The 57,671-nt window shown below is 61.9% G+C and carries 51 protein-coding genes and 1 pseudogene (1 of these 52 running past the window's edge); 27 read left to right on the top strand and 25 right to left on the bottom strand.

What is annotated here, in order from left to right; all coding sequences use genetic code 11:
• Nucleotides 1-247: 247 nt before the first annotated feature.
• Nucleotides 248-1,483, bottom strand: coding sequence for an IS110 family transposase (locus tag VMH22_03410; GenBank protein HTW90733.1), 1,236 nt, complete (start codon nt 1,481-1,483; stop codon nt 248-250).
• 334 nt (nt 1,484-1,817) lie between these two features.
• Here VMH22_03410 and VMH22_03415 point away from each other — a divergent pair, with 334 nt between their 5' ends.
• Together VMH22_03415 and pyk are read left to right on the top strand one after the other, a co-directional pair.
• On the top strand, nt 1,818-2,663 hold the full coding sequence (locus tag VMH22_03415; GenBank protein ID HTW90734.1) for a metal ABC transporter substrate-binding protein: 846 nt from the start codon (nt 1,818-1,820) through the stop codon (nt 2,661-2,663).
• A 210-nt stretch (nt 2,664-2,873) separates the two neighbouring features.
• Entirely contained in the window at nt 2,874-4,517 is a 1,644-nt protein-coding gene (gene pyk, locus VMH22_03420; GenBank protein ID HTW90735.1) for a pyruvate kinase, read from the top strand.
• A gap of 138 nt (nt 4,518-4,655) precedes the next feature.
• Here pyk and VMH22_03425 read toward each other — a convergent pair whose 3' ends face one another.
• From VMH22_03425 to VMH22_03445, 5 genes are all read right to left on the bottom strand, one after another.
• On the bottom strand, nt 4,656-5,867 hold the full coding sequence (locus VMH22_03425; protein HTW90736.1) for an ammonium transporter: 1,212 nt from the start codon (nt 5,865-5,867) through the stop codon (nt 4,656-4,658).
• A gap of 224 nt (nt 5,868-6,091) precedes the next feature.
• Nucleotides 6,092-6,361, bottom strand: a complete 270-nt coding sequence (locus tag VMH22_03430; GenBank protein HTW90737.1) for a hypothetical protein — start codon at nt 6,359-6,361, stop codon at nt 6,092-6,094.
• Between the two features lie 231 nt (nt 6,362-6,592).
• On the bottom strand, nt 6,593-6,823 hold the full coding sequence (locus tag VMH22_03435) for an SHOCT domain-containing protein (protein ID HTW90738.1): 231 nt from the start codon (nt 6,821-6,823) through the stop codon (nt 6,593-6,595).
• 140 nt (nt 6,824-6,963) lie between these two features.
• The gene (locus VMH22_03440) at nt 6,964-8,385 is read right to left on the bottom strand and encodes a hypothetical protein (GenBank protein HTW90739.1); all 1,422 of its coding nucleotides are present in this window, start codon (nt 8,383-8,385) and stop codon (nt 6,964-6,966) included.
• Between the two features lie 18 nt (nt 8,386-8,403).
• Entirely contained in the window at nt 8,404-9,819 is a 1,416-nt protein-coding gene (locus VMH22_03445) for a hypothetical protein (protein HTW90740.1), read from the bottom strand.
• A 391-nt stretch (nt 9,820-10,210) separates the two neighbouring features.
• On the opposite strand from VMH22_03445, the gene VMH22_03450 reads away from it, so the two are divergent.
• The 11 genes from VMH22_03450 (at nt 10,211) to VMH22_03500 (ending at nt 25,147) form a co-directional block, all read left to right on the top strand.
• Nucleotides 10,211-12,487 carry a FlgD immunoglobulin-like domain containing protein gene (locus tag VMH22_03450; GenBank protein ID HTW90741.1) on the top strand — a complete coding sequence of 759 codons (2,277 nt, stop codon included), beginning with the start codon at nt 10,211-10,213 and terminating at the stop codon, nt 12,485-12,487.
• Nucleotides 12,488-12,562: 75 nt separating this feature from the next.
• A complete protein-coding gene (locus VMH22_03455; protein HTW90742.1) occupies nt 12,563-14,299 on the top strand; it encodes an FG-GAP-like repeat-containing protein in 1,737 nt (578 codons plus the stop codon).
• 663 nt (nt 14,300-14,962) lie between these two features.
• Nucleotides 14,963-15,157: a hypothetical protein gene (locus VMH22_03460; protein ID HTW90743.1), complete on the top strand. Its 195-nt coding sequence runs from the start codon at nt 14,963-14,965 to the stop codon at nt 15,155-15,157.
• 315 nt (nt 15,158-15,472) lie between these two features.
• The gene (locus VMH22_03465; GenBank protein ID HTW90744.1) at nt 15,473-16,867 is read left to right on the top strand and encodes a metallophosphoesterase; all 1,395 of its coding nucleotides are present in this window, start codon (nt 15,473-15,475) and stop codon (nt 16,865-16,867) included.
• Nucleotides 16,868-16,907: 40 nt separating this feature from the next.
• Nucleotides 16,908-18,113 (top strand): hypothetical protein, encoded by a 1,206-nt coding sequence (locus tag VMH22_03470; GenBank protein HTW90745.1) that lies wholly within the window; start codon nt 16,908-16,910, stop codon nt 18,111-18,113.
• Between the two features lie 137 nt (nt 18,114-18,250).
• On the top strand, nt 18,251-19,114 hold the full coding sequence (locus VMH22_03475; protein HTW90746.1) for a hypothetical protein: 864 nt from the start codon (nt 18,251-18,253) through the stop codon (nt 19,112-19,114).
• Nucleotides 19,115-19,156: 42 nt separating this feature from the next.
• The gene (locus VMH22_03480; protein ID HTW90747.1) at nt 19,157-20,887 is read left to right on the top strand and encodes a BatD family protein; all 1,731 of its coding nucleotides are present in this window, start codon (nt 19,157-19,159) and stop codon (nt 20,885-20,887) included.
• 126 nt (nt 20,888-21,013) lie between these two features.
• A complete protein-coding gene (locus tag VMH22_03485) occupies nt 21,014-21,841 on the top strand; it encodes an SDR family oxidoreductase (protein HTW90748.1) in 828 nt (275 codons plus the stop codon).
• Between the two features lie 9 nt (nt 21,842-21,850).
• On the top strand, nt 21,851-22,969 hold the full coding sequence (locus VMH22_03490) for a hypothetical protein (GenBank protein ID HTW90749.1): 1,119 nt from the start codon (nt 21,851-21,853) through the stop codon (nt 22,967-22,969).
• Nucleotides 22,970-23,110: 141 nt separating this feature from the next.
• Nucleotides 23,111-24,520 carry an MFS transporter gene (locus VMH22_03495; GenBank protein ID HTW90750.1) on the top strand — a complete coding sequence of 470 codons (1,410 nt, stop codon included), beginning with the start codon at nt 23,111-23,113 and terminating at the stop codon, nt 24,518-24,520.
• A 144-nt stretch (nt 24,521-24,664) separates the two neighbouring features.
• Nucleotides 24,665-25,147 (top strand): hypothetical protein, encoded by a 483-nt coding sequence (locus VMH22_03500; GenBank protein HTW90751.1) that lies wholly within the window; start codon nt 24,665-24,667, stop codon nt 25,145-25,147.
• Between the two features lie 110 nt (nt 25,148-25,257).
• Here the strand turns inward: VMH22_03500 and ugpC are convergent, their stop codons facing one another.
• Nucleotides 25,258-26,394, bottom strand: coding sequence for a sn-glycerol-3-phosphate ABC transporter ATP-binding protein UgpC (gene ugpC / locus VMH22_03505; protein ID HTW90752.1), 1,137 nt, complete (start codon nt 26,392-26,394; stop codon nt 25,258-25,260).
• 136 nt (nt 26,395-26,530) lie between these two features.
• Nucleotides 26,531-27,370 carry an acetyl-CoA carboxylase, carboxyltransferase subunit beta gene (gene accD / locus VMH22_03510; GenBank protein HTW90753.1) on the bottom strand — a complete coding sequence of 280 codons (840 nt, stop codon included), beginning with the start codon at nt 27,368-27,370 and terminating at the stop codon, nt 26,531-26,533.
• 137 nt (nt 27,371-27,507) lie between these two features.
• Here accD and VMH22_03515 point away from each other — a divergent pair, with 137 nt between their 5' ends.
• The 5 genes from VMH22_03515 (at nt 27,508) to panC (ending at nt 30,914) form a co-directional block, all read left to right on the top strand.
• Nucleotides 27,508-27,750, top strand: coding sequence for a cold shock domain-containing protein (locus VMH22_03515; protein ID HTW90754.1), 243 nt, complete (start codon nt 27,508-27,510; stop codon nt 27,748-27,750).
• A 113-nt stretch (nt 27,751-27,863) separates the two neighbouring features.
• Nucleotides 27,864-28,334 (top strand): 2-amino-4-hydroxy-6-hydroxymethyldihydropteridine diphosphokinase, encoded by a 471-nt coding sequence (gene folK / locus VMH22_03520; protein HTW90755.1) that lies wholly within the window; start codon nt 27,864-27,866, stop codon nt 28,332-28,334.
• 98 nt (nt 28,335-28,432) lie between these two features.
• Nucleotides 28,433-29,068, top strand: a complete 636-nt coding sequence (locus tag VMH22_03525) for a deoxynucleoside kinase (protein HTW90756.1) — start codon at nt 28,433-28,435, stop codon at nt 29,066-29,068.
• A gap of 100 nt (nt 29,069-29,168) precedes the next feature.
• Entirely contained in the window at nt 29,169-29,996 is an 828-nt protein-coding gene (gene panB / locus VMH22_03530) for a 3-methyl-2-oxobutanoate hydroxymethyltransferase (protein ID HTW90757.1), read from the top strand.
• A gap of 75 nt (nt 29,997-30,071) precedes the next feature.
• A complete protein-coding gene (gene panC, locus VMH22_03535; protein ID HTW90758.1) occupies nt 30,072-30,914 on the top strand; it encodes a pantoate--beta-alanine ligase in 843 nt (280 codons plus the stop codon).
• Between the two features lie 53 nt (nt 30,915-30,967).
• Here panC and VMH22_03540 read toward each other — a convergent pair whose 3' ends face one another.
• Nucleotides 30,968-32,329, bottom strand: a complete 1,362-nt coding sequence (locus VMH22_03540; protein HTW90759.1) for an MFS transporter — start codon at nt 32,327-32,329, stop codon at nt 30,968-30,970.
• A 301-nt stretch (nt 32,330-32,630) separates the two neighbouring features.
• Between VMH22_03540 and VMH22_03545 the strand changes: the two genes are divergently transcribed.
• Nucleotides 32,631-33,260: a hypothetical protein gene (locus VMH22_03545; GenBank protein ID HTW90760.1), complete on the top strand. Its 630-nt coding sequence runs from the start codon at nt 32,631-32,633 to the stop codon at nt 33,258-33,260.
• Between the two features lie 9 nt (nt 33,261-33,269).
• Nucleotides 33,270-34,241, top strand: a complete 972-nt coding sequence (locus tag VMH22_03550; GenBank protein HTW90761.1) for a hypothetical protein — start codon at nt 33,270-33,272, stop codon at nt 34,239-34,241.
• A gap of 214 nt (nt 34,242-34,455) precedes the next feature.
• Here VMH22_03550 and VMH22_03555 read toward each other — a convergent pair whose 3' ends face one another.
• A complete protein-coding gene (locus VMH22_03555; protein HTW90762.1) occupies nt 34,456-34,683 on the bottom strand; it encodes a DUF2281 domain-containing protein in 228 nt (75 codons plus the stop codon).
• Nucleotides 34,684-35,187: 504 nt separating this feature from the next.
• Here VMH22_03555 and VMH22_03560 point away from each other — a divergent pair.
• Entirely contained in the window at nt 35,188-36,627 is a 1,440-nt protein-coding gene (locus tag VMH22_03560) for a hypothetical protein (GenBank protein ID HTW90763.1), read from the top strand.
• A 183-nt stretch (nt 36,628-36,810) separates the two neighbouring features.
• On the opposite strand, the gene VMH22_03565 is transcribed toward VMH22_03560, so the two are convergent.
• Nucleotides 36,811-37,287, bottom strand: coding sequence for a PIN domain-containing protein (locus tag VMH22_03565; GenBank protein ID HTW90764.1), 477 nt, complete (start codon nt 37,285-37,287; stop codon nt 36,811-36,813).
• Nucleotides 37,260-37,487 (bottom strand): DUF2281 domain-containing protein, encoded by a 228-nt coding sequence (locus VMH22_03570; GenBank protein ID HTW90765.1) that lies wholly within the window; start codon nt 37,485-37,487, stop codon nt 37,260-37,262. The genes VMH22_03565 and VMH22_03570 overlap by 28 nt, the downstream gene beginning before the upstream one ends.
• A gap of 442 nt (nt 37,488-37,929) precedes the next feature.
• Between VMH22_03570 and VMH22_03575 the strand changes: the two genes are divergently transcribed.
• On the top strand, nt 37,930-39,375 hold the full coding sequence (locus VMH22_03575; protein HTW90766.1) for a hypothetical protein: 1,446 nt from the start codon (nt 37,930-37,932) through the stop codon (nt 39,373-39,375).
• Nucleotides 39,376-40,113: 738 nt separating this feature from the next.
• On the opposite strand, the gene VMH22_03580 is transcribed toward VMH22_03575, so the two are convergent.
• Nucleotides 40,114-41,253 (bottom strand): VLRF1 family aeRF1-type release factor, encoded by a 1,140-nt coding sequence (locus VMH22_03580; GenBank protein ID HTW90767.1) that lies wholly within the window; start codon nt 41,251-41,253, stop codon nt 40,114-40,116.
• A gap of 124 nt (nt 41,254-41,377) precedes the next feature.
• On the opposite strand from VMH22_03580, the gene VMH22_03585 reads away from it, so the two are divergent.
• The 3 genes from VMH22_03585 to VMH22_03595 all read left to right on the top strand — a co-directional run bounded on the left by VMH22_03585 (nt 41,378) and on the right by VMH22_03595 (nt 44,494).
• The gene (locus VMH22_03585) at nt 41,378-42,274 is read left to right on the top strand and encodes a DUF72 domain-containing protein (GenBank protein HTW90768.1); all 897 of its coding nucleotides are present in this window, start codon (nt 41,378-41,380) and stop codon (nt 42,272-42,274) included.
• A 177-nt stretch (nt 42,275-42,451) separates the two neighbouring features.
• Nucleotides 42,452-44,140, top strand: a complete 1,689-nt coding sequence (locus VMH22_03590) for an FAD-dependent thymidylate synthase (protein ID HTW90769.1) — start codon at nt 42,452-42,454, stop codon at nt 44,138-44,140.
• 3 nt (nt 44,141-44,143) lie between these two features.
• Nucleotides 44,144-44,494, top strand: coding sequence for a hypothetical protein (locus tag VMH22_03595; protein HTW90770.1), 351 nt, complete (start codon nt 44,144-44,146; stop codon nt 44,492-44,494).
• A 200-nt stretch (nt 44,495-44,694) separates the two neighbouring features.
• Here the strand turns inward: VMH22_03595 and VMH22_03600 are convergent, their stop codons facing one another.
• The 4 genes from VMH22_03600 to fusA all read right to left on the bottom strand — a co-directional run bounded on the left by VMH22_03600 (nt 44,695) and on the right by fusA (nt 47,608).
• Complete coding sequence (locus VMH22_03600; GenBank protein ID HTW90771.1) at nt 44,695-44,862, bottom strand: hypothetical protein; 168 nt, start codon at nt 44,860-44,862, stop codon at nt 44,695-44,697.
• Nucleotides 44,849-45,073, bottom strand: a complete 225-nt coding sequence (locus VMH22_03605; GenBank protein HTW90772.1) for a type II toxin-antitoxin system MqsA family antitoxin — start codon at nt 45,071-45,073, stop codon at nt 44,849-44,851. Before VMH22_03605 ends, VMH22_03600 begins: the two co-directional genes overlap by 14 nt.
• The gene (locus tag VMH22_03610; protein ID HTW90773.1) at nt 45,070-45,402 is read right to left on the bottom strand and encodes a DUF4258 domain-containing protein; all 333 of its coding nucleotides are present in this window, start codon (nt 45,400-45,402) and stop codon (nt 45,070-45,072) included. The genes VMH22_03605 and VMH22_03610 overlap by 4 nt, the downstream gene beginning before the upstream one ends.
• A 124-nt stretch (nt 45,403-45,526) precedes the next feature.
• Nucleotides 45,527-47,608 carry an elongation factor G gene (fusA, locus tag VMH22_03615; protein HTW90774.1) on the bottom strand — a complete coding sequence of 694 codons (2,082 nt, stop codon included), beginning with the start codon at nt 47,606-47,608 and terminating at the stop codon, nt 45,527-45,529.
• 168 nt (nt 47,609-47,776) lie between these two features.
• On the opposite strand from fusA, the gene VMH22_03620 reads away from it, so the two are divergent.
• On the top strand, nt 47,777-48,775 hold the full coding sequence (locus tag VMH22_03620; protein HTW90775.1) for a class I SAM-dependent methyltransferase: 999 nt from the start codon (nt 47,777-47,779) through the stop codon (nt 48,773-48,775).
• Nucleotides 48,776-48,842: 67 nt separating this feature from the next.
• Nucleotides 48,843-49,886 (top strand): S-methyl-5-thioribose-1-phosphate isomerase, encoded by a 1,044-nt coding sequence (mtnA, locus tag VMH22_03625; GenBank protein HTW90776.1) that lies wholly within the window; start codon nt 48,843-48,845, stop codon nt 49,884-49,886.
• 359 nt (nt 49,887-50,245) lie between these two features.
• On the opposite strand, the gene VMH22_03630 is transcribed toward mtnA, so the two are convergent.
• The 8 genes and pseudogenes from VMH22_03630 to VMH22_03665 all read right to left on the bottom strand — a co-directional run.
• Nucleotides 50,246-50,416, bottom strand: coding sequence for a hypothetical protein (locus VMH22_03630; protein HTW90777.1), 171 nt, complete (start codon nt 50,414-50,416; stop codon nt 50,246-50,248).
• A 228-nt stretch (nt 50,417-50,644) separates the two neighbouring features.
• Entirely contained in the window at nt 50,645-53,098 is a 2,454-nt protein-coding gene (locus VMH22_03635) for a YncE family protein (protein ID HTW90778.1), read from the bottom strand.
• Between the two features lie 120 nt (nt 53,099-53,218).
• On the bottom strand, nt 53,219-53,371 hold the full coding sequence (locus VMH22_03640) for a hypothetical protein (protein ID HTW90779.1): 153 nt from the start codon (nt 53,369-53,371) through the stop codon (nt 53,219-53,221).
• Nucleotides 53,372-53,416: 45 nt separating this feature from the next.
• Nucleotides 53,417-53,668: pseudogene (locus VMH22_03645) on the bottom strand (type II toxin-antitoxin system RelE/ParE family toxin).
• A 44-nt stretch (nt 53,669-53,712) separates the two neighbouring features.
• The gene (locus VMH22_03650; protein ID HTW90780.1) at nt 53,713-53,934 is read right to left on the bottom strand and encodes an addiction module protein; all 222 of its coding nucleotides are present in this window, start codon (nt 53,932-53,934) and stop codon (nt 53,713-53,715) included.
• A 190-nt stretch (nt 53,935-54,124) separates the two neighbouring features.
• Nucleotides 54,125-54,820 (bottom strand): peptidylprolyl isomerase, encoded by a 696-nt coding sequence (locus VMH22_03655; GenBank protein ID HTW90781.1) that lies wholly within the window; start codon nt 54,818-54,820, stop codon nt 54,125-54,127.
• A gap of 102 nt (nt 54,821-54,922) precedes the next feature.
• Entirely contained in the window at nt 54,923-56,986 is a 2,064-nt protein-coding gene (locus VMH22_03660) for a M14 family zinc carboxypeptidase (protein HTW90782.1), read from the bottom strand.
• Between the two features lie 100 nt (nt 56,987-57,086).
• Nucleotides 57,087-57,671 carry the 3' portion of a hypothetical protein gene (locus tag VMH22_03665; protein HTW90783.1) on the bottom strand. The gene runs 540 nt beyond the window's last position, so only the last 585 of its 1,125 coding nucleotides appear in the window; its start codon lies off the right edge, out of view — the gene reads right to left on this strand; the stop codon is at nt 57,087-57,089.

Raw genomic sequence — 57,671 nt, forward strand, 5'->3', positions numbered from 1 at the left:
TGAGTCGGCGGCTCCTTTTCGCTCGGTCGGCAGTTCAATCAGTCTCACCAGTGGGTTACCCCCACTTGCGGGCACTCGCTTCGCGCACAGGTACTTCCAGAGCTCCCCAGAACAGGACTCAGTGCAGTGCTTCATTCAGAACGCGAGCCAGTGGGGCATCAATACTCACCAAGTCGCGGCCCCGCATCGAATTCGAGACGGCCCGTAGGTCCTTAGTCCATGACTGTCCCACTGGCGAAAACCTATCTCATGCCGCCTGAGTCTGCTGGTTGTTGCCCAGTGGCCGCGGACTGTAGCAGCGGCCATCTCGGACCAACGCGTAGAGCAACCTTACCAGTCGGCAGCACAAGGCTACGAGCGCCACCGGCTTGGGCTTGCCGCGCCGCAACAACTCGGCATAGTACGGGTACAGCGGCATGCCCGGGTGGGTGTGCTGCAGCACGGCCAGGTACAGCGCCTGGCGCAGTAACGGCCGGCCCATCTGCGAGATGTGTCGGTCACCGCAATACCGCCCCGAGCTGATCTGGTACAGATTCAGCCCGGCCAGTTTCAGCACCGCCGCCGCGCAACTGTACTGCTTGAGTCCGCCGGTCTCACCCAGGATGATAGCCGTCGTCATCGGTCCGACCAGGCTGGTAAGGATCGGCGTCTCGTCTACCTGCGCCAACAGTCGGTTAATCTCCGCTTCCACCTGCTTCACCCGTGTATCGAGCGAATCCAGCTCCAACAGAGTGTCATTAAGGGCGTATTGCAGGCCGGTTGTCCATTCACGCGCACCAATGGACTGCCGGGCTAATGCCTGCAACTCGGCGAGCTTGGTAACGCTCACCCGGACCCGGCCATCCTCCGCAAGCTGCCGGCGCATCTCATCCGGTGGGTGTACCAGAGCCGCGGCTGGCGCAGGGAAGCGCCGCAGTACGCGTCGTGCGCCAGGACCGGTCACGTCCTTGAAGACAGTGGGAAATTCCGGGAAGAGCAGGTCCACCGACTGGTGCAGCAGGTTACACCTGGCAGCACGCTCCTGCACCAGCCGCTGACGTAACCCCACCAACTGGCGCAGGTCGGCCAGCACGCCGGCGGGTCGGACAAAACCCAGGTACTTACCTTGGGCAACAAGGTCGGCAATCAGCAGGGCATCTTTACCATCACTCGTGCCACGGCTGTTGTCGGCCAGCTCCTTGGCACGGTGGACGTACAGGCCGCTGACCTGGACCACCTGGTAGCCCTGCTCGGCAAGCCAGCGGGCCAGGTTGATCCAGTAGACGCCGGTCGACTCCAGCCCGACGATGACGGCCGAGGCGGGTGTCGGCTTCCGAGCTTCGATCTCGGCCGACAGAGCGGCGAATCCTTCCCGGCTGTTGGCGAACTCAAGCGGCCGGCCAATCGCGCCGCCCGGCACCAGGGTGCGGGCGACATGGTTGAACTTAGCGACATCGATCCCGACGATGAGGGTATCGGGCTTGATTGCAGAGCGCCTCTGCATTAGGCTGTTTGCGGTCATGGCTGTCTCCTTTCGATGGTAGACCATTTCGGACACTTGCTTACTACCATCTGAAGGCGAGACAGCCTTCTTGTCCAATAGATCGCTCAGCACAGGCTTAATCCTATAGCGCTCACAAAGGGGGTGAGGACGAAAGCCGATACGTTCTGCTGGGTGCTCTTGGTGTCTTTGTGGTTCAACATCGGGGTCTACCCGCCGGTTTGACAGGTCCGCCCGCGCCACCTAGAATCACAGCGCTATTCTGCCAGCTAGAAACCGACACGAGTCGTCAGCGGCTTTCAGGAATTCCGCAATTGTCCTGGCCGGCATCCTGCTGCTGGCCGGCTGCTCGAACGCACCGCACAAGCAAACCGGCAAGCTTCGGGTTCTCACTACACTCCAGGTGCTCGCCGACTGGGTCAGGCAGGTCGGGGGAGACCGGGTCCAGGTCGCAAGCCTTCTGACCGGCAATGAGGAGCCGCACACCTATGAACTCAAGCCCGAAGACGTGAAGGCCGTTGCCGATGCCCGGATTCTGTTCCGAGTCGGTCTCGGGCTGGAGGACTGGCTTGACCCGGGCATAGAGAATTCAGGCAACAGGAAACTGGTTGTGGTTGATGCCGCCACAGGCATCTCTGACATCATCGGCGGCGGGGAGCATCAACCAAATCGCCAATCGCCGCTGGTGGGCAATCCGCATATCTGGCTCGACCCGGAACTGGCCAAGACGAGCATTGATAACCTCACGCAGGCGCTGGTGAAGGCCGACCCGGCCGGCGAGACCCTCTACCGCCGGCGCGAGGCTGTCTACTTTGTGCGGCTCGATAGCCTCAAGTCCGCCATCGCGGCCGAGCTATCCGGCCTGAGCGACAAAAGACTGATATCCTTCCACGATGCCTGGCCGTACTTCGCCCGCAGGTTCGGCCTCGACATCGTGGCGACGGTCGAGCCGATTCCCGGCCAGGAACCCTCGGCCAGGGAGATGGCACGGCTCGTTGACCTGATACGGCAGCAGCACGTCAAAGTGGTCACGAGCGAGCCGCAGATGCCTTCGTCCCTGCCGGACATGCTCGCGAAGGAAACGGGCGTGAAGGTCGTCGTCCTGAACCCGCTCGAAGCCGGAGGCGGGTACATTGAAACAATGCGTGCCGATGCCGATTCCATTGCCGCCGCTCTCAGATAGCAGGGCCTGCTTCCGTTGGCCTGTGGCGGAGACATCCTGCGGATGCCCCCAAACCCGGTATTGAACCACAAAGACAGGAACACCAAGCAGTCAGACATCCCTGGGCTTCTCATCCTCTTTGTGTTTTGGTGCCCTGGTGGTGAACTCCTGCTTCGGATTCAGGGATTGCGGGTCTCTTTGACTCCACGCGCGATTAGGCCATAATCGACCATGCCAAACGTGAGGACTTCGAACCGGAGAGCGTGCTCCCGCGCGCAGGACAAGTGCGTCGTCAAGCTGAGTGGGCCGGTGCGCGACCACCCGCTCGCTATCATCTGTACCGTCGGGCCGAGCGTTTCGCTCACGGCTCCACGCCGCGACGGAAAGTACTCCGACCCCCGCGCGCACACGGATATTGCCGTGCTTGTCGACAATGGCATGGCTGCAGCCCGCATCAACTTCTCTCACGTGAAGAAGGCCGGGTTCGGCCGCGTGGAACGGCTGATCGCCGCCATCCGCGCGGTCGAGCGGCAGAAGCGCCGGCCGATACCAATCATCATGGATCTGGAGGGCCCCAAGATCCGCATACGCCGGGTGTTCCTCCTCGAAGGCCGCAGACAGACTCAGGTCGACAGCGTCGATGTGGCACGTGGAGACCGGGTCGAGGTTTCGTCGGCTCCGCCCGGCCAGCCGATGACGGCCGGGGTCAAAGTCCGTCTGAATGTTTCTTATCCCAAGAACCTGCTGGCCGAAGTGAACGTCGGCGACCCGGTTGTTGTCGGGGACAGCGACGTTTTCCTGCAGGTGGAGAGCAAGGCCGCAACGGCGGCGTTCAACTGCATAGCGCAGCACAAGGGCAAGCTGGCGGTCGGTAAAGGCGTGGACTTGCCCGATGCTCCCGGCGGCCGGCTTGCGGCCGGGCCGAAGGACGTTGCCGAGGACCGCGAGGCGTTGCGCCACGGGTTTGACGTCGACCTGGTTGCGCAGTCGTTCGTCCAGGGCGGCGGCGATGTCGATGACCTCTGTGACATGATGACGGAGAACCCGCGCGGCCCGCGGCCGATAATCGCCAAGATCGAGTCCCGGCTCGGTTATGAGCGGGTGGACGAGATTCTGTCCCGGGATGCCGTGTTCGGACTGATGGTGGCGCGCGGCGACCTAGGCAACATGGTCGCCTACGACGAGATACCGAAGGTGCAGAAGGGCCTCATCGACAAGGCCAACGTAGCCGGCAAACCGGTCATCGTCGCGACCCAGTTGCTGGAGTCGATGATGCGCCGGCCGCGCCCGCACCGGTCCGAGCCCCAGGATATCGCCACGGCCATCGAAGAGGGGGCGGACGCGCTCATGCTGTCCGGCGAGACCGCGGCCGGCGACTTCCCGCTTGAATCAGTGCAGGTCATGGCCCGAGTTATCGCCGCCAGCGTGCCCATTGACCGGCGGCGGTATCTTGAGAAGTTCGGCGGCACGTACAGCAAGGAGCCGACCGACCGGATCATCAACGTGCTGGGCTACCCTATCTGCGAACTGGCAGAGGTCGCCAACTCGCCCTTCATCATGTCCTATGCCACGACCGGAATCAGCGCCACCATGATATCGCGGTTCCGGCCGAAGATGTCGATTCTGGCGCTGACGCCGAATGTCGAGACCGCGCGGCTGCTGCGCCTGCTCTACAACGTCTGCCCGGTGCTGGTGGATGCGGGCGGCGCCGACCTGCCGCGCCGTCCGGAGGATGCCGTACGGTTCTGCCGCGCGGTGGTCGAGGAACTGGGGCTGGTCGGGGAATTCGACCTGCCCGGCCGCCACATCGCGCTCACGCTACAGCCGCGCATCCCGAACGTCCGTTCCCGTTCAGTCATCGTGTTCCGCTGGTAGCCTGAGCGCCGGCATCCACCGTATTCCGCGACGACCCCAGGTGCCGGTTTTGGCTCGCAGACAAGCCGGCTGACTCATTAACAAGAGTGTGGGGCGGGAGTACCCGCCCCACAAAGCAAACCGTTGTCCCGGACTTACCTAGAGATAGGCCGTCTCGCCGTGCAGGGATTCGTCCAGTCCGATTTCCTCCTCATGCTGGGTGACCTGCACGCGGGTCACCTTGTTGATAAGCCAGAGCATGACGTATGTGAAGAGGAAGGCGTAGATGGCAGCGCCGACCACCGCGATCATCTCTTTGAAGAAGAAGGAAGGGTCGCCGTGGATTAGGCCGTTGGCACCGGCAGCGTTCATCCCTAGATTAGCGAAGATTCCCAGGCAGATGACGCCGAGCACGCCGCCGACACCATGCACCCCCCAGACGTCGAGCGCGTCATCCCAACCGAGTCGGTTCTTCATGTTGACCGCGAAGTAGCAGATGACACTGGCCAGGATGCCGATGAGCACAGCGACCTTGGTGCTGACATAGCCCGCGGCCGGGGTGACCGCGGCCAGCCCGGCAATGGAACCGGTGAGGAGCCCGACGAACTTCGGCTTCTTCTCGATTCTCCAAGCCATTATCAACCAGACGATTGCTGCGAACGAGGCCGCTACGTCGGTGTTCAGGAACGCGAGTGCAGTGACCGCGTCCACGCGCAACTCACTGCCGGCATTGAACCCGTACCAGCCGAACCAGAGCAGGCCGGTGCCCAGCGCCACCAGCGGAATGCTGTGCGGCCCGGGGTCGTGGACTTTGCGCCGGCCGACAAACATGACTGAAGCCAGGGCCGCGAATCCGGCGATGCAGTGCACCACGATGCCCCCGGCGAAGTCGAGCACGCCCCACTTGGCCAGCAGCCCGCCGCCCCAGATCATGTGCACCATCGGGAAGTATACGAAGAGCAGCCAGCCCACGAGGAATATCAGGTAGGCTTGGAAACGCACTCGGTTGGCAAACGCGCCCGTGATGAGCGCCGGGGTTATCTGGGCGAACATCATCTGGTACGCGACGAGCACGAACAGGGGAATCGTCCGTGACCCGACGAAGGCGTCCAGCGGGTGCATGCCGTGCAGGAATGCATTGCTGAGATTGCCGATGATCGCTCCCTGACCGCCGCTGAAACACAGGGAGTAGCCGCAGATGAACCAGAGCACGGTCGTGACGCCCATCGAGACGAAACTCTGGATCATGATAGCGAGGACGTTCTTACGTCCTACCAGTCCGCCATAGAAGAACGCCAGCCCCGGCGTCATCAGCATGACGAGGCTTGTGGCTACCAGCATGAAACCGGTATTACCAGTATCGAACTGCATCAGTGACCTCCTTTTCGTGCCTCAGACCGGACCGCCAAAAGATGAAAGCACCGCTGCCAGCCGATGGATACAGCGATGCTCCCGAGAAGTGTAGATTCTCGCGGGTAAGTTACGCTTGTCAAGAATCTCCGGCACGAGGCGGCCGGGAGTAAGTCAGGTTCAGGCGGGACTCGCGTGCCGATTGTCGTGGCGCTGGCGGAATCTCCGGACTCCCGGTCGCGGCCCTATCCATCTCGGCCGGGTTTGTTCGCACCCCTCGTCCTCTTGCTCCTGAGGAGCCAGATTCCTGCACCGCCGGCCACGAGAATCACGGCCAAGTCTATTGCTGTCCAGTTCCGGTCAGTCCGCGTGAAGTCGTAGTTCTCATAGTGCTGACCATAGTCGTCGAGAACGTAGTGAGAACCCGAATGGTGGACCTTGTGCCCGCCGGTCAACAGGAACGCAGCGGCAAGCAGCAGCGTCACGGCTGCGGCTATCTTCTGTACGAGGTTCATGGTCGGTCGCTCAGGTCAGCACCTGCGGCACAGCGCGGCGAGGCGGGAGCGGTGTTCGAAATCGTCCGGGACGGCAGGTTCTTTCCTCTGCGGGATGTTGCAGAGCACAACGTCGATAGTACGGCAAGGCGATGTCCGCAGTACACGGAAGAAGTCAGGGCTGATAAGCGGCCAGCCGCGAGAGGAGAGCCACTCCGCGTTGTCTTCGGAATGTGCCCAGAAGGACTCGGCCTACTTGCTCAGGTCGCTCCTTAGTTGGTCAAACTGCTCTTTGGTAATCTCGCCGCGGGCGTAGCGCCGTTTGGCGATTTCGAGCGCGTCCGGCTCCGGCCCGCCGTCGTCCCGGTTCGTCCCTCTCGACCCGCGCACGATAATCACGATCACGGCTACGAGAACAGCGATCATGAACGCCCGCAAGAAGATGGCGATACCAAGCCACCAGAATCCGCTACGCAACCACACGCTACGCTCCCTTCGCCTCGGGTCTGCACCCGGCCGACGCCGGAATCATGTTCAGCACGGTGAAATTCTAGAGACGGTGAGCGGGCGTGTCAATTCGCCGCCGCGCGAGCCGTCAGGCCGAGGGCAGGATAAGCGGTCGCCTAGAAACCCGCCTTGATGATAGTCTGCGTGACGTCTCGGCCCGGTCTGGCGCCGACCGGCGACATGAAGTACACACCGGGCCGCAGGCCTGCGCCGACCCGGTCGCCCCGGCAGACTCCCAGTCGTCTTCCGGAAGCGTCGTAGAGGTTGAACCGCTCGGCCTCGTGTCCGGCAATCCGGGCAGAGGCGGTGAAGGGGTTGGGCGTCGCTCTTAGGCTGCCCGCCGCCATCAGCCTGCCGCTTCTTGGTTCTTCCAGGCTCACGCTTCCGTTCGCATCCATCTTGACAAGGTAGGCGTCAGCACCGCCGGCACCGAAGGAACCAGTGAAGCCGGCTATGATGCAGCCTCCATCAGAGGTCTCTTGAACGGATAGGCCGACATCGCGGGCCGTCCCTCCGTAGGTCCGGGTCCAGAGCGTATCTCCCGAGGCACTCGTCTTTATGGCGTAGACATCGGCGTTCCCTGCTCCGAATGAGGAAGTTAGCCCGGCAATGACGTAGCCTCCGTTCGAGGTCTGCCCGACGGAGTAGCCCCAATCCGTGCCCGTCCCGCCGTAGGTTCTGGTCCAGAGGCTGTCCCCCGAAGCATTGGTCTTGACGAGGTAGACGTCATCGGAGTCAGCCCCTGAGGATGATGTATACCCCGCGACGATGTAGCCTCGGTCCGAAGTCTGCCGTACGGAGTAGCCCAGGTCATCGGCAGTTGTTCCGCAGGTCCGGGTCCATGTCGTGTCGCCGGTGGCATTGGTTTTGATGAGGTAGACGTCGTTTCCGCCCGCTCCGAATGAGTTGGTGTAACCGGCGACGATGTACCCGCTGTCCGCTGTCTGCTCGACCGAGTTGCCCAGGTCCGCGCCGGTCCCGCCGTAGGTTCTGGTCCAGAGCGTATCCCCTGACGCGTTGGTCTTGATGAGGTAGACATCGTAGCCTCCCGCCCCGAAAGAGGTAGTGTACCCTGCCACGATGAAGCCCCCATCCAACGTCTGCTGAACGTCGCAACCTTCTTCGTCAACCGCTCCGCCGAAGGTCCGCGTCCAGAGGGTCTCACCAGAGGAATCTGTCTTGATCAGCCACACATCATAGCCTCCTGCTCCGAAGGAGAGGGTGTATCCGGCGATGATGTACCCGTTGTCCGAGGTCTGCCGGACGGCTGCGCCAAAGTCACTGTGCGTTCCACCGTAGGTTCTGGTCCAGAGGGTATCCCCCGAGGCATTGGTTTTGATGAGCCACACGTCTAGATCCGGGAAGCCATGACCGTAGCTGGAGGTGCCCCCGACGATTATGTAACCCCCATCCGATGTCTGACGTGCGGAGTTGCCGACATCATAGCTTGCACCGCCATAAGTCATGGTCCATCTCTGCTGGGCATTGGCGAAAGACACGAGGAGGAGAACGAAGAGAGCCGCAAACATGCTTCTCACTTGAGGACTACCTTGTTGTTATCTCACCTTCACCATGCGCAGGGACACGCCATGTTCACCGCCGGGCCTGATGAAGTACACGGCCGGTGCGAGTCCTTCTCCGACTCGATTTCCCCGGTAGGTCCCGACCATCTTGCCGGAGATGTCGTAGAGGTCAAACCGCTCAGCCTCGTGCCCGGGAATGCGGGTAAAGGAGGTGAACGGGTTGGGTGTTGCACTCAGGCTGCCCGCTGCCAGCGGCCGACCGCTCACCGTTTCTTCGACGCCCGGATTCCCGCTCGCGTTCGTCTTGACGAGATAGACATCGTAGTCACCTGCCCCGAATGAGGAGCTGTACCCGGCGATGATGTAGCCGCCATCCGATGTCTGCTCGACGGAGTTGGCGATGTCGCGGTCGCCCCCGCCGATGGACCTTGTCCACATGCTGTCTCCGGCAGAATTAGTCTTGATGAGGTAGTAGTTGTAGGGGTCCAGATGGGGGCCGGGCGTGATCCCGGCGATGATGTAACCGCCATCCGAGGTCTGCTGAACTGAGTTGCCGTCATCGTAGCCCGTGGTGCCGAATGTCCGCGTCCAGGCGGTATCGCCGGAGGCGTTCAACTTGAGGAGCCAGACATCATCGGCGCCTGACCCGAAGGACTGCGTGTACCCGGTGACGATGTAACCTCCGTCCTGTGTCTGCTGGACCGAGGTGGCCGCATCGTTACCGGTCCCGCCATAGGTCCGGGTCCAGACGGTATCACCGGAGCTGTTGGTCTTGACAAGATAGACGTCGTAGGCGCCCGCCCCGAAGGACTCCGTCTCTCCGGCGATGATGTAGCCGCTGTCCGAGGTCTGCTGAACCGAACGGGCATCGTCGTAGTTGGTCCCGCCAAAGGTCTTGGTCCAAGTGACGCTGCCCGAGGAATTCGTCTTGATTAACCAGACGTCATCGGAGCCCGCCCCGTAGGCGTCGGTGTAGCCGGCGACGATGTAGCCGCCGTCCTTGGTCTGCTGGCAGGAGTACGCCGCGTTCCAGCCGGTCTGTCCTGCTCCGCCGAGGGTCGTGTCCTGCCACGCGAGGTTGCCCACGCTGTCCGTCTTGAGGAGGTAGACAAGGCTGTTCTGCGCTCCGAAGGAGGCGGTGTATCCGGCGATGATGTATCCTCCGTCTGCGGTCTGCCGGACGCAGCGGGCGTCATCCTCGAACCCGCCGCCGTAGGTCCGGGTCCAGGCAGTGTCACCGGAAGCATTCGTCTTGATGAGATAAACGTCGTACCCATTCGAGCCGAACGAACGACTTTCTCCTACGACGATGTAGCCACCGTCCTTTGTCTGCTCGACCGACCATGAGTAGTCGTTGGCCGTCCCTCCGTAGACCTTCGTCCACATCTGCTGGGCAGGGGCGTAGGACATCAGAACGAGACCGAAGAGCGCAGCGCTGATTGTCTTCATCCGAGGACATTCCTTTCTCATCTACTGCTGTTGTCTGTGGAATTACCTGTTCCCAGCTTCCGCCCGACCGACCTCGCCGGGGTGAAAACCTACTGAAAAGCACACTCCGTGTCAATTGTTCATGTCGTTACTGAGTCCGACACGGAAACTCGCCACGAAGACACGAAGAGGGTGAGGGCTGAAATGGGTCTTGTCTGCTTCGGGGCCAGCTATTTCGGATTCAGGGTCGCGGCGTCGGCTTGACATCGGGCGTCGAGAGCTATAGCATGACCCGTTCACGGGTTGCGTGTTGCTGTAACCGTGAGCGCCGGCCGCGGGGCAGCCGCGAAGCGGAGTTCTGTGCCTCGACGGTCGGAGGTTGTGGACTGCCAAGCTGTAAGAGGGAGGTTGTATGAATCAGGCAGCACTTAGGACAGGGACCGTAGTGATCTTGGCTCTGGTATTCTCGGCCGGAATAGCAGCGGCTGCGACACCGAGAGCACTTGTGACCTCGGGGGATATCCAACATGGCGGCCGGCAGACGCAGTCATCCCTTGAAAAGGCGAAGGCGGCGGCCTGCCCGCGACCGCTCGGGAAGGGCGGACCGGAACAGGGCCGGCGTGAATCGTCGGGCGGCCCGGACGACTACGGCTATGTCTTTCTGGATGAGACCGAGGTCGGCGGTCCGACCTACAACTGGATTGACACCGTCGGTGCGACCGGCCTCAGTATCACCGGTGACGACACCTTCGAGATGGTCGCCTTGCCCTTCACGTTTACGTTCTACGGCACGGGTTACGACTATTGTTACCCGTCCACGAACGGGCAGATGGGGCTCAGCTCCGGTATCCGGAACTATTCCAACTACGCGCTGCCGACCACGTATCTTCCGGCCAACCACCTGTGTCCGTACTGGGACGACCTGTACGTAGACACCAGCTCGAGCATCCTCTATAAGACCGTTGGCACGGCCCCGAACCGGAAGTTCGTCGTCATCTGGGACAGCGTCCGCACGCTCAGCTACAGCTATCGACTCGTGTTCGAGGCCATACTGAGCGAGTCCGACAACAGCATCACCTACCAGTACCGATACCTGGATACGGGTGCGATGGGCCAGTCGGCCACGGTGGGCGAACAGCAGGCCCAAACCGGCAACAACTACCTGCAGTACTCATACAACACCAACTCCCTGATTGAGGGCCGGGCCATAAAGTTCTGGAGGCCGCAGTACACGGCCGATGTCGGCACGCGCCGGATTGTCGCGCCCCAGGGCTTCTACCTCGCGGACACGATTCACCCATCGGCCATTGTCAAGAACTACGGCACGGCCTCCCAGTCCAACTTCGGCGTCAAACTCGACATCGGTGCCGGCTATACCAGCACCGTGAACGTAGCCGGCCCGCTTGCGCCCGGGGACACCTTTGTCGTCAACACCTTCGCACCGTGGGTTCCGACCATAGCGGGGCAATACGCCGTGGCCTGCTCCACTCGGCTCGCCGGCGACATGTTCACTCTCAATGATAGGGAGACCACTTCCACGACGATTGTCAGCCTCGTCGAACACTTCGACTCGAGCAACGGCGGCTATGTGCCGTACCCCGACTCGGGCCACTGGGTGTGGCGCGCTCCGGCCTACCCGCGGCCCTCGCCGCCATCCCCGCCCAACGTGTGGACCATCCCTGACTCAAGCACCTATCAAACATACGAATCCAGCTACGTGGCCTCCTGCGTGTACATCGCCACCCAGGACTCGCCGATGGTCATGTTCTACCACTGGCTCTACTGCGAATCGTATTACGACGGCGGTAACTTCTCCTACTCGACCGACAACGGTTCCACCTGGACCATCCTCGACCCGGACGGCACCCGGGCGTACTACGGTACGCTGCGCTCGGGAGAGCGGGGTTACTCCGGCACCATCCCGTGGGAGATGGCCGCGTTCCAGGTCCCGGTCCTGCACGACAGCGCGTTCATGCTGCGCTGGAAGTTCATGAGTGACGTGTCGATCCAGTATGAAGGCGGCTGGATGTTCGACGACTTCGCCGGCGTCGGGATTGCCAGACCGCCGGCCGACGTCGGCGCAGTGCAGATTGTCGCGCCGGGCGACACGGTCCAGTCGGGCAGCGCCGTGGCTCCACGGGCCGCGGTCCGGAACTTCGGCAGCGCGCAGCAGACCTTCGTGGTCAGGTTCTCGGTCAGCGACGGCTATCAGGATACGTTCCGGCTTACGCTCGCCGCCGGCCGGACCGACACGATCCAGTTCAAGAACTGGTCCGCCGATTCGCTCGGGACCTTCAGCATTGCCTGCTCCACCGAGCTGGCCGGCGACGTCGACCATGCCAATGACGCGGTCCATGGTTCGGTCGTGGTTGTGCCGTCCCTTGCGGTGACAGAGAAGCCCGGCCTGCCCGGCGTATTCGCTTTGGACAATGCCCTGCCGAACCCGTTCACGGGCAGGACCGTCGTCCGATTCGGCGTCGCCCACTCGGGGCAGACGAACGTAAGTATCTACTCACCTGCCGGTACGCTGGTCCGGACTCTCTGCAGCTCAGTCCTGACCCCGGCACGCTACTCACTCGCCTGGGACGGCAAGGATGAGAGAGGCCGTGCCGTGCCCGCCGGCGTCTACTTCTGTCGACTGCAGGCTGGTGGCAGGTCTACGAGCAAACGAATCACCCTCGTGAGATAGACAGGAGCCCCTTGTATGACATTCTATCTAACAATCTTGTTGACGACAGTGGCGCCCCTGCAGCCAGCGTTGAACATGAGAAGGGTCGCAGATCTGCCGTTCGGTCCGCTCTATTACCGCGTCGTTTGCTGCGATAGCGACCACGACAGCTTGCCTGAGATCATGTTCAACGGTCTCCTGGAGTCCGGCTATCCATGTCTTGAGTTCTGGGAACATCAGGGCTGGAATCGCTTCAGACTCGTCTACGCTGACACCGGTACGTACCCACCGCCTAATGGCATCTCGACCTGGGCTGCGATTCCCTACGACGCTGGTGACCTCAACGGAGACGGGCTGACCAGTGTTGTGTGTACCAATGTCGCGTACTTCAACCCGGACAGCGTGCGCGACATCGTCATGACATTGGAGAGCCCGGACAGCTTCAGCTATCCTACCAGGCTTTCATGGTACTACCGAAGTCATAGCGCCTACTCGGGGGATTTTCCTGCGTACATCGTACGCGACCTCGACCACGACGGGCACAACGAGATCGTCGGCTGGTTGGAAGACAAGGGCACGTGCATCTGGAAGAACTTCGGTCACGACCAGAATGAGCTGAAGTGGACCGGCGACCTCCAGGGCGTAATGCTCAACTTCCGCGACTTCGACGGTGACGGGAAGATGGATATCGCCGTTGGTCCGTCGGGTGATGTTTGGGAGGATACCGGCAATTGCCAGCCTGAGTTGATCTGGAACAACACGTTCGGGTGGCTCGATGGCAATGACGCTTGGTCAACTACGGATATTGATGGCGACAGCAGACCTGAGTTCTACATATCGTACTTCGACTACGCATTGCACAGAATGTACCTGTGCATGTACCAGAGCGACGGCAACGGCGGTTTCACTCACACGCTGGCGGATTCCCTGACTTACATCGGCACCGACGACTGGGGCCGAGCCAGCGCCGGCGGCGACATTGACGGCGACGGCGTTGACGAGTGCATCTGGACCACGTACGACAGCGTACGGGTGTACAAGGCATTCGGCCACAACGACCTGCGTAAGGTCTGGGAATGGCAGAGCGACCACCATCCACCCGGGTACAACGCGCTCTACGCCACGGTTTACGACGTGAACAACGACGGGTACAACGAATTGCTTCTCGCGGGCAACTCGAAGATATCGATATTCGAGGTCGATGCGATAGACCTGCTGTCGCCAAATGGCGGGTGGTATCACGTCGGCGACACCATGCACATACGCTGGAAGACAAATCTGCCGCCACAGTGCAGTACGGTATCGCTGTTTGCGCGACTCGATACTCTCGGGCACATGAGACCGATAAGGGCTCTGCTCTCACCCACTGACTCGCTCTGCGACTGGATTATCCCGCAGGACATGCCCGAGAGCATACGCATCGTGGCCATGGCGTACGGTCCTGGCGGCAAGCGGCAGTTTGACATGTCGGACAGCGCCGTGTGGATCCTTGGCGGCTACGGCGTGGCGGAGGGAACTCACAAGGTGCCGCTGCAATGGTCGCTTTCAGTCAGTCCGAATCCAGCCCGAGGCGCGTTCTCGGTGCGCTACGAGGTACCGGACTTGGGACACAATCCCAATTCCCTGGCGGAATTGGGTTATGTCCCGCGTCCTGTGTCCCTCGGCGTGTACGACGCTGACGGCAGGCTGGTAAGGTCACTGCGTCAAGGCAACGCTACGCCGGGCCGGTACGAGGCCAAGCTGCCTTCGGGTGCTCTTCCTGCCGGAATCTACTTCCTTCGTCTCGACGCGCCGGGATTCCGAGTGGTGAAGAAGGCGGTTGTGACGAGGTGAGAAGCAAGTAGGCAGCAGACAGTAGGTAGTAGACAGTAGACGGTAGACAGTAGACAGGTCAGGGGCGGGCGAAGGTTCGCCCCTGAGCTTTCTGTGGAGGAGCTAGTGGGCTGGAGCTTCGGTGCGTCAATATCGAGCCCACTCGACCGTGTTAGCCTTCCATCGTACCGCACCTCTCACCGGGTCAGCGATTCTGTTCCTCTACTCGTACTGCCTGTTTCACACCATCGCATTCCTGCATCGGGACTCTGAACAACTCAGCGCTCAAGAGTTGGAGACTAATCTCCGACCAAGAACCGCGGTATTTCAGAGTTCTGAGCCGTTCATCCCGGACCGCACCTGACGTAATGTGAAGTGTGGCAGCGAGATGACGTAAGGTACTCAAATGTAAGACTATAGTCGATGTGACTCATGAATCAGGATAGCACCTACCGGGTCACTCCCCGAGTCACTCCCCCAGTCACTCCCCGAATGACTCCCCGAGTGACTCCCCGAGTGAGTCGGTGAGTGACTTACCCAGTGAACTGGTGGGTGAACCAGTGGGTCAGTCGGGGGATTAGTTACCGACTGAGCTGGGGATTCATCTACCGACTTACTTGCAGGATAACTTAGTGGTTGAGTCGGTAGGTGACCCTTGGGGTGAGTCTGGGGATGAATTGGTAGATGAGCCGCTGGGTGACCTGCCGATTTACTCGGCAGATGAGTTGCCGGGTGAATTGCGGGGTGTACTATCGGGTGAGCTACCGGATGCTGGCGTATGTGCCATGCGGCGCAGCGTTCGGCGGTGCTTCAGTTGCGGTGAGAACAGATAGGTTGGACGATGCCTGCGCGACAGTGACACGAATCGCGAAGAACTGAGCAATGGCCTGAGCGGCGCAATATTGCCTTGCGGAGCCGAAACGGGGATGGGGCCACAACGCGGGCGGGACGCGCAAGTCAGAAGCCAGGAGGCAAAAGTCAAAGGTCAAGATGCCGTGAGGAGGACGGAATCTCTGAATTCTCTCGGGAACTTGAGCCGAAGCGAGGACCGGTCCGCGGAGAACCTGAGAGGAACTGGGGCGGAGCTGTTCCCGGTTTGGCTTGCAGAGTTCCGTCGAGACTTTCCGTGGCTTCACATTCACAGGATTGGTTAGTCAGGGTTGACCCGCAGTGCAGGTATCGGGAGAATTAGACATGAGCTCAAGAGTATCGATGAGATTATGTTTGCTTATTGGTTTGGCCGTGACCGCGGGCTTCGGCGCTTTCGTCAAGTTCCCCTACCTGCAGAACCTGACCGACAGCACCATTGTGGTGCGCTGGCAGATGCCGACGGCCCAGCCGGGAAAGGTGCAGTACGGCCTGACTCCGGGCTACGGGTCGGAAGTCACAGACGCGGGAGCGAGCGTGGACCACGAGTTGACTCTGACCGGGCTCGCGAAGGACACTGTTTACCACTACCGGGCGATTTGCGGGTCGGACACGAGCGCGGACGCGATGTTTCCATCCGTTGTTACTCCCGACCGGCCGTTTCGTTTCTTCGCCTATGGCGACCACCGCACCGACAGCGCCGACCACCAGAGCGTCGTGAACCAAATGCTCCTGCAGTCGCCGCTGCCCGGCTTCGCCATCGATAACGGCGACTTGACCTATGACGGTTCCGATGCCACGTACCAGACGTACTTCAACATTGAGCGCAATCTGTGGAGCCGGATGCCGGTGTTCCCGACGCTTGGCAACCACGACGTCAACAACATCACCAATTGGCAGCGCTACCTTGCTTTACCGAACAACGAGCGCTGGTACACGTTTCACTACGGCAACTCGGTTTTCCACTGCATTGACGTTTATTCCACCTACGCTCCGGGTAGCACGCAGTACAACTGGCTGGTGTCCGAGTTCCAGGCAGACAGCGCGAATCCCGCGATCCGGCACATTTTCGTGCTCTTCCACGAGCCGCCGTACACGACCAATACCGGCCATTCGAGCAACACGACCGTACAGCAGTACCTGTGCCCGTTGTTCGAGTGGTATCATGTCGCGATTGCGTTCCAGGGGCACGTGCACTGCTACGAGCATGCGCTGGTGAATGGGGTCCACTACATCATCACCGGCGGCGGCGGCGCACCGCTTTACACCGGCTGGAATGCGCCCCAGCCTTGGGACATCTATCGCGAGGCGACGCTGGAGTTCGTGCTCGTGGACGTGAATGGTGACACGATAAGAACACGGGGCATCCGGCCGGATGGGACCGAGTTCGACCCACTGGTTCTTGGACCATACGGCATCCAGGAAAGTCCGAACGCCGAGCGGCGAACGCCGAACACCGGAGTCCAAATCACGAACCTGGTCAGCCCGACCGACGGGCGCGTCCAGTTCACCCTTGCTCTGGCCAAACCGGCGCAGGTGAATGCGATGCTCTACGACCCGAGTGGACGCAGGCTGGCGGTGCTGGCGCAGGGCCTCTTCAACGTCGGCGACCACCAAGTCTCCTGGAACGGGAGCGAACTTGCACCCGGCGCGTATTCGCTGGTGGTCGAATCAGGCAACCGTACCCAGGTGGAGCGGATAGTCGTCGTCGGGAGGAAGTAGGGTGGGTTACTGCCGGACGAAGTCAGGCGCTGGAAGCCGGATGCTGGAATTCAGAAGGGCTGGACGAACGGTTTGTGGTCTCGTGCTGATGCTCTGCGCTGCCGGGGCGCAGCCTCTCGGGTCAGCACCCGCACAATCCACCTTCGAGCGCTGTTACGGCGGCAAAGCTGACGACTGCGGTTACTCGGTCGTGCCGACTTCGGACCGCGGGTGCATCGTCGCGGGCAGCACTTCTTCCTTCGGCGCAGGCAAGTCCGACATCTACCTTATGAAGACAGACGCCGCCGGCGACACGCTCTGGACCAGGACGTTCGGCGGAGCCGACTATGACATCGGCTATTGGGTTCAGCAGACCCAAGACGGCGGCTACATCATCGCCGGGACGACTAGGTCCTTTGGCTCAGGCGGGTACGACGCCTGCCTCATCAAGACCGATGCACAGGGTCGCGCGGTCTGGATTAGATCCTATGGCGGTTCCGGCGACGACGGGGCGCGGTCGGTGGAGCAGACCGCTGACGGCGGCTACGTGTTCACCGGGTGCACGGAGTCCCGTGGCTCGGGACAGGGAGACGTCTACCTGGTCAGGACCAACGCCAGGGGCGACACCACTTGGACAAAGACATTCGGCGGCGCCGGACGGGATGAGGCTTTCTCGGTCAGGCAAACCGCGGACAAAGGCTTCATCGTCGTCGGTCTTACCCAGAGCTTTGGCGTGGTCGGGGACGACGTGTATCTCATCAAGACCGATGCCCAGGGCGACACTCAGTGGACGCGCACGTTCGGCGGCGACGACGATGAGTTCGGCTATTCGGTCCTCCAGACCGCTGATGGCGGCTACGTCGTCGCCGGGCTCACTGAGTCATTCAGTCCCAGCGAGGACGTCTACCTTATCCGGACGAATGCCCGCGGCGATACTCTGTGGACCGGGATGTACGGCGGGGCCAATGCGGACGAGGCACATTCGGTCATCCAGACGGCAGACGGTGGATTCGTAGTCGCAGGCTCTACTCATTCTTTTGGCGCGGGCAGCTTCGACGCCTACCTGATTCGGACCAATGCCAGAGGCGACACGCTTTGGACCAGGACCTTCGGCGGTCCCGGCGGCGACGACGCATGGTCGGTCGCACCCGCGGGCGACGGCGGGTTCTTCGTTGCCGGCTGCAAGACTTCTGCTGGCGGCAGCAGGGACGTGCTCATAGTCAAGACCGATTCTGCCGGGAACGTGGTTTCCGGTCGTTCCCGGTAAGAGAGAGGACAACTCCTTACGAGGCCGGGAAACGAGGGACACTCCCTCAGAGCGGCTGCGTCGGACTCGCCGCGGTAGCGTCCCTGTTCTCCGGCACGCAGGCTTGGCGCGACCCGAGGGTCTAAGGAGTCATGCAAATGATGAATCACGCCACAATGAAGTCGCGTCTGTCGGTCGTCATCGTGGCAGTTGCGGCCTTGGCGGCCGGCTGCTCCACCGCGTGGCTGGCAAGCGGCTGGGCGCCGAGCCCGATAGTTGCCAACGGCAGCGCCGACGATTGGGCCGGAAAGCAGGTCTTGAGCACCATGAACAACGGTCTGCAACTCTCCGTGGCCAACGATGCCGAGCGGCTGTACGTGATGGCGAAGTTCCGGGCCAACGACCCGCAGTGGTCGCGGGCCGCGGGCCGCGGCGGCCTGACCTTGCGCGTGGTCGGTCCGGGCAAGAGAACGATGAGCTTCCGTTTGCCCAAGGGACCGGAACGGGCACAAGGCCAGCACCCCGGATGGTCGGCGGATTCGGCGCAGGCAGAGATGCCGCAGCGCATGAACCCGGCGTGGGCCGAGCTCGCGGGAAAGCTGGTCGTGACGGATGTGGACAAGAACATCGTGCCGGTTGAACCGGATGGTTCCGCGGGTCCGGCCGCGGGCTTCTCCGACGACAACGGGATGTGCATGTACGAGTTCAGCGTGCCGCTTAAGGACACGGCCGTCGGCCACTATTCGCTCCGCGCGGGCGCCAAGGACGGGCTGAATCTGACGGTGACCGCGGGTCCTGACGCCGAGACGCGCCAAGCCATGCAGGAAATGCGTTCACAGGACAAGTCCGAAGGCGGCGACTTCGGCGGCGGAGGCTACGGTGGCGGCGGGCGCGGCTTTGGTGGACATGGCGGTTACGGCGGAGGCAGTGGCCACAGCGGTTCGCAGGGCGGCTGGCATGGCGGGGAGCAGGCGTCGAATCCCTCGGTGTCGGTCGCGGTTCGACTTGCCGTCGCGCCCTGAGCCTGCGGCGCTGCTGATACCTTCGTCGCGAGCGGACGTGACGTGACCAGCCCGGTCAGGATGGCCCTGCCGGTTCTTCTTTTTCTCCCTCTCTTTCTGGGTGCTGCCGAGCTCGAACTCTCGGCAGAGGCGGACCGCACGACGGTCGCGCTCGGCGACCGGGTGCTGCTAACCGTGACCGCGACCGGCACGAAGGTCGATGGGTTGCCCAGGCCGTCGCTGCCGTGGATGGCCGATTTCAAGCTGGTCAGTACCATCTGGAGCCGTTTCGGTAACGAGCCGGAGACGGACAGTGGACCCGCGCGACAGACCGTCGGGTTCATCTACACTCTCGAACCGAGCCGAACCGGCGACCTGACGATTCCCGCCGCGACCCTGGTCTACAACAAGGCAACGTACAAGACCGGGCCGATAGCGGTGAAAGTAGTCCCGGCCGGTGAATCGGTGCCGCCGGTTCAGTCGTGGGCGGAGGCGAATGGCGTCGAACTTGTCGGCACAATTGACCGCTCTTCAGTCTTCGTCGGGGAGCAGGTGCAGGTGACTTACCGGCTGTTTTCGCGAACCCGCGTGGGTGGAGCGGTCATGAAGGACGTTCCGCCGTTTGAGGGCTTTTGGGCCGCGGAGGTCAACGATACCAATGACCTGACATGGGAACCGACGATGCACGGCGGCGAACCCTGCAGCGTAGCGGTGGTGAGGCGGGCAACACTTTTCCCGTTGCAGCCCGGCGGGCTCGTCGTCGGCCGGATGACCCTGGCCGGAGTCGTAGCGGTGGCCGGCGGCCTGTTCAGTGGCATGCAGACGCCGTTCACGGTGTCGTCGGCGCCGCTTATCATCACCGTGCGTCCGCTTCCGGATTCGGGAAGGCCCGCGGATTTCGCTGGCGGGGTCGGCAAATTCGACCTGAGCGCCGACCTCAGCGGGAACCAGACCCGGAATGGAGAGCCGCTGAATCTGGAAGTCAGGGTTTCCGGAACCGGGAACATCGGGACCATCGGCGAGCCGCAGGTTCACGTCGCCAGCGGCGTGCAGTTGCTTGCGCCGGAGCCGGACCAACAGGTGAGCACTGTGAGCGGGCGCGTGCAGGGCGTCCGGACATACTCGTACTCCATGATACCGAGGGCCGACGGCCTGAACATCGTGCCCGCCACGAGCATGAGCTTCTTCGACCCGACAGGGGACACTTACTATACGCGCAAGACCGGAAATGAGACTTTCGTCGCTACCGGAGTTCTGGGTGGCGGCGTTTCTCTAGAACATGGTCCGCAGGCCGAGCTTCGGGGCGCAGACATCCTCCGCATTAAGAGCTACTATTCGCGGGTTGCACCCGCAGCCGCAAATCCATACTGGTCGAGGCTGCTCTACTCACTGGGCGTGCTGGTGCTGTTCACCGGTGTATTTGTCGGCCGGCACCGGCGACGCCTCGAATCGGACCGGGGCTATGCCCTGCGCTCGCGGGCCGGACGGCTGCTACGGAAGCGGCTGAGAGAATCGGCCCGGCTGCTGGCCGCAGGCGACGAGGACGGCTGCTACGCAGCCCTGTCATTGGCTGTCGTCGGCTATGCGGGCGACCGGTTCAATGTGGACGTGGCGGGTCTCACCGGCCCTGAGCTGTTCTCGGCCCTGTGCGGGCGAGGCGCAGAACCGGCAGTGGCCGAGCGGGTACGTGACTTCTCATCGCGCTGCGACCTTGCCCGCTTCTCGCCCGAGGCTGCCGGCTTTTCGCCCGAGGCGGCCCTGGACCGGGTTTACGACATCGTCCGCAGTTTGTAGCGTCCTCGCTCGCGAATTCGTGCCGCTGTTGACTTCGCCGGGGAGGTGTCCATAATCAGGTGTTGACAGCGTTTCCTACTAGTCAGCAAGCACCACACTTCCCACGGTGCTGAAGGGACTCTGAGCGTGAAATCATACCTCGGCAAGACCGTGTACATCACTGGCGGTTCAAGCGGCATCGGCCTGGCTGCCGCCAAGCAGTTCGCCGGCGCGGGCGCCAACGTCGCTATCTTCTCCCGCGACCGGAAGAAGCTCGACGCCGCCCTGTCGCTCATCCAGGCGTCAAAGGCCTCAGACGACCAGAAGTTCGTGGCCAAGCAACTCGATGTCGGAAATCACACCGACGTGGAGTCGACGCTCGGGACACTAGCTCGCGACTTCGGGCCTCCCGATATCCTCATCAACTGTGCCGGGTCCGTCTGGTGCAACTACCTTGAACAGACGCCGTTTGAGGCCTGCGAGGAGGAGATGCGGACGAACTTCTTCGGTGTCCGAAACATGGTCTCCGCCGCAGTGCCGTTCATGAAGGAAAAGGGCGGGCACATCGTGAATGTGGCATCGACCCTGGGGTTTATCGGCGTGTTCGGGTACGCAGCCTATGCGCCGTCCAAGTTCGCCATCGTTGGTTTCTCCGAGGTCATCAGGGCCGAGCTGAAGCAGCACAACATCCGGGTGTCGGTGCTCTGCCCGCCGGACACCGATACGCCCCAACTAGCCCACGAGAACAAGACCAAGCCGCCGGAGACCCGGCAGATCAGCGGCAACGCCGGGCTGATGCAGCCCGAACAGGTCGCCGCGGCCATGATCAAGGGCATGGAAAAGAACCAGATGATGATTGTGCCGGGGTTCATGAATAAGGTCACGTGGGTTCTCAACCGGTTCGCGCCGGGGCTGGTTCGTTCCATCATGGACTCGGACGCGCGCAAGGCTCAGAAGCGGGCGGCGGGCAAGTAGCCGCGCCTGATGCCGCTCGAAGTCGCTGAAATCCGCTCGCGCCGGGAGCTGCGTGATTTCATCTATCTCCCGGCCAAAGTCAACCGCACGAACCCGCTCTGGATTCCGCCTATCTACATGGACGACTGGAGATTCTTCGATCCGAAGAAGAACCGGGCGTTCCAGCACGCCGACACCGTGCTGGCGCTGGCACGACGCGACGGCAAGGTCGTGGGCCGCGTCATGGGCATCGTCAACCGTCGGCACAACGAGCTGCGGAAAGAAAGCACGGCGCGGTTCGGATTCATCGAGTGCTATGAAGAACAAGATGTCTTCAATGCCCTGATTACGTACGTCGAGGGCTGGGCGCGCCGGCTCGGCATGAAGAAGATGGTCGGGCCCATGGGTTTCTCCGACCAGGACCCGCAGGGCTTTCTCTTTGAAGGCTTCGACCACGAGCCGACGCTCGCCTCTCTTCACAACTTCCCGTATATGGTTCGGTTCACGGAGGCGGCGGGCTACACCAAAGAGGTTGACTACGTCGACTATGTCATCAGGGTTCCGGACAAGCTGCCGGATTTCTATGAGAAGATCAGCACCCGCGTCATGCGGCAGGACGACCTCCGGCTGGTCGAGTTCGCGAAGAGGAAGGAACTGAAGCCGTACATTGCCAACGTGTTCGGCCTGATGAACGCCACGTACCAGAACATCTACGGTTACGTGCCGCTGAACCAGTCCGAGATAGATGCGCTGGTCAAGCAGTATCTCCCGGTCATCGACCCCCGGTTCGTCAAAGTCGTGACACAGGAGGGGAGAGTCGTCGGCTTCGTCATCGGTATGCCCAACATGAACAAGGGACTCCGCCAATGCAAAGGCCAACTCTTCCCGTTCGGCATCCTGCAGATCATGGCCGCGATGAAGAAGACGAAACAGCTCGACCTTTTCCTCGGCGCTATCCATGAGGAATGCCGTGGCCGCGGGATTGACGTCCTGCTCGGAGCGGCGATGCTGCGTTCGGCAATCGCAGCCGGGTTCGAGACGATGGACAGCCACCACGAACTGGAGAACAACCTCAAGATGCGGGCCGAGATGGAGCGCGTCGGCGGCCAGATAGCCAAGCGCTTCCGCATCTACCAGAAGCCGCTCTAGTCCTCACAATCTGGCCGGGTCTGCATGCGGTGGGACGGACACCCCGCGAGGCCGCGCCGACAAAAGCTCGTCTTACTCCGCGCGGCAAATGGACCGCGGGTTTTGTTGTCCCAGCCCTTTCGTGCCCGTAGGATATGAGCCTTGAACTCGGAAGTCGCCAACCGCAGGTACGCGCTGGTTACGACCACCATGGCTGCGTTCCTGACGCCGTTCATGAGCTCGTCGGTGAACGTGGCCTTGCCGCGTATCGGCGGGGAGTTCAGGATGAACGCGATTGTGTTGGGCTGGGTCGCCACATCGTACCTGGTCGCGGCCGCAATCGGCCTCGTGCCGCTGGGTCGGCTGGCGGACATGCGCGGACGCAAGCGCGTGTTTACATGGGGCGTGGTAGTGTTCACGCTGGGGTCGATTGCATCCGCCTTGTCCGGTTCCGCCCAGAATCTGATCGCCGCGCGGGTTGTGCAGGGCCTCGGCGGCGCAATGATGTTCGGCACCGGGACCGCGATTCTCACCTCGGTGTACCCGCCGCAGATGCGCGGCCACGCGCTCGGCATCAACGCGGCCATGGTCTATCTCGGCCTCTCGCTCGGGCCGACGCTCGGCGGCGTAATGACCCAGGCGCTCGGCTGGCGCTCGATATTCTGGGCTTGCGTGCCTTTGGGCGTCGCGGTGGTCGTGCTGGTCACGTGGAAGCTGGAAGGTGAGTGGTTCGGGGTAAGGGGAGAGCGATTCGACATCATCGGCACGGCGCTGTATGCGGTTGCGTTGTTCTGCCTGATGTACGGGTTCACGCTGCTCCCCGCATTCTCCGGTGGCGTGCTGGTCGTCGTCGGACTGGCGGGTCTGGTTGGATTCGCCCTGCTCGAACGCCGCAGCTCATGCCCGGTGCTCGACATCAGCTTGTTCAGCGCGAATCAGGTGTTCGCGCTGTCCTACGTCGCGGCGCTGGTGAACTACAGCGCAACCTACGCAGTGAGTTTCCTGCTGAGCCTGTATCTGCAGTACGCGCGCGGGCTTGACGCGGGTGCCACCGGGCTTGTGCTGGTCGCCGGCCCCGCAGTGCAGGCCGCAGTGTCACCGCTCGCGGGTCGGCTCTCGGACAAGGTTGAGCCGCGCGTCGTTGCTTCCGTCGGGATGGGCTTTACGGTCGGCGGACTGGTTGCATTCGTGTTTCTGGGCAACTGGACGCCGTTCGTCCTGATAGTGGCGGGTCAGGTCCTGCTCGGTGCGGGGTTCGGGCTCTTCTCGTCGCCGAACACGAGCGCGATCATGGGCAGCGTCGAACGTCGCAGCTACGGTATTGCTGCGGGTACGCTCGCGACCATGCGCATGGTCGGCCAGATGTTCTCCATGGGCATCGCGATGCTCTTGCTTGCATTGTTCGTCGGCCGGGTACAGATTACGCCGGCTAACTATGTCGGACTGCTCCCGGCGATGAGGGTCGCGTTCGTCGTGTTTGCCCTGCTCTGTCTCGGGGGAGTGTTCGCGTCGCTGGCCCGCGGGAAGCTGAACATGAAGCAAGAGGATGAAGGAGGAGGGACGAAGGCGTAAGGGCAGGCGAGGCTAGATGCTAGAAGCTAGATCACAGAAGCTAGAGTGCAGGAACTGGAAGTCAGAACGACCGGACCAGTCCCTTAACTCTTGTCCCATTACGTCTTCGCTTTGTGTCTTGGTGTCTTTGTGGTAAACTCCCGCATGCGTTTCCGATACGACCCGGCCAGGACGTTCGGCCAGAATTGGATTGGGGCGTTCATCGCCTACGCGGTCATGGACTTGCTGTGTGCTGGATTGGGCATGGGAGTGCCGCTTTTCTGTATCCTGCTTGGGTTCTCAGTCGGATGGTTCGGGGCAGTGCGGGCGTGGCACTTCGTCCCGGGGCACGTCGGCGCGATGAAGCGCAGCCTGCGCTATGCTCTGCTCACCTCTCTCGTGACTGTCGTAATAGAAGCCGTCATGTGGGGCCGGCTCGTGCCGCTGATGTTCAACCCGGTCATCGACCCGGGCAACATGGGTCTGCCGATGCTCCTCTATGAGCCGAAGGCGAGCCTCATCGGCTGGTTGGTGTTGATGGTCTTCATATCGCCGTTCCTGCAGTTCCTGATGACCCTGTTCGGTTCTTTCGTCACCTTCCTGTTTGTGTTCAATCGCTGGCCGGAAGGACTGCCCCGAGTCCAGTAGGGACTCGGGGAAGCTCGAAGTCCGAAGGTCGGATCAAGCCCGAATGTCGAATTGATGTCCGGTGCGATTGGTGTCTTGGTGGTGAGATTCCCGCCCGATACCCGACGGAATCAGACTATGGTAAGCTCAGTCTGCGCGTCGAAGAGGTGAAGGTGGTCGGGCGTGAAGCCGACCGTCACAGAATCGCCGGGGCGCGGCGCGTCCTGTGGCGGAACGCGGGCGATGAGCGAGTTCTCGCCGGCCTTAAGGTAGACAATAACCTCGTTACCCATCTGCTCAACCACGTCGACCACGGCATTCAGCACCGGCTTGGGACACGATCCGGAATCCTCAACCGGATTCCGGTCATGTCCCTGCGCAGTCCCCACTTCTCCGAGCACGAGTCCTTCGGGTCTGACACCAAGCACAACCGGCTTGCCTCTCGCCGGGGCCAAGCGATCGGTGAGCGTAGGGCCAAGTTCGAGGCGAAACGAGTTGTGGGAGAAGCTAAGCGGGGTCTGGTCGTCGATCCGGCCGAACAGGAAGTTCATCGGCGGTGAACCAATGAAGCCGGCAACGAACTTGTTCACCGGCCGGTTGTACAGCGTCATTGAGTCGGCGACCTGGAGGAGTCGGCCATCCTTCATTACACCGATGCGCTGGCCCAGTGTCATCGCCTCGACCTGGTCGTGGGTTACGTAGAAGACCGTGGTTTCGAGTTGACGGTGGATGCGGGCGAGTTCGGTGCGCATGCCCACCCGAAGCTTGGCGTCGAGGTTGGATAGCGGCTCGTCGAACAGGAAAACCTTGGGGTGGCGCACGATTGCCCGGCCCAGTGCTACGCGCTGACGCTGGCCGCCGGACAGGGCCGCGGGCTTGCGGGAGAGCAGGTCGGTGATGCCGAGAATCCGCGCCGCCTCGTCGACCCGCGTGCGGATTTCCTCCTTCGGCACCTTGCGAAGCTTGAGCGCAAAAGCCATGTTCTCCTGCACCGACATGTGCGGGTACAGGGCGTAGTTCTGGAAGACCATGGCGATGTCGCGGTCACGCGGCTCGACGTCGTTGACCATCCGGTCGCCGATGTAGATTTCGCCTGAGGTCGGTTCCTCAAGCCCAGCGACGAGGCGAAGGGTAGTGGATTTGCCGCACCCGGACGGGCCAACCAACACGAAGAACTCCTTGTCAGCGACCTCGAACGTGACGTGGTCGACTGCGACAACGCCCTTGTCATACAACTTGGTGAGGTCTTTGAAGCCGACTCTGCTCATCGGCGCGGTCGGCTACAGGCGGTGTTCAGGGCAGTAATGACCAATTCCCAATTGCCAATTCCTAATCAATGAGGAAATGACTAATACCTGAATTGGGCATTGGGCCCTTGGGGTTTGCCTGGTCACTGGTAACTGGTCACTGGACACTACGATTCTCCGGCGCTTGTCGCCAGAGAATCGACAGTATGCGTATCAGGGTCTCACGCAGGTCGCGCCGCGGCACGACCGCATCGAGCGTGCCGTGTTTCAGGCAGAACTCGGCGGTCTGGAAGCCTTCGGGCAGCTTCTCGCCGATGGTGCCCTCGATGGTGCGCCTCCCAGCGAAGCCGATGAGGGCTCCGGGTTCGGACACGATGACATCTCCGAGCATGGCGAACGAGGCCGTGACGCCGCCGGTGCACGGGTCAACCGGGATGGCGATGTACGGCACCCGTTCCCTGCGCAGGAGCCCGAGCTCCGCCGAGGTCTTGGCCATCTGCATCAGGGAGAACGTGCCTTCCTGCATGCGCGCGCCACCGGACGTGGCGATGATGAGCAGGGGCCGGCGTTCGGAGCGTGCCAGCCGTATGGCGCGGGCGATCTTCTCGCCCACGACCGAGCCCATGCTGCCGCCGATGAAGTTGAAGTCCATCACGGCCAGGACGACCCCGATTCCGCCGAGGTTGCCGCGGCCATAGACGAGCCCTTCCTTGCGTCCGGTTCTCTCCTGCGACTTCTTGATTTGTTTCTCGTAGTCGGCAAACTCCAGCGGGTCGGCCGGAGACAGGTCGGCGTCTAGTTCTTCGAGCCGGCCGTCATCGAGCAGGACCTGGACATACTTCTCCGGGTCGATGCGGAAGTGATAGCCGCAACGGGTACAGACGAAGAAGTTGGATTCGAGGGTCTTGCGGTACAGGATTTCACCGCAGCTCTTGCAGCGGAACCACATACCGTCCGGCGTCTGCGACTGGCCGACCGGTCGTGCAGGCGTGGGCATGGGCTAGTATAGAAGCGTACGCCGGTGAGTCAAGAACACGGGCCATGCGGCAGACCTTGAGCACCTTGACATAGGCGCTGGTTGGCATAGATTGGTACATCAAGCTTGAAAGCTGAAAGCTCCAGGAACGCAAGTATATGACCGGAAGAGTCCGGTGGTTCGAGTCGGAGAAAGGCTACGGATTCATCGAGCCCGATGACCGCTCGGGCGATGTCTACGTCCACTTCTGTTGTCTGGCTGCGGACGGGGGGACTGCTCTGCCGGGTGGCACTGCCGTCGTCCGGCCGCTGGAACCGGGCGACAAAGTCCAGTTCGAGGTGGTCGAGGCTCCATACGGCCGGCAGGCCACGCAGGTCAGGCGTGTCGGGGGAATTGGATAGTTCAGAGTCCAGAATCCAGAGTTCAGAGTTTCGGGAGCCAGGAACAGCGAGGCACGAAGAACTGACCGGGATGCAGCGTTTGACAGGCGAAAGGGGTTGTCTAGTCTTAGATAATGTGTGAAGTGTTCCTCGGGCTCGGGTCGAATCTCGGCGACCGGGCCGGGACTCTGGACCGGGCGGTCGCGGCGCTGGCTTCGCTGGGAGAGGTGAGGCGGTCGCGCTGGTATGAGACCGCGGCGGTCGGGCTGCCCGGCGCGCTTGCGTTCCTGAACGGCGTGGTCCGGCTGGATACCGACCTCGAACCCGACGACCTGCTCCGGCAGACCAGAGACATCGAGCGTCAGCTCGGACGTGACCCGCTCCGGCGTGCCGGGTCGAGGACCATCGATATCGACATCCTCATCTATGCCGGGCGAGTCGTCAGCCGGCCGGGACTTGAAATACCGCATCCTCGGCTCCACCAAAGGGCGTTCGTACTCGTTCCGCTGGCCGAACTGGCTCCGAATCTCGTCCACCCGGTGCTGGGCAGGACCGTCGCCGAGATGCTGGCCGAGGTCGGCAGCGCGGGAGTAAAGGCAGCGTGAGGGACCGGAATCAACCACCAAGACACAAAGGCACAAAGTCCGGACCGGATTCCCCTTGGTGTCTTGGTGTCTTTGTGGTGAAGTCCGCTTCCTGACTCATGAGATACATCTGCGTCGAGGGGCCGGTTGGCGTGGGCAAGACCGCACTGGCCGAGCGCCTGGCCCAGCGGCTGGACGCCAAGCTCGTGAAGGAAGCGGTGGAGGAGAACCCGTTCCTCGACAAGTTCTACGGCGACATGCGCAACTACGCGCTACAGACTCAGCTGTTCTTCCTGGTCGCGCGCCACAAGCAACAGCGTGAACTCGCCCAGCCCGACCTCTTTGATGAAAACGTGGTCTGCGATTACCTGTTTGACAAGGACAAGATATTCGCCCACCTGAACCTGAGCGAGCACGAGCTGGCGTTGTACGACAGCATCTACAAGTTCATGGCCGGGGAGATACCAAAGCCCAGTATCGTCGTCTATCTGCAGGCGCGGGTCGAGGTGCTGCTCGCCCGTATCAAACAGCGGGCGCGGGAATTCGAGGCCGCAATTGACCCGCAGTACCTTGAGGAGTTGGCCGATGCCTACAACCACTACTTCATGCACTACGACGCCGCGCCGGTTCTCATCGTCAACACGGAGCGCCTCGACTTCGTGGCCAACCGCGAGGACTTCGAGGATCTGTTCCGGGCGATTGAGGATACGACGACCGGCCGGCGGTTCTACTCGCCGAGGGGCAAGGGTCGATAACGCGGATGACAAGCCAAGTCAGAAGCCAGAAGCTAGAGGCTAGAATGCAGAAGTCCAGAGTCCGGAGTCAAGAGTCCACGGTCCAGGGTCAGGTTCTCTGATGTACACGGCCCCCATCCAACCTGACAAGCTGACCACGGTCCGGATAGTGCGCAAGAAGGCGAAGGCCGAGCGTATCGTCTGCCTGACCGCGTATGACTACCCCAGCGCGCTGATTCTCGACCAGGCCGGGGTCGACCTCATACTGGTCGGTGATTCGGCGGCTAACGTCATTTACGGGATGCCCACGACGCTGACCATCGGTATGGACGAGATGGTGTATCATACCCGCGCGGTAACAGCCGGGGTCAAACGTGCGCTCGTCGTATCAGACATGCCGTTTCTCTCCTATCAAGTCTCGATCGAGGAGGCCGTAGCCAATGCCGGCCGATTGCTCAAGGCCGGGGCCGAAGCGGTCAAGGTCGAGGGCGCAGGCCCGGTCGTGCCGGCCATCAAGCGTCTGGTCGAGCTCGGAATTCCGGTCATGGGCCATCTCGGCCTCACCCCGCAGTCGGTCCACAGGCTTGGCGGCTACCGACTGCAGGCGCGTAAGGCCGTTGACCAGGAGCGGCTGCTGGCCGATGCCCGCGCGCTTGAGGAAGCCGGATGTTTCGCGATTGTGCTGGAAAAGATACCGGCCGAGGTCGCAGGCAGAGTGACCAAAGAACTCAGGATTCCAACCATCGGCATCGGCGCGGGGCCGAATTGCGACGGCCAGGTCCTCGTGCTGCACGACATGCTCGGGATGTTCGATACGCCGCCGCTGAAGTTCGTGAAGCAGTATGCACAACTTGCGGGTGAAATCCGTAAGGCAGTGGCGGCCTACGCCGAGGATATCCGCTCCGGCAAGTTCCCGGGCGAAGAACATACCTTCCACATCGAGAAGTGACGAATGACGATTGTCGAGTGTAGATTGCCCCGGATTCCCTAATCGCAAATCGTCAATTGTAAATCGGAAATGCCGATGAGGGTCGTGAAGTCTGTGGCGGCGATGCAGCGTATCGCCCGGGACCTGAAGCGGCGGGGCCGTATCGGGTTAGTCCCCACCATGGGCTATCTGCACGAAGGTCACCTGCGGCTGGTGCGGGCGGCGCGCCGGCAGTCGGACTTCGTCGTGGTGTCGATATTCGTGAACCCGATGCAATTCGGGCCGAAGGAAGATTACCGCCGCTACCCGCGTGACTTCGGTCGCGACCGCAGACTGCTCCAGTCGGCAGGGGCCGACTTCATCTTCTGTCCGGGTGTTGAGGAGATGTACCCGGACGGTTTCGCCACCTTTGTCGAAGTCGAGCGGCTGGGCGAGGGCCTGTGCGGCAAGTCGCGGCCGGGCCACTTCCGGGGCGTGACGACGGTCGTGACGAAGCTGTTCAATACCGTTCTTCCGGACGTTGCCGTGTTCGGAGCCAAGGATGCGCAGCAGGCGTTCGTCATCCGTCGGATGACCCGGGACCTCGGGTTCCAGACGCGCATCGAAATCCTGCCGACCGCACGCGAAAGCGACGGGCTGGCGATGAGTTCCCGCAACGTCTACCTGACGCCTGTGCAGCGGGCCGAAGCGCCGGCGCTGCACCGGTCGCTGGTGCTGGCCCGACACATGATCGAGCAGGGCGAGCGCGAGGCTGCGAAGGTTAAGGCCGCCATGCGCCGGCTGATAAAGCGTGAGTCAGATGGCCGGATTGACTACGTCGAAATTGTCGATACCGACGAGTTGAGGCAGGTCAGGACCATCGATGGAGAAGTGCTCGTGGCCCTGGCTGTTTTCTTCGACAAGACCCGGCTCATCGACAACGTCATCGTCCGGGGCTGACCCAAGGTTGAGGTCGAGGTTGAGAACCGGAAGCGCGCGTTGCCGGTCTTAACCTAGACCTTAGCCTTAGCCTGTTCCTGCATCCCCCGCACGAAAACCCACCCCACCACCGCCAGCACGCTGAGCACCGCGCCGAACGCCACCAGCACCATCCGGTAGGACGTCAGGTCCCCGAGCGCGCCTACGAGAACGGTGGTCAGGAGGAAAGTAGCGTTGGTAATGAATTCGCGGGTCGAGAATATCCGGCCGCGGATGCTGTCCGGCACCTCCTCCTGCAGCATCGTGTTCTGGACTACTCCGAGCCACGAGAAGGCGACGCCTGCAACGAGTGCAATCACGACCATGAACCAGATGGTGATGAGCCAGGGACTGGCCAGGAACAGCAGACCGAAGAGCAAGACCACGCCGACCACGACCATCGGCTGGTTGATCCTCCGCCGGATGAGGCCGATGCTGGCCCCGCCGCCAACCATGCCGACTGCCAGAACTCCGGCAAAGATACCGACCCCGCCAGTGCCTAGCTTCAGCACCTGCTGCACTATGTAAATCAGCACAGTGTAGGAGACTGAAGAGATGAACATCGTGACCACGAACGAGGCCATCACGAACGCCACCAGTTTGTCCCTGCCGACAACGCGGATGACCTCGCCGAGGTCGTGGTAGAGTTGCCTGAATGCCTGAGCAATGAGTCCCGACGGGCTGCGGAAATGGGGGCTGTACCTCGCGTCCTCGCGCTCGGTGGGACTGTCCCCACTTCCGCCACGGCGAGACGCGCCGGGCGCTGAACGTTGCGCGACGTACACCCCGGCGATTGCCAGCACAAACAGGCCGGAAATAAGGTGAGTCGAGGCATTGATGAACAGGCCGTATTTCCAGCCTGCCCACTTAATGAGGAAACCTCCCGCTACCATCCCGATGATAGTCGCAATGCGGCAGAGGGTCATGTTGACGGAATTGGCCATCAGCAGCTTGCGCGGCGCAACGAGCCGGGGTATCAAAGCCGGGACCGAGGTATTGTTGAACACGTCCAGGCCGAAGAAGACGAACAGGGCGACCCAGAAAGGAGCGAAGCTCTTGAGGGCGATGATGAGAAAGGCTGCCGCCACCCACAGCACTGCCTGAAGGATGTGCACGTACGCCAGAACCTTCCGTTTGTCCCAGCGGTCTACGAGCACGCCAGCGATGGGAGCGATGATAATTGTCGGGAGGACGAACGCGAGCGAACCGGCTGAGTAGGCCATGAGCTTGCCCGGCTCGGAGGCGGCAATCACGGTAATCAACAGCATGTGCGTGAGCCGGTCTCCGAGTTGGGCCACGCTGCAGGACGTGGTCAGCAGGGCGAAGTTACGAATGCGGAGCACCGAGGCAAAACCGCGCGACCCGTTCGACTCGTGGGACTCGCTCAGGGCAGGCATCGGTGCATCGTAGCGGCCAACCGCCTGGAGTCAAGGCGGGTTGCACACGGACCGCCGGGTGTCTGCGCGACCGCCTAAGCGGCCGGCGTATCGCCGTCGAGCCTTGACATCCCGGGCGTCGAATCTATAATCCGTCACGATGACCGAGGTTGGTTCCTCCAGAATAGCTGCACAGCAGCACCACAGGAGTATCGCCCCAAAGACAATCACCGTCCTGCCCTGACCGCGCCCGGATAACCGGGTCCTATTCGTTCAGTCTGGCGGTTCAGGCGAGTCCGCTAAGTCCTGATAGGAGGTATCAGTGACCGCAGCAAGGACCGCAGGAGTCTGTCTGGTTTTGGCCGGCATCGCGCTGGCCGGACCGTCATTCCGCATTGGCACCAAAGTCACCTGGCACGGCGGCGAATCATGGTCGGATTTGTACGATTCCAGTGGAGCGCCAGACGCCCGAGTCGTATACGAACGGTTCTCCGTCGGTCCGGCAATCGAAGCGTCATACGGGCCGGTATTGGGAGTCCTGACCGGCAAGATCGACCTGGCTCAGTTGAGCTTCTCCACATCTGGCAGAGGCGGAATCGGATTCAGCCTGTTCCCGATGGTGGGCCTGGACCTGATGGCCGAGCCGCCGACCCGATGGCGGGTGAAACCCTATGCCTGGGTCGGAGTGCGGACAGCCGGCTACACGCAGTCGTCATCCGTGTACGAGTTTCACCCCGATGCCGTGACTAACTGGCGCGGCGGCCTCGGCGTCAAGTACAGGCTAACCGACAGGATTGACCTCTTCGCCGAGACGCAGTGGTACGAGAACAACACCTGGTGGGATGGCGTCGACTACGGACCCGAAGGGGCGTGGATGGTGGGGTGGTCAACGGTAGAAGGGATCGGACTGGTCAACGCAGGCATCGGCGCCCGCTTCGCGCTCGGGAAGTAGCATTTTCAGATGAGCAGAAAGGGAACGATACAGATGAAACCCGGATACCTGGCCCTGGCCTTGCTCGGACTGATAGCCGTCGGCTGCGACGACTTCACGCCACGGACGGCCACACAATTCCAGACCAGCTCAAATACAGTGGACGTGTTCGCCCGCAATGACACGCTGCTGGTTGCGACAAGCGATAGTGGCCTGCTCGCCTTCGATATCTCGAAGCCGAAAGAACCGCGCCAGTTGTGGCGTGCCAATCTGGGCCGCGACTGCCGATGCCTGATTACCGTCGGCGCAGCCGCGTACGTCGGCACTGATTCCGGCATCGTCATCTACCACATACCCACCGGTGACAGGACTCGGCAATACGCCGGCGGCACGAGCCAGGTCGTAACGGGCCTGGTTGCTGACTCCACTCGGCTGTATGCCGCCACCGCCGATGGCATCACGGCATTTGACCTGGCCTCAAGCGTCGCCGTGAAGTACATCCCGTTGGCCGGTGAGCCGACCGGCGTGGCCCGACATGATACGCGCCTTTTCGTTTCCCTGCGCGACTGGGGCGTGCGCATGCTCAGCATCCTGCCCGGCGATTCGTTCGTCCTCGATACACTGCAGTTGGGGCAGCACAGCGGTGCCGAGGGCGTGATTGTAACGGCCAACGGATTCTGCGTCGCCTTGCAGGGAAACGCGGGCGCCAACTTCGAGTGCACGCCGGCTCCCGACTCGATCGTCTGGGGAGGTGGAGGAAGCGGAGGCAACAATTCCGCCTATGGCGCGGCCGCGACCGACGGTACAGAGGAAGTGTCCGTCTACGTCGCGGACTCGACCAGGGTAGAGTTTACCACCATCACCAACAAACCAGGAGAAAGCTCCATCTCAACCGAGGAGGGTTCCGACTTGAACGGCTTCACCCGACGCATCTGCCTTGGCGGCAACGGCTACGTCTACACGGCATCCGGCGACGCCGGCATCTACATCTTCCGCGAGTAGTTGAGATGAACAGGACAGAGCGAGCTTCAGGACAAGTGTGGGTAGACTTGTAACAGAAGGAATACAATGAGAACAATAGCTCTCGCGAGGGGCGGGCGAAAGCCCGCCCCTTACGCGGCGGAGTATCGGTAGACCTATGGCGTTGGTGCCGAGGCGTCGAAGACCTCGGTGCGGATTCGGGCGAGGACGGCGGTGTCCAGCAGAACGCTGCTGTCTATGAGCAGGCGTGTTTCTTCCGCCATGCCGCTATCGCGTGCTGCAGCTCAACCGATGTGAATTCGTCACGCATGTCACTCAATGCACCCCGCCAGTCGAGCTTCATCTTTCCAGCAGGTCGGGGGACACGCGTATCCCTGACGAATCGCGCAAAGTCCCTGACCTCTGTCTGCAATTCCTCCGGAAGTCCCTTTGTTACTTCGACCACTTCATCAAGCGTCTTCATATCTTACTTCACGATCTTCAGAGTCAATATACCCGCTCGTCGCCGTAGGGTCAAGGCCGCGGGCGCACCCCTGAACCGAAATAGGACCTCACCACCAAGGCACGAAGACACAAAGCAGAAGGGATGAATCGGGAAGGGATGAAACAGGATTAAGGATGAAACCGGAAAGGCTGAATCAGGAAAGCCGGAGCCAGCATTCATCCTTCATCCATCCCTCCGCCTGCGCACGAGATCCCTGTGCCGTTTGACTAGTGGCAAATTGCCACTGTGCTCTAAGTTAATATGACAGGTTACCCCCTCCATGAAATCGCGACCAAGCTGGCGCGTGCCCTGCGCGTTATTGACATGAAGGGCGTCGTGGGTCATAATCAGGCGCATTTAGAAGGACAACGTGACGGCTGTCGTTGACCGACCTCAGACCGAGCCAGACACGAGGGGGATTACTGCGCCGATTCGGGTGCACCCGCCGGAGACTTCGCCCAAGATTCACGACTGGAGGACCACATGAACAGAAGCTTGCTGTGGCTGACCGCAGCCATCCTCGTGCCCGTTGCCGTCTTCGGCTCAGCCTGGGTCGGACAGGACCGGGTCAACCGCCCGGATGGCGACACGTGCGAACTCGCCCCGTTCATCGCTTGTGACGGCTCCGGTCGCCCTTGGGTTTGCTGGATGAGGAAGCCTTCTGATAGCTGTGTTCGCTGGACTCGGTGGACCGATGGCAAGTGGGACCAGGAGCAAGGAGTTGTGCCCAACCCGCCGAACCTGGCCTACTCATATCCTCACTCGATATGTTTCGACCGCGAAGGTGTGCCATGGATCGGACTGGGGAACTGGTACGAGAACAACACGTCCGACATGTTCTCCAGCCGCTGGAACGGCAGTACGTGGGGCTCGGAGATCCAAATAAACCCACCGGATTCCACCTTGTTAGAGTTCGCTCCGGTTATCAGTTGCGGTGGGGATCAGATGTGGTCTGTCTGGTACGGCGGCCCGAGCAGTACTGCGCCATACTCAGTATACGCCAGCCGCTGGAATGCTGTGAAGGGCGTCTGGGACTCGGTAATGCAGGTCAGTCCGCCGAATGGAAACAACCACTGGTGGTGCGACATGGCGGTCGATTCGATGGGAAGGCCTCACGTGGTGTGGACAGAAACCGAGCATCTTGCCGTCTACTACAGCTTCTACGATGGCACGCAATGGTCGGAGCCTCTGCTGTTGAATGACAGCAGTCGCGAGAAAGCTGCGGCCTGGACAGACCCGCACATCGCCATAGACCGCGACGGCATCCTGCACGTGGACTACACCGGCGTCCTCAATGGCGCTCCAGCCCGAGACGTATTCTACACACGAAACGACGGCTCAGGTTGGACACCCTCAGTCCGCGTCACGCAGGACACTGTCGTCAACTATGACGAGTGGTATTCTGACATAGCGGCTTCGAGTAGCGACAACGTCTGGATAGTGTTCATGAGACAGGGAGAAGGCTCGGACGAGTTCCGCCTCTACGCGGTTCACTTCGACGGTCAGTCGTGGTCGGAGGAGCAGCGACTGGACAACGGCTCGTCACTCGAAGACTGTGACCCAGCAGTCTGTCTGGACGCGTCTGGTTGTCCGTGGGTCATCTGGGACGGCGTGACCCCGGGCGCCAGTACTGACATCTTCTACAATCGTATCGCCGCTCCGTCAGCCATTCACGAGACCACGTCCGGGGCCGCGGTCCGCTTCCCGTCAGTTGTGTGCGGCGTGCTGCGCGTTCCGGCGTCGAGCGTGATGCGTGGAGCGTCCTGCGCCCTGCTCGACATCAGCGGCAGGGAGGTCCTGCAGTTGCACGCCGGCGCGAATGACGTGCGGGCGCTGGCTCCGGGGGTGTACTTTGTCAGAGGGGGGCTCGGGACTGGGGGCGAGGGGCTAGGGAAGACGCGCAAGGTCGTGGTGACGAGGTGAGCGGTAAGTAGGCAGTAGACGGTAGACAGAATGCAGGGAAGGGGCGGGCGCAAGCCCGCCCCTTACGCGGCGGAGAATCGGAGGACCTCAGGCGTTGGGGTAGAGGCGTCGAAGACATCGGTGCGGATTCGGGCGAGGACCGCGGAATCCAGACCGTGGTCGGGATGGGACGCGAAAGCGAGGCTAAGGCTCGCGTCTGCGCGGGCGGCGAGGCTTCGTGGCAGGCCGGTCGCGGGCAACGGGCGGTTCACCAAGCACTTCCGCCGGCGTGATTCTGCCCCGCTTGGTCCGGTCGAAGTCGGCGTCGAGGCTGACCAGGGTCAGGTCGTGTTTCTCCGCCGCCACATACTGATAGGCATCGTCGAAGTCCAGCCCCAGCTCCCCTGTTCTCACTGCGAGCGATACGACCTCGTCGGGGGTCAACCTGAGTAATGTCACCCCGCGGACAACGAGCAGGTCTTTCACGAACCGGGCGAGCGCTTCGCCCCGCTTGCGACTTACCAGAATTAGAGCGACCGAATGGAATGCGAAATCCGTGACATAGAGTGCGGCGTGAGGCGTCCGCTCGAAGAATTGTGCCACCTCATCGGCGCGCTCCTGGTTCAGGAGGAGTTCAAGCAGAACGCTGCTGTCTATGAGCAGGCGTGTTTCTTCCGCCATGCCGATATCGCGTGCTGCAGCTCAACCGATGTGAATTCGTCACGCATGTCACTCAATGCACCCCGCCAGTCGAGCTTCATCTTTCCAGCAGGTCGGGGGAGACGCGTATCCCTGACGAATCGCGCAAAGTCTCTGACCTCTGTCTGCAATTCCTCTGGAAGTTCCTTTGTTACTTCGACCACTTCATCAAGCGTCTTCATGTCTTACCTCACGATTTTCAGAGTCAATATACCCGCTCGTCGCCGTAGGGTCAAGGCCGCGGGCGCACCCCTGAACCTGGATAGGAACTCACGACCAAGGCACAAAGACACAAAGCAGAAGGGATGAATCGGGAAGGGATGAAATAGGATAAGGATGAAACCGGAAAGGCTGAATCAGGAAAGCCGAAGCCGGCATTCATCCTTCATCCCTCCGCCTTCATCTTTGGTGGACTGACGTCTTAGTGGTTCAATGTCGGAATCAGGGCATGGGCTGCGTCTTGACATGAAGGGCGTCGTGGGTCATAATGAGGCGCATTTAGAAGGACAACGTGACGGCTGTCGTTGACCGACCTCAGACCGAGCCAGACACGAAGGGGACTGCTGCGCCGATTCGGGCGCACCCGCCAGATACTTCACCCAAGGCCTACAACTGGAGGACCGTATGAAGAGAAACTTGCTGTGGCTGACCGCAGCCATGCTCTTGCCCGCTGCCGCACTCGGTCAGGGCTGGGTCGGGCAGCAAATGATCAATCGGCCCGACGGCGACACGTGCGAGCTAATGCCGGCCATTGCGTTCGACGCGGCAGGAGTCCCGTGGGTCGTCTGGGGTAGGAACTTGTCAGATACGACGTTGTTGTACTCCCGATGGGACGGCAGGCACTGGGCGCCCCAGAGTGGCGTCTGCGCCAACGCGCCCGGTGTTCACTGCGGGGTCGGCCCTTCGCTTTGCTTTGACAGTCGTGGCCGCGCCCGGGCGGCGTGGAGCAGCCAGAACAATGACAACTCCCTTGATGTGGGTTCCTCTTACTGGACTGGCTCAGCATGGAGTCCGGAAGTACAGGTTGACACGCCCGACGCCGACTCAATGGACGTCACGCCCAAGATTGCCTCAGGCGGCGGACAGGTTTGGTGCGTCTGGAACCACGCCGAGACACAGGTGTCTCCGTATTCCGTCTACGCGAGTCGCTGGGACGACAGTACCGACCGCTGGGAAGGCGAGTACTGTGTCAACCCGCCAAACGGCAACAACAACTGGTGGTGCGATGTTGCGGTGGATTCCGGAGGAAAGCCACACGTGGTCTGGACAGAAACCGAGCATCTTGCCATCTACTACAGCTTCTACGATGGTGCGCAATGGTCGGCGCCTTCGCTGGTGAACGACAGTAGTCGTGTGAGGGCTGTGGTTTGGCCGGCCCCGCGCATCGTCATAGACCGCGAAGGCATCCTGCACGTGAGCTACACCGGCGTCCTCAACGGAGACTCTGCCAGCGACGAGTTCTACACTCGAAATGATGGCTCAGGATGGACTCCCTCGGTACGCGTCACCCAGGATCCGGTCAATAACTGCGAGGACGAGTATTCTGACATCGCGGCTGACAGGAGTGACAACGTGTGGATAGCCTTCGAGAGAGATGGCGGCGGTTCGTACGCGGGCATCTACGCGGTTCACTTCGACGGCAAGTCGTGGTCAGGGGAACAGCGGCTGGACGATGACAGCGCGCACGGCGACGGCAGCGTGACGGTCGCGTTGGACCCGGCGGGGCTTCCGTGGGTCGCCTGGTGTGGGGTGACTTACAGCCAAGGTAACGACGATATCTACTGCAACCACTACTCGACTCCGCCAGCCATACACGAGACCAAGCACGGCGCGGCGACCCGCCTCCAGTCAGTTATCCGTGGGGTGCTGTGCGTTCCGGCATCGAGCGTGATGCGTGGAGCGTCTTGCGCCCTGCTCGACATCAGCGGCCGCCGTGTCCTCGACCTCCATCACGGCACGAATGACGTGCGGGCGCTGGCGCCCGGCGTGTACTTCGTCAGAGAGGGGCTAGGGACTAGGGGCGAGGGGCTAGGGAAGACGCGGAAGGTCGTGCTGACCGGTGGGCGGTAGAGAAGACAGTTTGCGGTAGACAGTAGACCAGGCGGGGCGGCCTTCGGGCCGCCCGCATCACTGTCGGGCGCGTCTCTTCGCATGAGTCCAATAAGACTCACGCGGGTTGATGGCCAAGAGATGGGATAAGTCCTTGGATTAGCGGCGGTTTGAGATGCTGGGCGAGTCGCCTTGGGGGTCGCCCCGGGAACGGTTCCCAGGGTGGTTCCGATGGCGGTTCGGCACATTACTTGGAGGGGGACTCTCGGAGAGACTTGGCGGGCGATGTTCAGGGTGACCTGTGCTGCGGTTTGGAGTGCGACCTGCACCATGACTCGGCTCGTGATTGTCGCCATCTCCCGGACGGTGATTCGCGTCGTGACCCTCGGCGTCACTCGCGAGATGACCTGCACTGCTACTCGTGGGGTGATTCGCAGGGCGACTTGCAAGGCGATTCTCAGGGCCATTCGCGGGGCAAACCTCCGGGTGTCTGCTGTGGTTCGCGCGCTGAATCGTGACCGATTTGCGCGGCGAGTCTCAGAGCTCGGTTCCAACGCAGGCGGCCAGGTAGCTTCTTTCCGTGACGCCCGGCGAGGAAAAGCGGGAGCTAAGCTCCCGCAGTCCACGGGCAGCGGGACGCGATCACGCGCGAAAGCAGGGGACAGTCCAGAGGGGACACGTCCACGAAGCGACGCGAGGAGCGCGTCGCGGATGTGTCCCCGGCGCGAGGACGCGCGGTACAGTCCCCGTTTTCGCGAGCTAGAACCTGAGGAAGGCTCCGACTCCACCGCTGCGTGTCAGCTCTTTGGCGGCATCGCCCTTTACGACCTCGATGGGCAGGCCGTGGTCGATCACGAGGCGCGGCAGAACCGCGGCCAGGCTGACCTTCGTCATGTCCGCGGCGCTGCATTTTCCACAGTGGCTGTTGGTGCTCGCGCTGATAGTCTTGCACTGGGCGCACCGGCTGACCTCGGCATCGAAGTCCTTGGCCACGATCAGTCGTGAGGCCCGGCCGTCCTGCACGAATTTGAGGACCGGGTCGACGCCGACCGCTGCCTTTTTGCTGATGCCCGCGGCCCCGAACAGCTCGGCGACAAGAGCATGCTCGCGCTGCTGTTCCCAGGCGGCGATGGCCGGCAGCACTTTGTGAACGGCGTCCGTCGGGTTGGTGAACGTCTCCATGTTCATCTGGGTGACGACGAGGTTGCCGATGTCGGGGGGCAGGGACTTGGCGAAATCAGGCAGCACCGATTTGGTCCCGGCGAGGACCAGCCGGCGAATCCGGTAGCGTTCGACAAGCTCGGCCAGCGGTTTGTGGAGCGTCTTCCAGAAGCGCCTGACCTGCTCCATGTATCGCTGGTCGAAGGCTTCGACGCTCCGCCCGCCCTTCTGGACCGAGTCGCCCCCGCCCTTTGACCCGACGACCTGTTTGCGCCACTGGCTGGTGTCGATATCGGCGCGGAACTCTTTGAATACCTCGAACTCGTTCAGCCGAACCGAGAGGAAGCGGACGTGCTCAATGCCGGCGACCAGCACACCATACGGCCGGTATTCCTCGATGAGCCACAGCAATTGGGCAGTGTTGGGTAGCCCCCAGCTTGCCTCGTCGCGAACCGGGATTCGGGAGGGGAACTCATCCCACGACTTGGGGCCGGCGAAAACAAGGAGTGAGTTGCCCGCGGGTTGGTACTGGCTGACGAAGTTCATGAGCTTGGCTGCGGCCTGGTCGTAGAGCTTCCGGTCTTCAGCCGGGACCGCCGCCTCGATACCGTGCAGGAGGCTGCGAAGCCGAGCCGGATAGGCGGAGCGCTGCTGGTCGGACCGCGTGTTGAAGTAAAGGGTCAGTATGTGACGGTCGGTGCTCTCGGTCAGACGTTTTACATCACTGGGTGATACCATGGGTAGCTCCTCGTTCTTCTCAGGTGTGCCAACAACTCAGACTATTAGACTCGGTCTGCTTGTCAAGCGTTCCGGATAAGTTCCTTGCTCCAGCGAGGTCGCCCACTAGAATGGGAGCGTGCCCTTGAAAACGGACGCCACGCAGTCGAACTCGGCGCTGCCGGCCGGACGGTTCAGAGTCGGCACCAGCGGCTTCTCGTTCGACGATTGGCTGGGCAGGGCCTACCCGGCCGGGTTGTCCAAGACGAAGATGCTCGAATACTACGAGAACGTGCTCGGGTTCGACACAGTCGAGCTGAATTTCACTTACTACGCGATGCCGGCGCCGAAGACTCTCGCATCCATGGTGAGCCGGACCGGTAGCGGCTTCTGCTTCGTGGTCCGTTCGCACAAGGACATGACCCACGACATCTGGCAGGACGAGGACCGGCGAATCCTCAAGGATACAAGCGAGGTATTCAAGTCGTTCCGTGAGGGCATCAGCCCTTTGGTCGACTCGGGCCGGCTCGGGTGCGTGCTGGTCCAGTTCCCGGTCTTCTTCTATCCAGCGCCGCAGAACTTCGACTACATGCGCAGGATGCCGGAGTTGATGCCGGACGTCTCCATCGTGGTCGAGTTCCGCAACCGGGCCTGGCTGAGGCCCGACGCATTCCGGGCGCTGGAGCAGAGCAAGATGGGCTTCTGCGTCGTGGACGAGCCGAAGATACCGCGACTGATGCCGTTCGAGCCGCGACGCACATCGGATATCGCCTATTTCCGCTTCCATGGCCGGAACCAGAACTGGTTCAATGCTTCACGCGAGGAACGGTACAATTACCTGTATTCGGGCGTGGAGCTGGGCGAGTTCATGCAGCCCCTGCGTGACGTGAGCGCGGGGGCGAAGATGACCTACACTTTCTTCAACAACTGCCACGCCGGAGCCGCGGCGCGGAACGCCCTGATGATGAAGCAGATGCTGGGGCTGATAGACAATCTCACGCCCATCCAGACCCGCATCGTAGCGGGTCTACCGCAATCCTGAGGCCGAGACAGACGGGGAATTCTCAAGTCTCAATTGCCAATGCCCAATCAAGCCCCAAGCCCCAATGTGCGGAAGTTCGGGCTTTGTGATTGAATGGTCATTGACGCTTGGTCATTCGGATCTTGTCGGTAGCACTGTCTGCTTGACTTTCGATAGCGGTAGAATATCCTCAGCAAGATGAAAGTAGCTCTCGCCGGATTCAACCTCGAGTACGAGCTGATGCAGACGCTCGCCAGGAACCACCGCGTAGTCCTTACCCCGGAGCTGATTTCCGCCGCCTATGCGCGGATCAGCCGCAGTTCCAAGCCGGTCGAGGAGCTGCGGCAGGATGCGCGCCGGGAGATAGAGAAGGCGCGCAAGTCCAACGTCACCATCGTCTTCGAGATGGGGCATCATTCGATTGCCGAGCATGCGGTCTTCAACTTCGATGTCACCGGCGTGTCGCGGCTCGCGGTTGAGGCGCTTGAGCGCCACCGACTGAACTCGTATACCGAGAAATCGCAGCGCTACGTCACGCTGAGCGACGACTTCGTGGTACCGGAGGAGCTGAAGGACACCGAGGTGCTGGACGAGTTTGTGACGACCGTGAGACTCCAGAATCACTACTACCACGAGCTCTACTACAAGCTGGTGCCGCACTTCACGGCCAAGCATCCGGAGTGGAGGGACGAACCGCTCCGGGCGGAGAACGCGGCCAAAGAAGACGCCCGCTATATCACCGGGCTTGCCATCCAGACCCAGCTTGGGATGACCGCCAACGCGCGGAACCTGGAGTTGATGCTGAAGAGCCTGAGCGCGAGCGAGCTGGCCGAGGTGCGGGCCCTGTCGGCGCGGCTCTACGAGCAGACGGTCGCGGTCGCCCCGTCGCTGATTGTATTCCCGGAGCCGACCGACTACGAGAAGAACACTTACGCGCGGGTCCGCGAGTACTCCCAGACTTTCATGACTCCGGCGTTTAACCGCCGGCCCCGCAACTTCATCGCGCTGGCCGCGTCCGACGTCGCGCTGGTGGACTATACCCAGAACGCCGACAACAAGCTGCTGGCCGCAATCCTGCACTCGGTTTCACGCGCGTCTCACGCCGAGTGCATGAACCGGGTCGAGCGGCAGACGCTCGCCCGCAAGAAGGAGATATTCAAGCTGGCGTGCCAGGACATGCAGGCGTACGACGCGGTCCTGCGCGAGTTCGAGCACCTCAGCCTGACGTTCGAGCTGGTGATATCGGCATCGGGCTTCGCGCAACTGAAGCGGCACCGGCTGATGACGATAACCGCTCAGCCGTACGACCCGAAGAACGGCTGGACCATCCCGACCTCGATTGCCGAAATCAAGGAGCACAAGTCGTTCAAGGAGATGCTGGCGAGAACTGAGGAAGTCTTCGACCGGGTTGCCGCGTTCAACCCGGCCGTCGCGCAGTACGTGCTCACCAACTCCCACCAGCGGCGGGTGCTAGTAACGGTCGACGCCCGCGAGCTGTACCACATCTCGCGGCTGCGCGAGGACCCGGAGGCGCAGTGGGACATCCGCGACATCGCGGGCCGGATGATGGAGCAGGCCCGGCACGTGATGCCGTTGACGCTCGCCCTGGCCTGCGGCAAGGACAACTATCCCCGGGTCTACGAAGAGCTGTTCGGCAGGCCGCCGGCAGTCACCGAACTGAAGCTGCCCGAGGCGCGGCCGCTGCCGGTCCAGACTGAGAAAGCACCGCGCAAGAGGCCCAAGAACCGGGACAGGAATTCACCACCAAGACACAAAGACACAAAGATGGGTCCCGACGTGAACGTTCCGGATTCGACTGGCGCTGTTGGCGGTTCTGTTCCGGCTTCGGGGAAGAAGTTACGGCCGAAGAAGAGCGAAAAGGAGTAGCCGATGCAGGTAGCCAGCCTCGACGAATTGAAGAAAGCGGTGAAGGCACTGGAGCCCGAGATTGTCGTCACCGACGAAGCTCTTGTGAAGAAAGTGCTATTCTGGAACACCCTGCGCGCCATCGCCAACGTTGTCGTCATCGTCATTCTCGCTGTCGGCATTGCGGCCTGGGCCAACCCGCTACGGATTCCCGAGTTGGAGCAGACCTGGGCATTGCTGGCGCGGCGTATCATACTCGGCGTGGGCGTGCTGATGCTCTTCGCCGAATACGTCATACCGGTCGTCCGCCTGTACAAGCCGGCCGGCAAGGATTCACTCGGACTCAAGCTGGTTCCGCGTAAGAGCAGCAAGTAGCCGCAGGCCTCAAGCGACAAGCTACAGGCTGGCGACACAAGCGCAAGCCCGAGTTCGGGTCGAGTCTCCTAACTTCTGACCCTGTGGCGGAACGCATCGAGTTGGAAATTGTCCCGGCACGAAGTCCAGAATCCCAGGAAATGTCCAAGGCTCGCGGCGCCTGAGCCAGGCTTCGACTCGATCTTGTGCTTGAGCGGGCTCTACTGCGGGTGGCCGGCGAAGAGAGGGTAGAGGCGCTCGCGGGTGGACTGGTCGACCGCGCTGAAGTGGGAGAACTGCATGGAGTTCGAGGCGCGGCCCTGGCTGAGCGAACGGAGCGCGGTTGCGGACACGATGTCGCCGATGGTCGTTGGGCTAGGCGTACTCATACAGCGGCACTTCACGCGCCGGGCGGTCGGCGCTGAGCAGAAGCCGCTCAATGTGACGCACCGTCTCCGGGCTGAGGAGCACGTCTCCGCACACCGAGCACACTTCCGCCGGTACGTGGTCAATCACAACGACCTGGCCGTGATAGCGCACCGTGTGAGTGATCTCGCGTGTCTGACATTCGCCGCTGCAATCCCTGATGCTACACTTCATGGTTTCCTCCTGACTGCGGGCTCCGGCCACTTTGGCGGCCGGGGTTCGTACACGGTGATGATGACAAGCATCTCCAGCGACGTCGTGCAGACGACGTGCAGGTGACGGCCGCTGGCGGTGACCCCATGCAGCAGACAGCACGGCCCGCGTCGGTGCTCGGGGTAGTACTCGATGACGTCGCCGGAACCCGCCGCCTGCAGCAGTTCGTCCATCGTGACCTCTTCTTCAACCATTTCCTGATTCGCGTGGACGGTGATTCGTACCTGCTCGGCACGTGCTTGCGCCCGGATTCGTGCCAGAACGGCATCGCCGGCAGGCATGTTTGGCATCAGAGCATGTTACCTCGGTCGGGTCAGGAGTCAATGCTCCGCGAGTGGCGGGTTGCGAGTCAGGTAGGCAGCCACCGAACATCTGCGGTCGGCGGCGGTGCTTGAGCTTGGGCTTGCGCCCTGTCTAATACTGCGGGTGGCCGGCGAAGAGAGGGTAGAGGCGTTCGCGGGTGGACTGGTCGACCGCGCTGAAGTGCGAGAACTGCATGGAGTTCGAGGCGCGGCCCTGGCTGAGCGAGCGGAGCGTGGTCGCGTAACCGAAGGTCTTGACCAACGGCAGTTCGGCCTTGATTATCTGGTGGCCCTTGACCGCTTCGAGGTGCAGGACTTTGCCGTCGCGGGATGTGATGTCACCGAGCACGTTGCCGAGGTACTGGTCCGGCGTCACGACTTCGAGCTCCATTATCGGTTCGAGGAAGGTCGGTTCGGCGGCCATGAACGCCTCGCGGAACGCGGTGTTCGCCGCGACCTTGAAATCCACATCCGCGGAATCCTGCTCGTGCCACTGGCCGTCGACGACGTGCACTTTTACGTTCACCACGGCGTAGCCGGCCAGCACGCCCGACTCCAGGCTGTCGTGAATCGCCTGGGTGACGGCAGCGGCAAACTCGCGGGGCAGGGTGCCGGGTTTGAGCTCATCCACAACGGCGTTGCCTTCCGGTGACGGTTCGAGCATGACCTTGACGACGGCGTAGTGGCCCTTGCCGCCGGCCTGACGGATGAAGCGGCCTTCGGCGGTCGCACGCGCCGTGACCGTCTCGCGGTAGGAGACCTGCGGCTTGCCGGAGTGGACCGCGACCCGGTAGTCTCGCGCCAGGCGGTCGATGAGTATCTCCAGATGCAACTCGCCCATGCCGGATAGAATGAGTTGGCCGGTTTCCTCGTCGGTGCGGACCTTGAAGGTCGGGTCCTCGAGCGCCAGCGTCGCGAGCGAGTCGTGGAGCTTGTCCTCGTCGGCCTTGGTCTTGGGCTCGATGGCGAGGAACACGACCGGCTCCGGGTACTTGATGGCCTCGAAAGCAATCGGGTGGGACAGGTCAGTCAGGGTCTGGCCGGTGCGCGGTTCCTTGAGTCCGATGACGACACCGATTTCTCCCGCCGACAGAGCCTCGACCTCCTGCTGCCGGTTGGCGTGCATGATGGCGAGTTTCTGGATGCGCACGCGCTTCATCTCCGGTACGCACATTACCACCTCGCCCTGCGCCACGCTGCCCGAGTAGACGCGCAGGTAGGCGAGCATGCCGCGCTGCTGGTCGGCGGTGAGCTTGAATATCAGGGCGGAGAACGGCGCCTTGCGGTCGGACGGCCGCGATTCCACCTTGCCGTTCTTCGGGTTGACGCCGTGCGCGGGCGGCACGTCGAGCGGCGACGGCAGGTAGTGGACGATGCCGTCGAGCAGCTTCTGGATGCCCTTGTTCTTGAAAGCGCTGCCGCAGAAGACCGGTACGATGCGCAGCGAGACGCAGCCTTTGCGCAGGGCGTGGTGCAGGTCCTCTTCGCCGATGGGCGTGCCGGTCATGTACTTCTCCAGCAGTTGCTCGTCGAACGTGGTCAGCGTGTCTATCATCCGGTGCCGGTAGTCTTCGACCTCCGGTTTGCGTTCCTCCGGGATCGGCACTTCTTCAAAAGTCGCGCCCAGGTCGTCGGTGTGCCAGACAAAGGCCTTTTCCGCCACCAGGTCAATCAGTCCCTTGTACTCGTCCTCGGCGCCGATGGGCAGTTGGACCGCGACCGGCGTCTGCGCGAACTTCTCGGCCATCGTCTTGAGCACGCGGTAGAAGTCGGAGCCGGTGCGGTCGAGCTTGTTGATGAAGGCGATGCGCGGAACCTGGTAGCGGTCGGCCTGGCGCCAGACGGTCTCGGTCTGGGGCTCGACGCCGCCCACACCGCACAGGACGATGACCGCGCCGTCGAGGACCTTGAGCGAGCGTTCGACCTCGACCGTGAAGTCCACGTGGCCGGGCGTGTCGATGATGTTGATGCGATGGTCCAGCCAGTGGACGGTCGTGGCCGCGGCGGTGATGGTGATGCCGCGCTCGCGCTCCTGGGCCATCCAGTCCATCTGGGTATTGCCGTCGTCGATGTCGCCCATACGGTGGATGCGGCCCGAATAGTAGAGGACGCGCTCGGTCGTCGTTGTCTTGCCGGCGTCTATGTGCGCGGCAATGCCGATATTCCGAATTCGCGTCAGGTCGGCGCTTTCCATGAATGAGTATGGTATTGGCTGGATCGGGTATAGTCAAGCGGGGAGGGGCGGGGAGAGGCGGAACGTGGCCCAGTGATCTGGTGGTCAAGTGGTCCAGCGGCCCGGTGTTCGGTCATTCGACAATTCCTGTGGTTGTTGCGGCGCGCGCTGCATCTGGTATGATATCGCGTGCAGTCTCAGCTCAGTCAAGACGGCGCCGACTTCCGCGCGGACGTGAAGCGGATATGGGACGAGTTCCGGCGCAGCGAGGGCTCGGCCGGCGACCGCTCCGCGTTCGGCAACTCCGAGGGCGGCAGCGTCGAGCAGCAGCGCGACCGGAGGCTTCAGCTCCATCACTGCGCCAACTATGCGGCGGTGCTGGCGGTGCTAAAGAGCTTGGGACACGATCCGAAAACCGAGGAGGATTTCGGTCATGTCCCTTCGCTTCGGCTGCTCGAACTTGGCTGCGGCAGCGGCGTGCTCACGAGCGCCCTCGCCCGCGTGATGCCGGAGGGCTGGACCATCGAGGCGACCGACTACTCCGAGCACCTGCTCGCCGGCGCAAGGCAGCGCTTCGAGTGCGACGGCCTGAGCTTCAGCCTTCTCGACGCGCGCACTCTGCGGCCGGAGCGGCTCGAAGGAATAGACGCCGTGCTCCTGCTGGAAGTGGTTGAGCACCTTCCAGCGGACGAAGCCGAAAGGCTTCTGCGACAGGTCTACGACGCGCTGCCCGGCGGCGGCATGATGGTGCTGACCACTCTCGACCGCGCCGCCTTCCCGCGTCCGTTCTCCGGGTACGCGCCGCACCACGTCGAGTACACCTACAGCTCGCTCGACCGGTTCCTGGCGGACCGGAGGCGCAGCCCGTTCGAAGAGTACAGCCTGTTCCGACTGACATCCGAGCGCATCGTATCCGAGTCGGTCAGGAACGAGCAACGTGGCGGCTACCTGCTGAACCGGCTGCAACGGGCGATGCATGGCCTGGGTCGCCGCCATCCCAGGTTCGGTGTGCTCCGTGGCTGGGTGGAGTCGCGGCTCTTCCAGCTCTATTCGCTGCTGCCCGACCACGACGGGTTCGACTTCGACGGATACCTTGCCACGCTCGACTTCGTTCAGTCCGAGCCGGAGCTGCACGACCACGATTCGTTCGGCCTTGTCGCGGTCCTGCGCAAGACCGGCCGTGAGTGATATGACCGCGAAAATGGGGACTGCCCCGTCCCTCACCCTCGCCCTCTCCCAGAGGGAGAGGGAAGGGGTGAGGGAGAAGCTCCCCGCTTTCCTCTTCCGCGCGGTCGAATTCGACGGTTCGCGACTTCGCATTCTGGACCAGACCGCCTTGCCTTGTCGCACCCGGTATCTCCATCCAACAAGCGCGGTCGAGGTCGCCGGTATCATCAAGCGGCTGGCTGTGCGCGGCGCGCCGGCCATCGGCGTCGCTGCCGCCTACGGCCTTGCGGTCGAAGCCAAACGGCTGCCGGACAGCAGGCTGGTGTCGGGACTCAGACGAGCGGCAGAACTGCTGATTGCCTCGCGGCCGACCGCAGTCAACCTGAAGTGGGCCGTCGTCCGTGTTATGCAGTCTGTGCTCGTCCGTGGTTTTTCCCCCGACGCCGCCCGCAGCGCAGTGCTCGCTGAAGCGAGAAAGATCGAGGCTGAGGAATTCGAACGCTCCCTCGCAATGGCGCAGCACGGTGCGAAACTGCTCAGGAAGAACGCCGTCGTGCTCACAATCTGCAACACCGGTGCGCTGGCCGCGCCGGGAATGGGCACAGCCCTCGGCGTCGTGTTCCAGGCGCATCTGGACGGCAAGAAACCGACCGTGTACGCCTGTGAGACCAGGCCGCTGCTACAGGGCAGCAGGCTGACAACACTCGAACTGCTGCGGGCCAAGATACCAGTCACGCTGATTGCCGACAGTGCTGCGGCGAGCGTCATAGACCGGTGCGACATAGTGCTGGCCGGCGCGGATCGCATCGCCGCCAATGGCGACACCGCCAACAAGGTCGGTACGAAGATGCTCGCGACGCTGGCGCGGGCGGCACACAAGCCCTTCTACATCGTCGCGCCGATTTCGACCTTCGACCTCGCGACCCCGAACGGCGGTAAGATTGTTGTTGAGGAGAGGGATGGGGAAGAGGTTCGTGCGTTCGCCGGGTGCCGTGCCGCGCCTGAGGGTGTGCCGGTCTTCAACCCGGCCTTTGACGTGACTCCGGCCCGCCTCATCACCGGTTTCGTTACGGACCGCGGCATCATCAAGCCACCTTACATTCGCGCGGTTCAGCGCCTTCTAGCCCGCTAGCCCGACTGCTCCAGCTTCGTTTCTAGGGCTGCCGCGCACCGCGGCCTGACCATTGGAACGACCCAGAATCAAGCTCAAGTGAGACAGTTAGTGGCCGAGATCCGCGTCTTGGCTGCAATGGCGATAAAAGAACTGTGTCTAGTGCACAACGAGTCAGGCCTAAGTACTGCATAATAGGCATAATACGAAGCTGGGCGCAGCGTTCGTGTTAGCGTCTGGGAGATAATAGGGGAGACCGTCCCGGGGACGGTCCAGGGGACGGTCTGGTAGACCGTCCCAGCGTGGGTCTTGGATATGGTCTATCGGGTGGTATCAGTGGTCGTTTGTGGGGCGAGCCGACAGATGGTCACGTAGGTTGTCTACGCGACCATGGCCGCAGTCGTCTGCGGGATAGTTCGGACGATTGTGAGGCAGTTCGTCTGCGGGTAGGTCTCACGGGTGGTGTGCAGGCTCATTCCCCATACCTTCTCCTGATTCGTTAGCTGAGTGAACTGGCAGTTGGTCGCGGCGATGGTATGCCAGATGGACACAGGGATGCTGGCGCGTGCACCTGTTCCCGGGAAAGCTCAGGGACCGGCCTTGGATGAATGCCGCCTACCGGCTGAGTTCCGGACAGAAGGGCAATCCGCGGCTGTGACACGAAGGTATTGGCCAAGATTCGCTCGGACGTCTTCGACCTCGCCGCGCCGAGGCATTGGTGGCTCAGAAGTGACTGCCCGCGGAGACGCGGGCAGCCGATAGGAAGTGGCCGGAGCGGCCTATTCGGTCAGAACGACCTTGGTGACGCTAGACGCTTGATGCCTCACGCTCGACGCCTGACGCACAAAGTACACGCCCGGTGCTAGCGCCCGCACGTCATTCGCCCCGGGCCTCAGGTCCATCACCTTCCGCCCACTGATGTCGAGCAGGCTTGCCGCTCGAGGCTTACGGCTTGTGGCTGCCGGAAGGAGCAGTACGCCGCGAACGACCGTGGCCATGTGCTCAGGGCTTGGCACTTTCAGACCCAGGCGTTCCTCAATTCCAGGTGGCGCCGTGCAGATGATCGAGATGCTCGAACTCGATGAGTTTGCCACATAGACGCGGTGCTGCTCCGGATTGAGGCAGAACGCACGTGGTCCCACTCCCACTCTAACGGTCGCGACGATCAAGTCAGTTGCACCGTCAACTACGGTCACGGTTGAAGGGAGGTCTGAAGGAGATCCGTTCGCGACGTAGACTTTGTCATACACTGCATCGTAGCAGAGGACCAGCGGGTTTGTTGAGTCAGGAACTGTCGTAATGACAGAGTCTCCTTCTCCATCTATCACGCTGACGCTGTTACCTGCTGCGTTAGCGCAATAGACCTTGTTGTCCGTCGCATTGTAGCAGAGGGCCTGAGGGTAGTGCCCGACCCTGATAGTGCCGAGAACCGCGTCCGCCGCCCCGTCTATTACGGTCACGGTCCCACCCGTGTTCGCGCAGTAGACCTTGTCGTTCCTGGAGTTGTAGCAGAGGGCAGTCGGGAGGCTGTCGGCTACGAGCCTTGCGATGACCGAGTTCGTAGCGCCGCTTATCACGGTAACGCTGCTGTCGTTCTGGCCCGCGCAGTAGACCTTGTCGTTCTGCGGGTTGTAACACAGGGCGCAGGCGTTGAGTCCGGCCGCTACCGTGGCGAGGACTGAGTTGGTAGCGCCGTCGATGACTGTCACGGTTGAATCGCGGAACCCAACCATCCCGGCGTTCGCGCAGTAGACCTTGTTGCCCTGCGGATTGTAGCAGAGGGCGGACGGTCCGTTTCCGACCCCGACCGTGGCGATGACCGTATTCGCCGCACCGTCGATCACGCTGACGTTGTTGGTGACGTTGTTCCCGCAATAGACCTTGTCGTTCTGCGCGTTGTAGCAGAGAGATGTAGGCTCCCGCCCGGTCGCGACCGTCGCGGCAAGCGTCTCCGCGTTTCCGTCAATGATCGTGACGTTGTCGCTGTACCAATTCGCGCCGTACACCTTGTCGTTCTGCGGGTTATAGCAGAGGGCAGTCGGCAAATCTTTGACGTTGACCGTGGCGAGAACCGTGTCCGCCGCGCCGTCTATCACCGACACGTCGTAGTTACCTTCGTTCGCGCTGTAAACTCTGTTATTCTGCGGGTTGTAGATCAGAGCGAAAGGGAAGGAGCCCACACTCACGGTAGCCACGACCGCGTTACTGTGACCGTCAATGACCGATACGGTCGTGTCCGAGTACGACATGTCTGGGGCGTTCGCGCAGTAGACTTCGTCGTTCTCCGGATTGTAGCAGAGGGCGTGAGGGCCAAACTGAACCCCGACCGTGGCGATGGCCGAATCACCCTCACCATCTATCACCGTCACAGTACTGCTGTAGTAGTTTGCGCAGTAGACCTTGTTGTCCGCGGGATTGTGGCAGAGGGCGCTTGGCCCTGTTCCAACTGGCACTGTGGCGAGGACCGAATCTGTCGATCCGTCGATTACAGTGACACTGTTGTCCTCGTAGCCGACCGCGCAGTATATCTTGTTGTTCCTGGCGTTGTAGCAAAGGGCCAATGCACCAACCCCCGTGGGCACTGTGTCGATGATTGAATCCGCGGCACCGTCGATGACCACCACGCCTCCGCCTCCGCTCGCGCAGTAGACCCTGTTGTTTTGCGAGTTGTAGCACAAGCATTGAGGAAAGTATACGCCGCCAACGACGGCTACGACCGCGTTCGTGGCTCCGTCTATCACCGTCACATTGTCCCCGTCCGCGCTCGCGCAGTAGACCCTGTTGTTCTGCGGGTTGTAGCAGAGCGCGTACGGCGTTTGCCCGACCCCTATCGTAGCGACAATAGAATCCGTCGCACCCCCAATCACAACCACCTTGCCCTGCGCTTCGTCCGCGCTGTAGACCTTGTTGTTCTGGGGATTGTAGCAGAAAGCAAACATCCGACCGCCGGTCTTGATGCAAGCCAGGCGCCGGCTCGTGGCGCCATCTATCGCCAGAATACCCGAGTCGCATCCGACATAGACTCTATTGTTCAAGGTGTCATAGCCGAGCGACCACGGGTGATCCAGCCACCCGAGCGTGTCGGGCAGCATGACAGTCTTTTCCAAGTATTGGGCTGAGCCAACCGACACAAGCAACGTCGCCAGCGCCATCGCGCACAGGCGTAGCTTCAGGTTCTTGGCCCGCTTGTTGGAAGACGTAGGATGGCGGTCCGGACGACAATCACTGCCCATTCAGAACTCCCAGTGTGCTCTCACCTACACTGTCAGTCGGTTCCGCTTCAAGTCTGGCAGCCAGCGCCATTCCCAGCACCGGCGCACGTGAGTCATTATAGGTCTGACTCCCGTCTCATGTCAAGCCGAATTGCGGTTGGAGCCTTCCTGCCCCGCGCACGTCGGACAGCGGACAACGACCATGCAGCAGAAGAACGCGGCCCGGGCAATGATGGCCGACGTCTGGAGGTCGCCGTGAAGGAGCAACTTGGTCGTGCCCCGGACGTGGTTCATGGCTACCGGCGCTCGCGGTGAATTCCAGTTCCGGTCGGGCGTCCTTCAGGTGTCCGTGAGCCGGTCTATCCAGTACCGGGGCTCGCGGTGCAAGTGGGCAACGGCCACGACGACGATGGTGTCGGGTTCTTGTGCGTAGATGAGGCCGTAGGGGAAGCGATTTAGGAGCGCGCGTCTCAATCCGGGCGTCAGTTCCTGGCAGGAGTCAGGGTAGGATCTGACGCGATGGACGGCGCGGTCCAGCTCATCGAGGAACCGGCGACCCAGTCCCTCGGACTGGTTGTCGTACCATTCAACCGCGTCGTCGAGTTACCGCCTCGCGATGGCGAGGAAGCGGATCTTCACTTGCGTCGATGTTTGGCCATCACTTCGGCATAGGAAAGGTGGGCCGTGCGGCCTTCGCGGTAGGCCTGCAATCTCGCCCTGGCCTCATCCGCCCAGACGCGGTCGATTTCGGGGTCGGGCCGGTCCAGTTCCAGCAGAATGCTGTCGACGACCTCCAACTTCTCGGTGTCGGGCAGTGCCCTAATCTCTTTTACTACGTCCTTAGTGCTCTTCGTCATGGCGTGCTCCGATCCAGTAAGTCCTGCTGACATTCAAGTCCGTATCGTTCATGGTTCTTCTTTTCTGTATGTAGATTAGGTTATCCGGGCATGGGTGTCAAGGAGATTGGCGCGGCCGGCGGCGGGTGGTGGTCGGCAATAGAAACGCGGCCCGGGCAGTTATGCCCGGGCCGTGAAGGTTGTCGCTACCCTACTGGTTCGTGACCCAGACCTGTTCCATGACAACCGGGGTGAGCGGTTTGTCCATGGGGCCGGTTTTGACCTGCTCGAGCTTCGCGAGCACGTCGTCACCCGCAACGAGCTGGCCGATGACCGTGTACTGGCCGTCAAGCTGCGGCGTGGGCTGGAAGCAGATGTAGAACTGGCTGCCGGATGAGCGCTTGCCCGGGTTCACGTTGTCGCCGGTGCGAGCCATCGCCATAGCGCCCTTGGTGTGCGGCTTCTTGATTTCCGCCGCAACGGTGTAGCCCGGACCGCCGGTGCCGTTGCCGGACGGGTCGCCGCCCTGAATCATGAAGCCCGGAATCAGGCGGTGGAACGTCAGGCCGTTGTAGAACCCTTTGATGCCGAGGTTCGCGACGTTGGTGACATTCAGCGGCGCGTCCTTGGTGTACATCTGGATCTTCATCGTCCCGAAGTCCTTGACCTTGATGTTGAAGAAGAGGCTGTCGGGGAGCTTGGTTGCGACGAGTGTATCTTTGAGCATTCCTGCCACCTGGGGCTGAGTTGCGGACTTAGCTGCGGTTGTGTCGGCCGGCGCGGCTGCCGGAGTCGGTTGGGCCGCCTGAGCCGGCGGTGTCGGCGGCTTGGCCGCCGGTTGCGCGGGCTTGGACGTGCCGCAGCCGATGACCAGCATCGCGACGGCGATTGTGAGGAACCACTTCATCTTGACGGACCTCCTTTAGAGAATTACGAATGACGATTTACGAACGACGAATGTCGGGACATTCGGCATTCGGACGGCACAGTTACTTGCCTTAGCTTCTGTCTACGGCCGGGCGACGACGAATTTGCGCTGCCACGTTCCGGTCGCTGTCTCAAGCCGGGCCATATAAATGCCGGGCCTGAGTCCGATGTTCTTCAGGTCAACCCTGAATCGGCTCGGGTAGGCGGCAGCCTTGCTGCCGTAATCCAGCGCCGTCTGCTCCGTGCCGAACGGGTAACATTTTACCAAGCGGCCCGTAATGTCAATGATTTCCAGCCGGCGGCAGGCAGGGGGGAGAGTGACGTAGAGGACCTGGCGAGCTGGGCTGGGGTAGACGCAGGCGAGGGACGAGGGGCGCGGGGCGATGGGCGAATTGATGCCGGCGGGGGAGGTGCGGTAGGAAACGGCGTCGAGGTCGAGGCCGGCTTTCGGGTCCGAAACCGAGGCGGTCGAGTCGCAGACGATGCGGAGATAGCGGGCCGAGTCGAGTCCGGCCACGCCGATGTCGAATGTATGGGTGCCGTTGGCATGGCCGAGGCTGGTCCACGGGCCGGTCCAGTCGTTCCCGGCGTAAAGCCAGTATCCGTCCGCCACGGTGTCGCCGTCATAGACCCTGACGTCCCATCCCTGTACGTTCCTGATTGTCCGGCCGCGCCCGGCGCTCAGGCAGACATCGCCTTCTCGTCCCAGCGAGAAGTAGCGACCGTCGGGAGCGCCCAGCGCGAAGATGGACGTCGTGGGCATGACCTTTGTCACGCCCGGTTCGGCGTTGTTGATCCACACCATCTCTTCCACGTAGACGTTGCCGGAAGTGTCCGGGACAAGGTTGAAGTTGGCGTTTGCCGCTACGCCTGTCGTGACGACGACACCGGTGACGGTCTGGGGCAGATACCCCTGGGCATGCGCGGTCAGTGTGTACTCACCCGGGGGCAGCGGTTTGTGGTAGTAGCCGAGGCCTGTATTCGCATAGCAGTCCCAGCGGAGCGGGCTGTCAACTGAGATACGGGCGAAGAGCGGGGTCCCGGTCGCAGAGTCGCGGACCAGGCCGGAGATGCCGTGGTCGGCGGCTTGTATCATTCCAAGCAGTGCCCGGCGGTTGGCAACGCAGATGGAGTCAATCTGGGCTTGCGCCGTCGGTTGCTTGGTTTCAATGGTGTAGGCGAGATTGCCGAACAGGCCAAAGCTCGCGTCCTGGCAGGAACCGTCGACCTCGTACCAGGAGTAACCGTTGATGGGGGTGAGCCGGGTCGTGCCGGACCCGTAGGTCGAGTCGGCGTACTGCTGGGCGAGTGCCTGGATGAGGCCGGAGTCGGGCGGGTCGGCCGGGTGGTTGTCCCAGAGGTAGTTGACGTAGGACGCGGCCGAGTGGTAGGCGAATTCCATGCTGATGTTGTTGTCGAGGTCGTGCTGCCGGATGAGGCGCGTCTCCGGCTGGGAGAACGGGCTCGGGCTGTTGCCCATTCCGCTCCAGCGATAGCCGTAGTCACGGTTCAGGTCAATGCCGTTGGCGTTTTCACGCTGGTTCAGCACGAAGCCATCGACGTTGACTATCGGAACGACCCAGAGCTCGGTTGAAACCAAGAGGTTGTGGATAGGCGGGCTGGTGTCGTAGCTGGACAGGACGTACTGCAGGAACGAGAGCGTGATTTCCGTACCGATCTTCTCGTCACCGTGGTGCGGGCCAAGGATGCGGAACTCGGGTTCGGCTTTCTCGGTCTGCGGGCTGTGGGTCACTCGCATCATCAGGATGGCGCGGTTCTGCACGGAGAAACCGAGCGTTTCGAGACGGCAGATTAGGGGGTAGGCTGAGGCGAGTGCGGTCATGGTCGAGCAGACCTGTTCGTAGGTGTGATACCCGAGCAGGCTGGCCTCGAGCCGGGCCTGGTAGTCATCAACGGTAATTCTGGGTGAGTAACCGAGCGCGCGAAGCTGCGCCAGTTCCTGGTCGGTAGCCACGATAGTCGCCGAATTCTCGGTGACGTCGGTAATGTCGAGCCAGCGCGGCAGGTCGTAGACGGCGGAGTGGCTCGGCAGCGGTATCACGGCCAAGTGCTTCGGGGTCTGCGCGAAGGTGCCCTGAATGCAGAAGAGCAGGAACGCAGCCACGACCGTGCTCGAATTCACCATAGTGGTCTAGTGGCGGAGTCGTAGTCCGGAGTCCTGCACTGGGTCACTGGAGCGCTAGAACACTTGGTCACTCGTCGAGGGTCTTGGCAGCGAGGTCGAGCTAGTAGCCCCAGCGGCGAGTCCGCTTGGTCCAGGCTTCGGAGTAGGACAGAGTGACCATCAGGCGTCCAGCGACCTCGTCCAGAAGCGGAGAGTGGCGCAGCAAGACTTCGCCTGATATATCCAGCGACCCGACCTTGGGTATCGGCACGCTCGTGCCGACGTGGATTCCGTTCTCGCTGATGGGAGTCGGGATAAGCTGCGGTGAATAGGCCGCGTTGTAGTACCATGTCTGTCGGGAATAGCCGAGGCGTACCGGATGAACCGAATCGAGGTCGTATTCAGCGCCGACGGAGCCACGCCAGACGTTCTTGTATCCCAGGGAGGACACGGTGTCGTTGGCCGTGATGGTGGCATTCTGCCAGGGATAGAGCGAAAGTCCGATGTCAATCCCGACTCGGTCCCACGGATTCGCCGCCGCGGCAAGAGAGAATGACTGGGGCAGGGAGATGGTGAAGACACGTTCGGTGTCCTGAATGACGCCGTGGACGTGCTTGTATCGTTCTGCCTCAAGCCGGAGCGGTGGTTCGTAGTACGCGGCCAGCGAGAACAGGCGGCTCTGGTACGAGCCACCGAACTTGAACGT

The sequence above is a fragment of the bacterium genome (genome assembly GCA_035505375.1).
Classification (GTDB): domain Bacteria; phylum Hydrothermota; class Tepidihabitantia; order Tepidihabitantales; family Tepidihabitantaceae; genus UBA2258.

What these genes read in the sequence shown, in the direction of transcription:
- panB (HTW90757.1), top strand. Translation starts at nt 29,169, where the DNA reads ATGTACACGGCCCCCATCCAACCTGACAAGCTGACCACGGTCCGGATA.
- VMH22_03550 (HTW90761.1), top strand. Translation starts at nt 33,270, where the DNA reads ATGAGCAGAAAGGGAACGATACAGATGAAACCCGGATACCTGGCCCTG.
- VMH22_03445 (HTW90740.1), bottom strand. Translation starts at nt 9,819, where the DNA reads ATGAAGACAATCAGCGCTGCGCTCTTCGGTCTCGTTCTGATGTCCTAC.
- accD (HTW90753.1), bottom strand. Translation starts at nt 27,370, where the DNA reads ATGCCCACGCCTGCACGACCGGTCGGCCAGTCGCAGACGCCGGACGGT.
- VMH22_03575 (HTW90766.1), top strand. Translation starts at nt 37,930, where the DNA reads ATGAAGAGAAACTTGCTGTGGCTGACCGCAGCCATGCTCTTGCCCGCT.
- VMH22_03430 (HTW90737.1), bottom strand. Translation starts at nt 6,361, where the DNA reads ATGAACCTCGTACAGAAGATAGCCGCAGCCGTGACGCTGCTGCTTGCC.
- VMH22_03580 (HTW90767.1), bottom strand. Translation starts at nt 41,253, where the DNA reads ATGGTATCACCCAGTGATGTAAAACGTCTGACCGAGAGCACCGACCGT.
- VMH22_03595 (HTW90770.1), top strand. Translation starts at nt 44,144, where the DNA reads ATGCAGGTAGCCAGCCTCGACGAATTGAAGAAAGCGGTGAAGGCACTG.
- fusA (HTW90774.1), bottom strand. Translation starts at nt 47,608, where the DNA reads ATGGAAAGCGCCGACCTGACGCGAATTCGGAATATCGGCATTGCCGCG.
- ugpC (HTW90752.1), bottom strand. Translation starts at nt 26,394, where the DNA reads ATGAGCAGAGTCGGCTTCAAAGACCTCACCAAGTTGTATGACAAGGGC.
- VMH22_03590 (HTW90769.1), top strand. Translation starts at nt 42,452, where the DNA reads ATGAAAGTAGCTCTCGCCGGATTCAACCTCGAGTACGAGCTGATGCAG.
- VMH22_03525 (HTW90756.1), top strand. Translation starts at nt 28,433, where the DNA reads ATGAGATACATCTGCGTCGAGGGGCCGGTTGGCGTGGGCAAGACCGCA.
- VMH22_03650 (HTW90780.1), bottom strand. Translation starts at nt 53,934, where the DNA reads ATGACGAAGAGCACTAAGGACGTAGTAAAAGAGATTAGGGCACTGCCC.
- VMH22_03570 (HTW90765.1), bottom strand. Translation starts at nt 37,487, where the DNA reads ATGAAGACGCTTGATGAAGTGGTCGAAGTAACAAAGGAACTTCCAGAG.
- VMH22_03635 (HTW90778.1), bottom strand. Translation starts at nt 53,098, where the DNA reads ATGGGCAGTGATTGTCGTCCGGACCGCCATCCTACGTCTTCCAACAAG.
- VMH22_03470 (HTW90745.1), top strand. Translation starts at nt 16,908, where the DNA reads ATGCTGGAATTCAGAAGGGCTGGACGAACGGTTTGTGGTCTCGTGCTG.
- VMH22_03555 (HTW90762.1), bottom strand. Translation starts at nt 34,683, where the DNA reads ATGAAGACGCTTGATGAAGTGGTCGAAGTAACAAAGGGACTTCCGGAG.
- folK (HTW90755.1), top strand. Translation starts at nt 27,864, where the DNA reads ATGTGTGAAGTGTTCCTCGGGCTCGGGTCGAATCTCGGCGACCGGGCC.
- VMH22_03475 (HTW90746.1), top strand. Translation starts at nt 18,251, where the DNA reads ATGATGAATCACGCCACAATGAAGTCGCGTCTGTCGGTCGTCATCGTG.
- VMH22_03600 (HTW90771.1), bottom strand. Translation starts at nt 44,862, where the DNA reads ATGAGTACGCCTAGCCCAACGACCATCGGCGACATCGTGTCCGCAACC.
- VMH22_03605 (HTW90772.1), bottom strand. Translation starts at nt 45,073, where the DNA reads ATGAAGTGTAGCATCAGGGATTGCAGCGGCGAATGTCAGACACGCGAG.
- VMH22_03410 (HTW90733.1), bottom strand. Translation starts at nt 1,483, where the DNA reads ATGCAGAGGCGCTCTGCAATCAAGCCCGATACCCTCATCGTCGGGATC.
- VMH22_03450 (HTW90741.1), top strand. Translation starts at nt 10,211, where the DNA reads ATGAATCAGGCAGCACTTAGGACAGGGACCGTAGTGATCTTGGCTCTG.
- VMH22_03560 (HTW90763.1), top strand. Translation starts at nt 35,188, where the DNA reads ATGAACAGAAGCTTGCTGTGGCTGACCGCAGCCATCCTCGTGCCCGTT.
- VMH22_03565 (HTW90764.1), bottom strand. Translation starts at nt 37,287, where the DNA reads ATGGCGGAAGAAACACGCCTGCTCATAGACAGCAGCGTTCTGCTTGAA.
- VMH22_03540 (HTW90759.1), bottom strand. Translation starts at nt 32,329, where the DNA reads ATGCCTGCCCTGAGCGAGTCCCACGAGTCGAACGGGTCGCGCGGTTTT.
- VMH22_03465 (HTW90744.1), top strand. Translation starts at nt 15,473, where the DNA reads ATGAGCTCAAGAGTATCGATGAGATTATGTTTGCTTATTGGTTTGGCC.
- VMH22_03460 (HTW90743.1), top strand. Translation starts at nt 14,963, where the DNA reads ATGAGCCGCTGGGTGACCTGCCGATTTACTCGGCAGATGAGTTGCCGG.
- VMH22_03655 (HTW90781.1), bottom strand. Translation starts at nt 54,820, where the DNA reads ATGAAGTGGTTCCTCACAATCGCCGTCGCGATGCTGGTCATCGGCTGC.
- VMH22_03425 (HTW90736.1), bottom strand. Translation starts at nt 5,867, where the DNA reads ATGCAGTTCGATACTGGTAATACCGGTTTCATGCTGGTAGCCACAAGC.
- VMH22_03455 (HTW90742.1), top strand. Translation starts at nt 12,563, where the DNA reads ATGAGAAGGGTCGCAGATCTGCCGTTCGGTCCGCTCTATTACCGCGTC.
- VMH22_03490 (HTW90749.1), top strand. Translation starts at nt 21,851, where the DNA reads ATGCCGCTCGAAGTCGCTGAAATCCGCTCGCGCCGGGAGCTGCGTGAT.
- VMH22_03610 (HTW90773.1), bottom strand. Translation starts at nt 45,402, where the DNA reads ATGCCAAACATGCCTGCCGGCGATGCCGTTCTGGCACGAATCCGGGCG.
- VMH22_03660 (HTW90782.1), bottom strand. Translation starts at nt 56,986, where the DNA reads ATGGTGAATTCGAGCACGGTCGTGGCTGCGTTCCTGCTCTTCTGCATT.
- VMH22_03500 (HTW90751.1), top strand. Translation starts at nt 24,665, where the DNA reads ATGCGTTTCCGATACGACCCGGCCAGGACGTTCGGCCAGAATTGGATT.
- VMH22_03515 (HTW90754.1), top strand. Translation starts at nt 27,508, where the DNA reads ATGACCGGAAGAGTCCGGTGGTTCGAGTCGGAGAAAGGCTACGGATTC.
- pyk (HTW90735.1), top strand. Translation starts at nt 2,874, where the DNA reads ATGCCAAACGTGAGGACTTCGAACCGGAGAGCGTGCTCCCGCGCGCAG.
- panC (HTW90758.1), top strand. Translation starts at nt 30,072, where the DNA reads ATGAGGGTCGTGAAGTCTGTGGCGGCGATGCAGCGTATCGCCCGGGAC.
- VMH22_03640 (HTW90779.1), bottom strand. Translation starts at nt 53,371, where the DNA reads ATGAACCACGTCCGGGGCACGACCAAGTTGCTCCTTCACGGCGACCTC.